Genomic DNA, 57,671 nt, shown 5'->3' with positions numbered 1-57,671 from the left:
GCCAGGCCGCTTCTGAGGAGGGCTGGGCGATGCGGCGGCGGTCGGGCTGGATGCGGGGCGGGGCGGGGCGGGGGACTGTCCCAGTCGTAGCCGAGTGCGTCCAGTGCCGACTTGATTGTTCGTTGAGCGTGCCTGCGGCGTGGGCTCGGCGCTGCTGGTGGAGCCAGTTGCCCAGGCGGAGGCCGTCCTGTTCGCCGCTGTGCGGCACGCCGAGGTGGCCATGCAGCCGGTGCCAGGAGCGGGCAGCGTCAGGGTAGCGGGTCTGGGCGAGGGTGAAGGACGGACGCCAGGCGAAGCCTGCGTCCTCAAGCTCGGTGACGCGCTGGGCCGGGAGCTGCCCGGTGGCGTACTTGTGGCGCATCTGGGTGACCCAGGCGCCGAGTTTGATGCCGTCGTCGGTGACGTGCGGCTGCGGGACGAGGGCATGTGGGTGGCGCGCCAGGCTATGAAGGCGTCGAGGTTGCGCTGTCAGGCGCTGTTGCGGTGGTCCCAGATCATGCCGAGGGCGTTGTGGGCGGCAATCCGGTGCTCGGCAAGTGTCCCGTCGCGGAAGTATTTGCGCTGGCGGCCGATCCACTGCGTCGGACGGGAGAGCGGCCTGGCCCTGGGTCAAAGCCGCTTCGCGTTGCGCAGCAGCTGTGCGTAGAAGCCGTTTCCGTCGATGCGGGAGACCCCGCCCTTGTCACCGATCGTCGGACCGTTGACTTCCTTGCGGCTGGAGATGAACGTCTTGTGGCCCTCGGTGTCCGGTCCCAGGTAGAGGGCGACGTGGTCGAGGCGGTCGCCGGTGTGGTGGTCCATCTTGAAGAAGAGAAGGTCGCCGGGCTGGAGCACGTCGATGTTCTTGGGGCGTTCGTACCAGGGCGCCGGGCCCGACAGCGGGATGATGTCCGCGCCCAGACGCGAGCGCGCCATGCCATTGGCCGTGCGGGGCAGGCCGTCGCCCTTGTTGTCGTCGGACGCCAGCGGATAGCGAGCCCGGTAGCCGAACACCATGCGCACGAACCCCGAGCAGTCGATGGCGCCGGCGCGGGCCGTCTCCGGCTGCTTGGTCGTGCCGTCGCGGAAGGTGTAGGGGATGCCCAAGTAGTGGAAGAAGTCGGACTGTTCGAGCAGCGGCGTGCCGCGGTTCTTGGTGAGGTCCGGGTTGACCGGGCCGAACTTGGCGTCGCCTGCGTACGCGAGGCCCTTGGCGTCCTTCTTGACCGGCGCTCCCGTGGCGTACTGGAAGGCGGTCGCGAAGAGGTCGTCCTCCTTGGTGCTCGAGGCCTTGTTGAACCAGGTTTTGAACCACGCCTCCTTCTCGGCTCCTTGGCGCCAGGCCTGGGGCATCAGACGTACCCAGTCCTCCGTGACGACGCGGACGGCTGTGTTCGCGGGTTCGGCGAAGGTGCGCGAGGGGCCCCTGAGGGTCGCGGTGCGCGCCTTGTCGGTGAACGTGGCCAGGATCTGGCCCTGGTCGCCGCGCAGCACGGTGCGCGCGGGGTTGTTCAGGCGCTCCCAGCGCTCCTTGCCGCTGTCCTTGCCGGCGTCGGCCTCCCCGACAGGGCGGTCCTTGACGGTCTGGACGCCGGGCGCCGAGTCCCGCTCCTCCCTGCGCAGTTCCACGGTGAGGTACGCGCTGGACGCCAGCAGGGCCAGCACGGTCAGGGCGTGCACGGTGGTGCGTTTCTTCATGGGGGGCATGGCTGTTTCGGCTCCGATCCTGGGTCAGGCGGACGGCATTACGCCGAGGAGGATTCCGGCGGTGAGGACGACATAGGCCATGAGCGTCACCGATCCCGTGGCGAGGAGGGTGGGTCCCTTGGGCTGGCGGACCAGCTGGTAGGCGATCAGGCCGGGCACGATGAAGCCGAGGGTCTGGTTGGCGTACATGAGCGGGAACTCCAAGGAGAGCACGATCATGACGGTGGCCTGGAGGGTGACGCCGAGCAGGACAACGGCGGCGAAGAGCCGCTTGCCATAGAGGATCACGAACTTCTGCATCAGCAGCGTGCCGGCATAGGTGAGGGCGGTGACGCCAGCGACCATCGCGGCGCGCTGCAGGTCCTCGACGAGGGTCAGCGCGAGCCAGCCCGGGGTGATCATGCCGCCGGGCGAGAGGTTGGTCGTCAGGTAGCAGACCAGGGAGAAGAGCAGCCCGATCGCGATGCCGATGGCGGCGATCTCGGGGGTCAGGACGGAGGGGATCAAGGGTGCTGCTCTCCTGGGTTGTGCCACTGCGGGGAATCGTCGGCGGGAGGTACGCGCGGCTCGAACAGGCTGCGGGTGCGGGCCTGTTCCCGGTGCGCGGGGTGCGCCGGGTTCTGCTCGGGGTGCGGGGCCGGGTGCGGGTACTGCTCCCCCGCGCGCTGCGCGTCGTGTGGCGCGTAGCGGTCCTCGTACGTCTGCGGGTAGGGCTGGTAGGGGTCGAGGTGGGGTGCGTACTGCATGGTCGGCTCGGCGTCCCGGGCCATCCGCTCGGGTGTGGCAGGCGCGGCGGGCTCGGCGGAGTCGTCCGGCGGGAGGTGTGCGAGGTGTTCGAGGAGCAGTTCGCCCTGGCCGTGGATGTTGCCGATGGCGACGAGCGAGGAGTCGGGCCCGAGCCGGCCCAGGAGCTCCCGCATGAACTCCTCGGGGTCGCGCCGGTCGCCGCCGAGGTCGACAGCGCGGTCGCGGTAGGCGGCCGGGATGGCGTCGATGGCGGACTTGGCCGGGTGGCCGATGACGAAGACCTGGTCGGGGTCGAGGTCGGGGATGATCTCGCCCATCTGGCCGTTGCGTTCGACACGGTCGGGGCGACAGTTGATGACCACGTTCAGAGGGCGATGGATGGCGCCGAGGTCGAGCAGCTGGTTGATGTTCATCAGCGTCGACTCGGGGTCGTTGGCCGCGAAGACGTTGGCGAAGCGGAGCTTCTTGTCCTCGTGGGTCACATACCGCTCCACGGAGAGGACTCCGGGGTCCGGCGGGGCGTCGTACATGCCCCGCAGCGCGGTCTCGCGGTCGACGCCGAGGAGTCCGGCGACGACGAGCGCGATGGCCACGTTCTCCTTGAAGGTGAACCAGCTGAAGCCGCGCAGTTCCGCGTCGGTGACCATCTCCGGGTCGGCGTAGACGAGGCGGCAGTTCCGTTTCTCGGCCTCTTCCTGGAGGATGGCGAAGCGGTCCTTCTCGGCGGTGACGCAGATGCCGTTCTCGGGCATCGAGCGGCACAGCGAGCGTGCCACGTCGTCGAGGGTGGGGCCCATCTCGGCGAGGTGGTCCTCGCGGACGTTGCAGAGGACGCCGATCGTCGAGCGGATCAGCTTGGACTGGTTGATCTCCTGGAGCGCGGGCATGACGGCCATGCACTCGATGACGAGGGCATCGGGATGGTAGGCGCTGGCGCGCCGCACGATGCCGATCTGCTCGACGACGTTGGCGATGCCGAACTTGCGGTAGACGGGCTCCTCGGTGGCGTCCGGGTGGATGAACCGGGCAGCGGTTCCGGTGGTCTTGGCGACGGTGACGAGGTCGCCGCCGCGCAGCGCACCCGCGCACAGGCGGGTTATGGAGCTCTTGCCGCGGATGCCGTTGACGAGCACGCGGGTCGGGATGCGGTCGAGGTTGACGTAGTGCCGCCGCTGTTCGATCACTCCGGAGATCAGCAGGAGGGCCCCGCACACCACGAGCACGGTGTAGAGGAAAAGCACGGTGTTACTGGTTCCTTCCGGCCGCGGCGGGCGTGCGGGTGGCGCCGTCGCGTTGGCGTTGCTGGTCCTGGAGGCGTTGTCGGATCAGTTCCAGGCTGCGGGCCACGGCGCCGACCTCGTCGTGGTGGCGCGGGTAGAGCACTGTCTTGCGGTCGCCGTCGGCCAGCTTCTCGGCCTGGTCGGCCAGTTCGCGCAGCGGGCGCGCGACGACGATGTGCAGCCAGCCGAGGCAGGCCGCGGCCGCGGTGAGGCCGAGCATGCCGGCGAGGACCGTGCGGTTCTGCAGGCTGTACTCGGGGATGGCGAGCCAGGAGGCAGGCTGGGAGCTGACCACCGTCCACTGCAGGGAGTCCGCCGCCCCGCCGCCGGAGAACGGCGCTGCGGCGACGACGCGTACGTTCCCGCCGTCGCGCCGCACCTCGCCGTGCTCGGCCTTCCGCTCAAGCAGAGGTCGGAGTGAGGAGGGCAGTTTCTGGAAGGCGCGGTATCCCGAGTCGCCGCCGATGACGCGGCCCTCGGTGTCGACGACGCGGACCTCGCCGAGTCCCTGGCGGCCGAGCAGCGCGTTGATGAACTCGATGCGGAACTCCCCGACGACTGCGGCGCCTTGGCGGTCCGGCGCCGCGACTGTGGCGGCGATGACGGGTTTCTTGCCTCCGTGGCCGCTCACCTCGAAGGCGTTCTCCGAAGGGGCCTCTCCTGTGGCGTGGTGGGGGGTGTGACCGGCCCGGGCGAGGATCGTGCCGTCGGCGCCGAGGACGTACACCGACTCGTAACGCTGGTGATCCTTGACGGTGCGGTCCAGGACGGCAGTCATGTCCTGGGCGGAGGTGCGGTCGTCGATGAGGGACGCGACGGCGGCAAGGTCGGCGTGGCCCTCGTTGAGGGCGCGGCGCACCCGGTCGCTGAGCGTCGCGGTGCGCGCCTTCTGGTCGTGGACACTCTGGGTCGGTACGCGGACGTCGTCCTCGGCCCGGTTGAGCAGGAGCATCAGCGGCGCGGCCCATCCGAGCAGCAGCAGGGCGCACACGACGAGGAGCGCCCGGGTGCCGGGCCTCCTGCGGCGTACGGGACGTGGTGGATCCTGCGCGGCGACGGGTGCTCCGCGCAGCTGGCAGCGCAGCCGCTCCAGGGCGGCGCCGATCCGCGCGGCCTCGCCGGACCTCGGCACGGTCACGGGGCGCTCTAGGTCACCGCGGGTGAGGCGGCGGCTCTCCAGGAAGAGTCTGATCAAGGGGCGTTGCACCGTGGACAGGAGCAGCATGACCGCGAGGGCGCCGATAACGAGAAGGGCGCCCGCCGCCACGAGCCCGACGGCGGGGCGGGCGAGCCGGGACGCGTGCTCGGCGACACCGACCTGGGTGACGACCGTGAGACCGAGAGTGCCGGCCGGGGTGGCTTGGCCGGGATCGCCCGCGGCGAGCGTGGCGTAGCCGCCGATGGTCTGCTTGTCCGCGACGCTGTCCCCGGCCAGGTGGCCGCTGACGCCCGTGTAGCCGCCTGCGCCGGGAGCCTTGGCGGAGATCGCGTTCTGCTTGCCCTTCTTGGCCGCGATGCCCGCGAAGGTGCGCAGTTGCTCCCTGGCTCCCTTGCCGCCGAGCGCGCCGTGGCTGCTCAGGACGTGCCCGTCGCTGTCCACGACGCCGATGGCCCGGCCCTCGCCGAGGTTCACACCGGGGAAGTTGAGGCTGCTGGAGGCGATCAGGAGCTGTTGGGGCCGGCCTTCCCAGGACAGCAGGGCCAGGGTGACCAGACGGGTCTGACCGTTCTCCAGGCGGACCAGGCGCGGAGCCAGACCGCCCTCGTCGGCCAGGCGGCTTCGGTCGATGGCGGTGAGCGGTACGTTCTCGCCGCGCGCACCGAGGAGCTTGCCCGAGGCGATCTCCATGACGGCGGTGCCGCGCCACTTCTGGTACACATCGCCGACCTTGTCCAGGACGTCGTCGGCGGGCGCGGGTTGCTGCTGGTTGAAGAGGGTGGCGGTGCGGGTCAGATCAGTGATCGATTCGTCGAGGGAGGCACGCAGCGCGATGGCCCCGTCCTCGGCGACGTACTGCTGGGACTTGCGGACGGCCTCCGGTACGAGCGCGTTCTCGGGTCTGCCGAGGGCGAGCGCGGTGATGCCCGCGAGGGACAGAAGCAGCGTGGCCAGCACAGCGATGGGTGGACGTATGCCACCTATCAGCGACATGTCCGACCTGCGGCGGACCTTGTGCCGCCGCCTGGATCCCGAAGCCGCCAACGCGACGCTCCTCTTCTGCTTCTTCGGGCGCCAACCCGAGGCGGCCGTCCCACCCCGGGGCGTACGAGCGTGCGACGCGAGACCCCCAACCATGAGATAGGTAAAGAGTTGCCTACCTCCGAACAAAATTCACTGAAAAATATATTGGAAAAGATCTTTGCGCAAATCCTTGGCAAACGACGGGCGGAAGGGGCAGCCCACCTGCAAGCCCCAGGCAAATGACACGACAGAGGACGATTGTCCGGATTAAGCCCATATATGCGACTAAGTAGGTGCTGCATGCTGCATCTCCTCTCGGTCCCCCACCTCCTTTCCCACCTCGCCCCGTATCTTTGGTCCGGCCATGACTGTGCACAGGAAGACAAAAGCGATCGCCATCACCTCGGCGCTCGTCCTGCTCGGCGCTCTGATCGCGTCGGCCCTCGCCCTCACCGAAGGCCGCTGGGGCAGCGGCACGAACCGGGACGACCAGGCGGACAGACAGCACCCGCAGCCCCGCGCGACCCCCTCCCCCAGCGGACCGCCCCGAAGTGAACTGGAGCGCCGCATAGTCGAGTTCGCCGCGCCCTTCCGCGGGGACTCCGGATATCGCGCACCAAGCCCCACCGACCGGCGCACCATGGCCGAGTCCGTGGGACTCGTGCTCGACGGCAAGCGCGAGGAGGCCGGCCGGACCCTCTCCCGCGTCGGCTACCAGCTGCGCACGCTCGTGGATGCCGAGACGGGCCGGACGTACGCGGAACTCTCCGACCGCAGCGAGACCGTTCCCGCGCCCCGCGGCTGGGGCCGGGTCTACATCGACCTGTCCTCACCCGTGCGCTGGTCCGTCCAGGCGCCACACCCCGTAGCCGATGCCCGCACCGAACGGCTCGGCGCGCGCGTCCTGTTGGGCTCCCCCGGCGGTGTCCTCGTCATCGCGGGCGCCCATCGAGACGCGGGGCGGGGCAACTCGGCCGACGTCGCACACCGCCGCGACACGGTCTTCGCGGCGGTCTGCGACGAGCTCGCCGAGCGCGGCCTGCCCGGCGTCCAGGTCCACGGCTTCGCCGACGACTCCGATCCTGGCCGCGACGTCATCGCCTCCACCGGGACCGGTACGGCAGGTCGTGCTGACGGCAAGACCCTGGCGGACGCCCTACAGGGGCAGGGGTTCGAGGTATGCCGGGCCTGGGCGCGCTCCTGCCCGCTGGAAGGCACCGAGAACGTGGAGGGCCGGAAAGCCGCGGCCGAGAATGTCCCGTTCCTGCACGTCGAGTTCAGCAACACGGTGCGCACGGACGACGCCCGCACCGGACGGGCCGTCGCCGCCGTGGACACACTCACCTCTCGCTGGGCGGCGGGCCAGAAAAGCACAGCGCGGGACTGAGGCGAAGCGCCGAGCCCGCAGCATGGTATGCACTTCTTCTGCGGGCACCCCTGACTGAACGCCTGCCCACAGAGGGGCTGTTGGTGATCTCCTTAGGCACGATGCGGTCCCTCCACGAGGAGGGTGATCGCCTGCCCGTGAGGTAATGGTGGCGGTGCCCCTCGATGCAGGGCGAGCGGCACTATTCGGCCGGGCAGGCAGCCATGCAGCGGCAACAGTGCCGGAGCACCCCGAGCCGACCGCCCGTGGGCATCCGGAGAGCCCCAGGCCATAGGATTCCTTGGTGATCATGGACCAGGGAGATCAGCGACGAGGATCAGACGGGGGATTCCGGCCGCCCGTCAAATGGCTGATCTGACGAGCCCACTCCGGGGTGATCTCAAGGATCCGTCAAGATGAGACGGCCCACAGGAGGGTTGCGTCACAAGGCTTCAAAGGGCGCCCGTTTAGCGACGCCGCCGTGCCGCGCGCTCCCGTTCGAGTTCCCCGAGCCGTACGAACCAGCCGACGACGCCCAGGAGTCCGAAGATCCCGACAGTTAGCGCGACCAGGCTCATCCCGATCCGCCACCAGTGCAGCAGTCCGCTGACCCCGGTGACGAGGCCGCCGGCTGTGAGCATGCAGAAGAACAACAGCGTGCGCGAGCCCTCCAACTGCCTGCAGAACCCTGCCCAGTACCGCACCATCAGACGCCGGGCCCCCGCCCGCGCTCTGCCATACATCCCCCTGTCACTGCCGATTCCGCGAGTCTACTCAGCGGCCCCGACACCCGTACGCCACCCCGCAGGCGACCCCCTGCTCACATGACAGTGGCCAGTCCAACGGCCACCCACCTGGGCATCTCGATAGCCGGAGGAGTACGGCCCAATCCGGGAGGACGAGCCGTATCCCTCACACGACCGCGCCCATGCGACCACGGCAGGCATCCCTCAGCAGTAGTAGGTCTGCCGTGCTACATCCGAAGACTTTACGATCTGGCTGCCACTGATCGATGCAATCTTCGCAGATCGGCTAGCGACACTTCCGCCTACCTGCGCCATGTGGGACCAGAGGGAAGCCTCCCTCACGCACAGGGGAGACCGACCAAGATCCGGGCCAGGGGCGGACCAACTCAACTTCGGTTCTCCCCGACGACGCGCGGGTGTTCGGTCGCCTCCCGTGGTGATCAGGAGCGTGACGGCGCTCAGACCGCGCAACGCTCCTGCCTGGGTTTCTGCTGGTCGGGCATGAACTCCAACTGGCGGCGGGAGAGTTCGGGCGTCGGGGAGCAGTCGCGGAGGGTCACCGCGGCATTCGATTGCGAGGGCGACCGCGAAGCCCGGCTGGCTGGCTCGAACGCCCACCACGTAGCCTCCGCGCATGACCGATGATCCGTTCCAGTGCCGCTGCATCCTCTGTCATGACTACGGCGACCGAGACGAAGCGGACCACGCCGATCTGACGATCATCGGGAATGTGCAGCAGCACGGATGGCACGTCGTGATGGTTCCCGAGGACGAGATCGGTCCTGGATTCGCCTACACGATCGGCCTCGCCCACACTCACGGCGCGCCTGAACTCACCGTGTTCGGGCTCGATATCCACGCCATGCACGGCATGCTCAACAGGCTGGGAGCGAAGGCCGCCGCAGGTGCTGTACTGGCGGACGGCCAGAGGCATCCTGATGTTGTCGAAGGTCACCAAGCCGTGCTCAGGAGTGTGGATCTCCGTTGGTGCCGGACCTTCTTCGGACGGGCCATCGGGTTCTACCGGCGGCCTCCTATTCCCATGTTGCAAGTTGCCTGGCCTGACGTGGACGACTGCTTCCATTGGGAAGAACAGGCTCACGAGAGTCATCGCGAGTCACAGCCTCAGTTGTGGCTGCCACCGAGTGAGCATCCCGCCGGGGTCTGGACGGCCGAACTCTGACCACGGGCGGGCGGCGACAGACTCGTACCCGCGTGGATCGCTACTGAAGCAAGATCACCTTTTGGAGCAGCTCGAATCCGGCCCGGCCGTGGAGCTGCCTCTTGATCTTTTCACGCGTGTCACGGCGCCCTCGGTGCCGCCTGGCCCCACCTTGAGCCTTGCGGTGGGACGGTGGTTGTGGTCCGCCGAGGGTGGGTGCTGCGGCCCCGTGAGCGGGTGCCCATGCGGAGGCTGGATGTTGCGGGCCAAGACGTTGATGGCATCGGCGACTTACTGCTGATCAAGCACCACGGTCATCGACCGCGAATCCCTCACATCGGATGATCAACGGTCGCGGACGAACGTCGCGCAGTCCGCACACTCCTCGAGGTACCGATGGCGGCACTCGACGGTGTGCCGGAGGAAGGTGATCGCTTGCTGTCTGCTGCGGACCTCACCTTCGAGCGCAGCGATCTTCGCGCGCACGACCTCCTGTGCTGCGGACTTCTTCGGGGACATCGCGGCGGCGACCTCCGGCAACGAGAGCCCGACTTGTCGCAGTTTCAACACGGTTCGTGCCTGCTCCAAGACGTCTTCGTCGTAGAGGCGGTAGTCGTTCGCGTCCCGGCGCACCGTGAGTGCTCCGACGTGCTCCCAGTGCCGTAGGACATGGGCCTCGACTCCAAGCTGCGCAGCCGCTTCGCCGATGGTTATCGCCATTCCGCCCTTGCCTTGATGTCGACCTGAACCTTTAGCGTCCCCAGCATGCCTGACAGTTCTCCCACCCCGCTTACTCCTGCTCGTTCCCGAACGGTCCTGGTCACCGGCGCGACGGGCAACGTCGGCCGTGAACTCCTCACCAGGCTGCACGAGCGTGCAGCAGTTGTGCGGTGCCTCGACCGTCGTCGTGTTGACCCGCGACCTGGCATCGCGTCGGTGCGCGGTGACCTGACCGACGCCTACACCGTCCGTACGGCGCTTGATGGCATCGACACCGTCTTCCTCATATGGCCACTGCTGGACACCGCACCCGCTGAGCCTCTGATCGCAGAACTGGCCGCAGCAGCGCCGCGCGTCATCTACCTCTCCTCGACCGCGATCGATGACGCCTCTGCTCGCCAAAGCGATCCGATCGTGCAAGTACACGCGGACATGGAACGCCGGCTCCGCGATGCCGGCCTGAATCCCACCGTGCTGCGCAGCGACACGCTGGCGTCCAACACCCGGGGCTGGGCGGCACAGCTGCGCGCAGGCGACGTAGTCGAAGGCCCTGACATAGCGCACACAGCAGTAGTGGACGAGCGCGATGTCGCGGCCTCGGCTGCAGAGGTGCTCCTTCGATGCCAGGACGATTCGGATCGCACCTACCGGCTGACCGGACCTGAGCCACTCAGCAGGGCCGACCAGGTCGCAATCCTCGGCGCCGCACTCGGACGAAACCTGCGATTCGAGCCGGTCCCCGTGGACGTTGCGCACGCACGAATGCTCGCGGACGGACGTCCCGAGCATCTGGTCGAGGCCCTCCTCGCGGCGTCGACGCGGCGACCTGAATCACGCCTTGTCACCGATGACGTCGAGCGCCTGACCGGTATGCCGGCCCGCCCCTTCGCGCAGTGGGCCATCGATCACAGCACCGAGTTCGGTCGGCGGCCGTGACCACACATATCTGCCAGTCTCCAGCCGGTGTGACGGCCGCCGAACATCGCTTCCCCGCCAACTTCGTAGCCGCCACAGGAAACTGCCCATGAGGCACGCCAACGCTCCATTGACCGTCGAAGGTCGACGCCGACTCGTCGAGCGCTGCCGGACTCGTCCGATAGCGCACGCCGCCACCGAAATAGGGATCCCCCCTCGCATGTGCATCGAAGTGGGTCAACCGCTACCGCTGCCATGGGGAGATCGGCCTGCTCGACCGTTCCTCGACACCACACAGCCAACCCACCGCGACAGTCGCCACGGCCGTGGCCCGGATCGCAGATCTGCGGCGCAGCCAGAAGTGGTCAGCGTCGCGGATTGCGTTCGAGCTCCAAGCTCAGGGCGTCACAGTCAGCGCCGCACCGTGACCCGGCACCTGGCGAGGCTCGGTCTCAACCATCGCAAGTTCATCGACCCGAGCGGCGAGCCGAACCGAGAGCCCCGCAGAATCGGCGCCAGGTGGCCAGGCCACATGGTCCACGTCGATGTGAAGAAGGTCGGACGGATCCCCGACGGCGGAGGTTCGCGTGTCCACGGCCGCGGGAGCGGGCGCGCCAAGAACGCCGACCGGCTGAAGAAGAAGAGCAAGCGCGGCGGCTACGTGTATCTCCACTCCGCAGTCGACGGGTTCAGTCGGCTCGCCTCCACCGAAGCGTTGCCCATAAAAGGGCCGTAACCGCGATCGCGTTCATGCACCGCGCTCGCGCATGGTTCGCTGCCCACGGCATCACCACATCGAGCGGATCGTCACGGACAACGGAGCGTGCTACCGCGCCGGCACATTCACCCGAGCACTACTCGGGTCGCGCCACCAGCGCATTACGCCCTACACACCGCGGCACAACGGCAAGGTGGAGCGCTACAACCGGATCCTGGCAGAGGAATTCCTCTATGCCCGCGAATGGAACTCCGAAGACGAACGAGCAGCCGCCCTCGGCGTGTGGAACATCCACTACAACTACCACCGGCCTCACGGCACCGCTGGAGGCCAGCCACCGGCGGTGCGACTCCAAGGCGGTGTCACCAACGTGCTGGCCTCCTACAGCTAGCGCGACAGCTCCGGAGGCAGCCCAGCGTTGATGGAAGCCGTAGACGGTCCGCCAAGGCGGGAAGTCGGCGGGCATCGCCCGCCATTTGATGCCGTTATCGACCAGAAACCGAATGCCGTCGACGGTCCCTCGGCGAGCCGAGCGATGCCCACCACCACCGTCGACCTACGGGTACGTGTTCGCACCGTACGTGGACAACAGTGATGCGTTCCTGCCCCCTCAGCCCACCAGCAGGGTCGGGGCGTCGGGCCGATGAGTTTGCCGGTTGCCTGAAGTCCCGGGGCATCCGAGCCTTGTGCGGACTGGATGCAACAGACTGCGAGGACGATAGTTGCCTCTCGCCGAGGCAGCCCACGAACTCCGCACCCCGCTGGCCACCCTGCGGCTGGCCGTTGAGAACGGCAGCACCTCACCGACCCGGGCACCCGCCGCCGTGGACGAGGCCGTCCGACTGGTCGACCGCCTGGGCCGCCCGGTCACCGGACTGCTGGCCCGTGCCCGGGTCGAGGCCGCCACCCAGGCAATCGAGCTGACCCCGTTGCGGCTCGACTAACTCGTCGAACAGACCGTCGAGGAACTGCCGGACCACACCGGCGTCACACTCACCACCGAGGCCGCCATCGTCAACGGCGACCCCGAACTGCTCGCCCAGGCCATCCGCAACCTCGTGGAGAACGCGCTGCGGCACGGCGGCGGCCAGCGGGATGCCCGTCGACGGCAGATCATCGCCGACTCCCGGTCGCCGACGCCGAGTTCACCGCCCGGCAGCGCGGCAGCGGCTGGGTCGGCGAAGAGCACGAGGGCATCAGCGCGCCTGCTGTCCGGCGCGGCTATCGGGAGCGGCCCAAGGCCAACTGCCGCTCTCCCGGCAGGCCCAGTGGCCGCCTGCTCGTGGCAAGCACCCGCAGACCGGGAGCCGCGGCCAGCAGCTCCCAGACCAGTACGGTGCAGGCATCCAGGAGGTGCTCACAAGTGTCCAGGACCAGCAGCCGTTTGTCGGCGAGCCACCCAGCCACCAGATCGTCGGGGCACCGACCAGCCCGGGGGAACAGGCGCAGCTCGCCGGCCAGCTGGAGCGTGAGCGGTATGGGCTCCGTCAGCGGCGCCAGGGGAACCCACCGCACCCCGTGGGGAAAGCCCCGCCGTACGAGAACAACGCCGACGACGAGTGTCCAGGCAGCCCTGCTCCCTCTCCCGGGTACGGGCTCTACGACGCCCAGGCAGAAGCCCTCACCTGGTGAACCCCAGCCGTCCTTCCACGGAAGACGCCCAACGAAGACGCCCAGGTGAAGCGCAGCGGCACGGAAACGACGAGCAGGGCCGACGTGGGCGCTGTCGTCGGCGAGGAAGCAGCCAGCGAGCCGTGGCCGGTCACCTCCTGGCAGGGCTGGCACCGCTTCGCCACCGCACCGCCCCCGGCCCCACCGGCTGGTAGGCCTGTTCGGGACGACGTGCTCTCACTCACAGCGACCAGGCGCAGCAGCCGCCTCGGGACGTGGCCCTTCCATGAGGGATCTGGGCAGCCAGAGCCGGGAGCCGCCGTCGCGCAGGCGGGTGAGGAAGGCCAGCACACCGCTGAGGCCGGTACTGAAACCCGCCGTCACCGAAATGCCTGTGTCGTCGGGCAGCACCAGGCGGCCGTGGCGCACGGCGTTACGGGGTTGGATGCTCTCCGCGAGTTCCGCCGCCCACTCCCGGTAGCGCTTGTCGCCCAGGAGCTCGGCCAGGTCCAGCAGGAAGTCGCCGTCCCCGGCCAGCCCGTGGCACTGGCAGGTTCCCATGTGCCAGCGGGAGCGGCGGACGGCCATGGCCGCCTGGATGGCGAGGTCGGCGTGCCGGTCCTCGCCGGTGTTCTGCCACATCCGGATCAGGAAGGTGCCGATCCCGGAGGAGCCGCTGCACCAGTTGGTCTTCAGGGGCCCGCCCTTGTCGTCGCTGGGCCAGTACGCGGCGCCCCGGTCGAAGCGTACGAGGGAGCCCAGAGTGTCCGCGGCGGCCGTGGCGAGCTCCGTATAGCGCGGCTGGCCGGCCGCGTTGCCCGCCGCGAGCAGGAACGTGCCCACGCCGGCCACCCCGTGGGCGAAGCCATAGTGGACGACGCCCGCCAGGGCCGAGGCGAAGTCGGCGGCGATCGGCCATCTCACCTGGCCGTCGCGGTGTTCGGCGGCCGTGGCGAGCGATTCGGCTGCGGCCCGCGCCCGGGTCAGGAACTGTTCCTCTCCGGTTGCCTCCCAGAACCGCAGCTGGGCGAGGCCCGCTCCGGCAGTCCCATGGCAGACATCCGGATTCGGCCAGCGGACGGGCACCCGTTGGGCGAGGTCCGCTGCCAGTCGGCGGAGCCGGTCGTCGCCGAGGAGCTGGCCGGCTTCCAGCAGTGCCCAGGCCGTTCCGGAACGCCCGAAATACAGGCCGGGCAGCGCGCGTGGTTCGCGTCCGACGCGGCGCGCTGTCCAGTCGGCCGCAGCCTGGACGGCTTCCACGAGTGCCGGCTCGCCCTTGCAGCCGCGAACCAGCGCGCCGAGTACACCGGCGCTGCCGTGTTGGACGTTCAGCGGATCGCTTCCCGCTTCGTTCCGACCCGATGGCCACAGGCGCTGGTCGTCTTCCAGGTCCATGGTGTCCAGCAGGTGAGCGAATCCGTCGGAGATCAGGCGGTCCAGGTCGTGGTCGCCGATCCGGTCGGCCGTGAGGCGTTCCTCGGGTTCTTCCGCTCGGACGAGGAGGGCGAGCGCGGCGTCGAGACCGGGGCGTCGCTGCGGAACCGCGTCCAGGAGGGCGACGATGGCCGGTGCCATCAGCCGTGCTGCGGCGTTGCGCGGGGCAATCCGCTGGAGCCAGTGCGCAATGCGCTCGGCAGTGGTTCGCTCCTGCGGTTCGTCCGGGGTCAGTGCCGGGTCGGCGCCACTGACCAGGTAGAACAAGGTGGCGCCCAGGCTGTACAGACCGGCGGAAGGTGCGGGTGCGAATCCGAACGGTGGTGCGCCGAGTCGCTCCGGTGCGGCGTAGGCCGGGGTGTGGGACCGCTTGACCTGGGTGCCGGGCTCGGCGAGCTGCTCGAGGTCGATCAGGCGCAGCTCCCTGTTCGCCAGGATCATGATGTTGTCGGGGGTGAAGTCCTGGGTGACGAAACCGCTGTCCTGCACCAGCCGCAGCAGCTCCACGAGTTCGCAGGCGATGTCGCGCAGTTGGGAGACCGGCCCGCCCCACGACCCGCCGTCGTCCGGTTCGAGGTTCTCGCGTACCCACTGGCGCAAGGTGACGCCCGGCAAGGATTCCTGCACGAGGAACAGGTCGCCCTGTTGCTCGAAGACGCCGACGGGGTGCGGGGTCCGGCCCGAGGGGGCGAACCGTGCCAGCAGTTCCGCCTCGTGCCGTCGCCGGTCACGGATGTCCTGCCCCTCCGGTCCCGCCCCGGTGTGCGCCCGGGCCTGCTTGATGACGACCTCGGCTCCGGTTTTCTGATCGGAGCCCAGGAATACGCCTCCGGTGAAGGCATGACGGATGACTTTCCGGACGAGGTAACGGCCGTCGAGCAGCACGGGTTTGGGCGCCGTCGGGGCGGCTTCGGCCATGGGGTGGAAGGGATCGGGCGAAGCCCACGAGGGCGGTGAGAACCACGCCTTGCGCTCGTCGGGCACCAGCCGGCCGTCCGGCGCGATCAGCATCGCCTCGTAACTGCCGTCGTTGCCCAGCATCGGCACTCCGGTGAACACCCCGAACCGGTAGTGCACCAGGCTGCCCGGCCGGTAGGGCCGGTCCGAGAGGATCCCCGGTCCGGGCAAGCCGGCGGTCGCCCGGTGCAGTTCTTCGGCCAGCTCCCCGAGCTCCTCCTGGTCGCACTCGGGGTACGCGGTGAGGAACTTGCCGCCCGTGCCCCGGTTGCACAGCCGGGAGCCGAGCTCTTCGACCTGAGCAAGGGTTTTCGCGAACTTGAACGGGCAGCTCCGGCGCAGCAGCACGTCCGCCGCTCTGGCCAGGACCAGGGGCGCGGACAAAGGGGTCGCGGAGAGGTGCAGTTTCCACCCCTGCCGTACCGAACGCCCGCCCGGGGGCTCGACGTAGCACCAGAACGTGTCCGGCTTGGCCTGCCATCCGAGGCCGTCGTGGCGGGCGAGTGCCGCCTGGGCGCAGTCTATGAGCAGCGGATCGTCGACGGTCATGATCGTCCTCGGAGCGGCAGCACTGCGGAAAGTTCCGGGCGCCCCTCGATGCGGGCCCGGTCGTCGTCGGTGCCGAAGCGGCGGTCGATCCGGCGGGCGGCCTCGGCCCATTCCCGCATGGTGCGGACCGGTTTGAGGGTGTCCACCACGAACGGGTCGTGCCAGCGTGCGACCGAGCGCTTCCAGAGCAGTCGCGGGTCCTCCTCGAGGATGTTGCCCACCACGCCCTCGTAGATGCACATCGCCCGCACGGCTCCGTCCGGTTCCACAGCCATCGCGGCGAAGAAGCTTCCTGCCGCGATCCGGTCGGGGTGCATACTCGTACCCCAGTTGTCGGACATGGACAGTTCCAGCGAGGCAGGTGCCAAGGACTTCAGGCGCTCGGCGAGTTCGGGCGAGGCCAGCCAGGCGGCCTGCTCATCGCTGAGCAGTTCCTGCTCCACGAAGCTTTGACGGTTGGCGAGACCGGAGGGCACCACGGCGCTGAGGTAGAGGAAGCCCATCTGCGGGAAGCGGGGGGCCACTTCGGTGCAGAACAGTTCCAGCTGGCCGAAGCTGCTCCGCAGGACCGTGCTGTCGATGCCGAACACCAGTGGTGGTTCACCGTGTCGCCGTGCCTCGCACGATGCATCGTCGAGCAGCTGCAGCGCCTTCATAGCCCGGTCGAACGAGCCGGCCCGGCCGCGGATCCGGTCGTGAACCTCCGCTGTCGCCCCGTCGACACTCATGTTTACCTGGGGCCGCAACCGCAGGATCTCTTCCATCGCGCGCTCCCGCAGCGGCCATCCTCCGGTGTAGAGGTACACCCCGATCCCAGCACTCGTGATCCGTTCGATGATCTCGAAGATCCCCGGCACCACCAGTGCTTCACCACCGCCCAGCCCGACGTTGTCCGGGGCGAGCGAGATGATCGCGTCCGCGACACGGAGGTTGTCCCGCAGGCTCAGTTGCCGCGACGGCCGCCTGCCCGATTCGGAGTAGCAATGCACGCAGCGCAGCGGGCAATTGTAGGTGATGTCCCACAGAATGTAGCCAGGGCGGTCAGCAACCAGCATCCTTCTCTCCCTTGTTGCCGGAATACGTCAGCGGACGGCCACGCTCGTGGTCCCAGTTGCCGACCAGGTCGGCATAGAGCGCGGACGCGGCGGCCAGCTGGTCATGAGTACCGAAGCGAGCGGTGCACCCGTCCAGCAGGAGCACCTGGTCGGCGCGGCGGGCGGAGCTGATCCGGTGCGCGATGACGATCAGCGTTCCGGGCCGTCGGGCGAATGCGGCCTCGGCCTTCGCCTCGGTCTCCGGATCGAGCCCGGAGGTGGCCTCGTCCAGGATCACCAGCCGGGCGGGCGAGAGGTACACCCGGGCCAGCGCGACGAGTTGCCGCTCGCCCTGCGAGAGGTCGGCGCCGCCCGCGCCGACCCGGGTGTCGATCCCACCCAGCCGGTCGGTCACCGGCCGCAGGCCGACCGCTTCCAGGGCCTCGGTGATCTCGGCCTCGGTGGCCCGTGGCGCCAGGTAGGTCAGGTTCTCCCGGAACGTGCCGGCGAAGACGTATGCCTCTTGCGGTATCAGGGCCACGAACCGGCGCAGTTCGCGCTGGTCGACGCCGCCGATGTCGGCGCCGCCGAGCAGCACCCGTCCACGTTGCGCCGTCAGCAGCCCGGTGAGCAGCCCGGCCAGCGTGGACTTCCCGATTCCGCTGGGGCCGACGACCACCAGGTGGCTCCCCTCCGGCACGGTGCAGTGGAGGTCTTGGACGACCGGAGTGGCGTGCGGCCCGTAGGCGAAAGTAAGGCCGTCGACCTCAAGGTCGTACGCGTCCGGGGCGGGGCTTGTGGCCGGTGTCCCGGCAGGCTCGGCGAACCCCTCCCCGAGCCGGGTGATGCTCACCGCCATCTCCAGTCCCCAGGTGGCCAGCACCTCCAGCATCTTGCGCAGCGCCGGTTCCAGACCGACCGTCAGATAGGTGACCGCGCCGGCCAGCTCGCCGAGACTCAGGTAGCCGCGGTGCAGCAGTGAAGGCGCGGAGGCCAGCAGGACGACCACCGGCAGCTGGCCTCCGACGAAGACCACCAGAGTCCGTGCGGCGGTGGCCCTGGCCAGCGCACGGGCCCGTCGCCGCTGTTCGTCCACGGCCTGGTCGACGCCTGCGATGACCCGGTGCTCGCCCGCGCAGGCGATCGCGTCGCGGACCCCGCTGAAAGCGGTGCCCGCCCGCTGGGCCACTTCCTCCTCGGCGAGCAGCACCGCCTTGTGGCGCGCGGCCAGGCCGGGCAGCAGCCAGGCGAACAGCGCCATCGCCGCCAGCACCAGCCCGCCGCTGATCAAGGCGACCAGCGGGGCGAGCAGGCTCAGTCCCACCAGCGCGGCCACCGAGGCGAAGACGATCTGGCGGATGATGCGGAGCAGGGCGTGCAGGACTTCCCGGACGGTCTGCACCTGTTCGGTGAGCCGGGCGACGGAGGCCAGGTCCGGCGGGCGGGCCGAGTTCACGGCATCGGCCAGCACCCCCTCCACCAGCGCGATGACGAACGCGTCCCGCACCGGTTCGATGACCGCGGCCATCCAGGGGAAGAGCCGGCGGGTGGCCGCCGCCCCGACCAGCGCGGCCACCAGCAGCGCTGTGAGTGCCCCGGCGGCGGGCAGCACGTCGTGCGACAGGAAGTGGTCGATCGCCGTGGAGATCAGCAGTCCCGAAGCCCCGACGGGAGCGGTCTCGACGACGGACCAGACCAAGATCCGCGCCAGGGTCCCCCGCCGTTGGCGGAGCACACTCAGCAGCAGCGTGTGCCCGGCCCGGTTCACCCGGCGTTCCCGAAGACGGCACGGTACCGGGGCTCGGCGGCCCACAGGGTGTGATGGGGCGCAACCGCCTGGATGCGTCCCTGATCGAGCCAGGCCACCAGGTCGGCCCGCGCCGCCGTGATGGCACGGTGCGCGATCACCAGCCGGGTGCGGCCGGCCAGCCCCTCGACGAACGCAGCAGCCAGTTTGGCCTCGGTGACGGTGTCCAGACTGGAAGTGGCGTCGTCCAGAACCAGCACGCGCCCTTGATGCGCGATCGCCCTGGCCAGCCCCAGCCGCTGCAACTCCCCGCCGGATAGCGGAGCTTGGTCGAGCCTGGTGTCGAACCCGTCAGGGAGCCTGCGGATGAAGTCCTCGGCCTGAGCGATCCCGGCCGCACGTTCAACCTTGCCTCCCGCCCGGTTCCCGAAGCCGATGGCGTCACCGATGGTGTCGCCGAGCAGAACCGGGCGGTCGAAGGCGTACCCCACGGCGGCACGGACGGCGCCGGGATCCAGGGCACGCAGCGGGACGCCCTCCAGCAGCACCTCACCCTCATCGGGGTCGATCAGCCTGCCCGCGAGCAGCCCGAGGGCGGTCTTGCCGCTGCCCGACGGGCCCACCACCGCCAGCACGGCGCCGGCCGGTACGTCCAGGCTGACGGCATCCAGTACGGTCCGGTCGCCGTGGCGGACCGAGACGCCGCGGAAGGACACCTCGCCCTGCCCGGCGGGCAGTTGAGCCGTCCCCCCGCCGACCGGTGGCTGCTCTGCCAGCAGCTCCTGGACGCGGGCGGCGCCGGCCCGGGCGTCGGCCAGGAAGAGCAGGGTGTCCACCTGCTGGACGAACCCCAGGGCGATGGTGAGGTAGAGGGTCAGCGCGAAGAAGGCGCCGGGGGAGATCCGGCCGTCGGCCACACCCGTCCCGGCGACCAGCAAGACGAGGACCCGGATGGTGGTCTGACCGAATGCCACCTGCCAGGAGACAGCGCGCCGGACCTGCCAGGTGGCCATTCCCGCTCGCGCCAGCTCCGGCAGCGGAAACAGCACTCGCGCGGCTTCCCGGCGTCCGGTTCCGCAGGCGCGAATGGTCCTGCGCCCGGACACCGCATCGGCCAACCGGGCCGCGATGGCGGAAAGTTGAACGAGATATTCGGCGAACGCGCTGGACGACCGCCGGGCGAGCCGCCGGATCGCGAACGCCAGTGGAGCCGCGGTGATCAGAAAGGTGACACCGGCCTGCCAGTCGATCCAGCACAGGGCCGCCGTCCCGCAGCCCGCAGCCAGGATCTCCACTCCGGCTTCGATCAGATAGGGCACCGCCTTGGCCGCCGACGCGGCGTTTCCGCTCAGGCGAGCGATCAGGTCGCCGAGCGCATGACGCCGGGAACCGGGCACACCCAGCATGAACACCTGCCGCACCAGCCGGTACCGCAGCCGGCCGAGTACCGAGGTCTCTGCCGAGACCCCTGCCATCTCACCGCCCGCCTCGGCCACCATGCGCAGCAGCAACAGCCCGGCGAACACCAGCAGCAAGGCATCGGTGTCACCGCCCGCCAGTGCCCGGTCGACCACCCGGGCCAAGGCCACCGGAAGCAGCAGCCCCGCGCCCACCGCAACCGCTGTCGCGACGGCCTTGGCCGCTGCCGGTGCGGGCGCGAGCCGCACATGGCGGAAATGAAAGTGAGACATCGCTGCTCCGTGGCAGTGGACCGACAGGGGGGATCCGGCCCACCCCCCACGCGCGATCGGTGTGGGAAGCGGGCCGGACCGGTGGCACTCAGCAGGTGCCGCAGCACGGGAACAGGCCGAGCTCGGGCTCGGGCTCCTCCAGGACCTGCAGGGCAGTCACGTCGAATTCCATGCGAATACACCCCCTTTCAGCGTCGCAACGAATGAACTGCTTCCCGCCGGGCACTGCGTGTTCATCCAGCGGGAAGGGCTTGGGAAAGTACAGGTGGACGGGCATCGATACGGGCACGGTCGTCGTCCGTCCCGAAGCGGTAGTCGAGCCGGCGAGTCGCCGCAGCCCAGTCCTTCATTGTGTATACGGACGAAAGGGTTTCGATCACGAATGGGTCGCTCCACCTCGCGACCGAGCGCTTCCACAGTTCCATCGGCGGATCCGTGAGCAGGCTGCCCACGGTGCCCTCGTATATCGCCATCGCCCGTACCCGGCCGTCCGGTTCCACCTGCATCGCGGGGATGCGGCCCTGAGCGAGGAGATCGGGGTGGTAGCGCAGCAGGCGATTGTCGGTGACCGATACGTGGACCGATGGCGGCACGAGGGAGCGAAGCCATTCGATGTGCTGGGGATCGACCAGGAGGTCGGCCTGCTCATCGGTGAGGAGTTCATGCTCGGCAAACCCGGACCGGCTGGCAAGCCCGATCGGCATGGCCGCACCGAAGGACAGCTGATGCAGCTCCGGAAACCGCGGAGCAATATCGGTGCAGAACAACTCCAGTTGATCGAAGCTGCTGCGTACGATGGTGGCATCCAGCGCGAATACGCATGACTCGGCATGACGGGCCCGCTGGCGGGCGGCCCACCGGTCGAGCAGCGCCAGAGTGGCCATGGCGCGGTCGAAGGAGCCCACCCGGCCGCGGACGGCGTCATGAACCTCGGCCGTCGCCCCGTCGACGCTCACGCTCACGTCCGCGCATTTCGCCAGTACGTCCTCAACCGCCGACCGGCGCAGCGACCACCCACCGGTGTAGAGGTGAGGCTCCACTCCGGCGTCCACCATGCGGTCGACGACCTCCTGCAGGCCCTTCACCATCAGGGGCTCGCCGCCCGCGAGCACGATGGCCGCCGGACGCAACGACAGCATTGCCTCCGTGACCCGCAACATGTCCACGAGGGAGAGCTGCCTCGAAGCACGCCGTCCCGATTCGGAATAACAGTGCGTACATCGCAGCGGGCAGGCGTAGGTGATGTCCCAGACGATGACGTTCGGACCGCCGGATATAGTCGCCACTCGACTCGACATGAATCCACTCCTTGTTTTCCGGGCGCAGTCGTGCGGCGCGCATTTATCGCAAGGATCTGTTTCGGTCGAGACGGGGCCGCCATCGCCGAACCGTACTTCAGGTAAGTCTGCCCGTGGACCGGATGCCAATGATCCGCATTCACGTACGGAACTCATCTACAGCGCCATATTCTCTGGCCTGCTCCTGCGGTTTGTCATACCGGGAATCGAAGCGGTGCCCAATCTAGCGAAGCCTCACCGGCGGGGCGAATCTCGGTCCGTTGAGCGGACCGTTCACGCCAGGCACTCGATCCACACGCGGCAGAGCAGTCGATTCAGCCTCTCCTGCCGCAGCGGAACCAGGCCCATCAGAGGCAGAATATCGAACGCATCCGGAATTAATAATTTTCGGTTCCCCCGCCGGACCAGCCATTTATCATGCGTTTAGCCCCGCCCGGTGAAATTGCTCCCCACGCTGAAACAAAGGGGGCATCGGATGGTCGGCTCGACGGCAGAACTCGCAGGTGAACGGCCGTCTCGCGGGCGCGGAGTGCTGGATGGCGCCTTCGCGTTGCTGGAAGCGCTCAGGGAGGCGGAGGAAGCCGGACTGACAGCGCTGTCGGCCAGCAGCGGGCTGCCCAAGGCCACGGCGTACCGGCTCCTGGAGCAGCTGGCCGAACTGGGCGCGGTCGAGCATCGTGGCTGCCGATACCGGATGGGTTCCCGGGTGTTCCGTCTCGGCCTGGGGTGGCAGCCACATCCACGGCTGCGCGCTGCGGCGGACACCCCGATCCGGCAGCTGGCCGCCGCCACGGACGCCTCGGTCGCGATCTGTGTGCTGCGCGAGGGGCGGACGCTGGCCGCCTTCGGCGTTCCAGGCATGGTGGACCACCTGGCGCCGGTTCGCCCGGGGGCAAGCTGGCCGTGGCATACCTCCGCAGGCAAAGTTCTGGTGGCATTCGCCCCGCCCGAGGCGCCCCTGAGCTCCCTGCCCGCGTCCTGGTCGCGCGAGGCTTCCGCCATCCGGGAAACGGGCGTATGCCTGGATCGGGAGGAGCTGATCACGGGGGTGTGCTGCGCAGCCGCGCCAGTGACCACCCAACACGGCGACGTCGTCGGAGCCGTCTGCGCCATGGTCACGCCCTCACAGGACATCACCAAGATGGCGAACGCCGTCCAGCGTGCCGGACGGATTGTCAGTGCAGGGCTGCGGCGCCCGACAATCAGTAGCGTGCCGCTTCGGTGAGGCTCTCCGATTGCCCGCCGCTCCGAGGAGCAGGCGCCGTGCAGACCTACAAGGGCGGCTACGGCTACCACCCGCTGTCGGCCACGGGCCTCCGGCCGGGCGGGCAGCCATGCGAGGTTGAGGCAGGTAAGAGGCGGGTTGTGTCGGGGCATAACGCCTGCTTGCCGGAATGGGCGGTTGCTCGCAGAAGCTCATGTGAACCTTCCCCTTGATCGTGGACACCTGGAGACTGGGATCTTGAGGTTCCAGAGGAAGTAGCACCAGGTGGGAAGCAAGTACACGAAGCGGTACACGGAGGAGTTCAAGCGGGACGCGATCGCGCTCGTCGACTCCTCGGGCAAGACGGTCACCGCGGCGGCCCGGGAGCTGGGCACCAGTTCCGAGTCCCTGCGCGGCTGGTACCGCAAGGCCAAGGCGGACCGGAGCGAAGGCACCTCCAGCGAATTGAGCAGTGCCGAGCGCGAGGAGCTCAAGCGGCTGCGGCGGGAGAACCGTGAACAGCAGCAGACGATCGAGATCCTGAAAAAGCGACCGCCTTCTTCTCGTGAAGGAGAACGACCGGTGAGCGCGTTGTACCGCTTGATCCATGCGGAGAAGGCGAACTACCCGATCGTGCCGCTCTGCCGGGTGCTGCACGTCGCCCGCTCCTCCTAGTACGCGTGGCGCGAGGGCGAGGCCGCCCGCCAGGCCCGGCAGGCCGACGACGCGCTCGCCCACGAGATCACGGTGCTGCACATCGCCTCGCACCGCACCTACGGGGTCCCGCGCATCCACGCCGAACTGCGGCGGCTGGGACGGCGGGTGAACCGCAAGCGCGTCGCCCGCGTGATGCGCGAGCACGACATCCAAGGCGTCACCCGACGCAGGCGCCGCTCGCCGACCCGGCCTGACAAGAAGGCGAAGCCGGCCCCGGACCTGATCGGCCGCGACTTCCGTGCCGAGCGGCCCGGGATCAAGCTGGTCGGCGACATCACCTACCTGCCCACCGCCGAGGGCCGGCTCTGCCTCGCCTGCCGGCTGGACCTGGCCACCCGCGAGGTCGTCGGCCATGCCATGGCCGACCACCACCGCGCCGAACTCGTCGTCGATGCCCTCGACATGGCCCACGGCCGAGGGAACCTGGAGCCCGGCTGCGTGATCCACAGTGACCGCGGCAGCGAATACACCTTGCCCCAATTCCGTTCTTGAATACGGGAGTTGGGGTTGCAGGGCAGCTGCGGACGCACCGGATCATGCTTCGACAACGCCGCCGCGGAGAGTTTCTGGGCGCTGCTCAAAGAAGAGATCGGCACCCGCATCCGGCTCGACCGGGCCACCGCCCGCGCCGAGGTCTTCACCTTCATCGAGACCTTCTACAACCGCCGCCGCCTGCGCAAGCACAAGACCTTCGGCTACCTCACACCCGCCGAGACCAGACAGCGACACCAACACGCCCTCGCGGCATAACCGACGAGTGTCCAAGATCAAGGGGAAACTTCACGTAGGAAGTCTGCGGCTCTTTCAACCCCACTGCCCGAGGGACACAGGGCCCCTCGCTCGCCGGGCCCCTGGATTCCGGAATTCCTCCACGCCAGAACTACCCACGGCGCTCCCGTCGGAAAGAGACTCCGTCAGGAGCGTCCGGCATGGAAATCACGGTCCCTGTTGGCTGAGGTCAGTGATTCGCCTCAACCTGCCTCAGGGATCAGGTGAGACGCAATATTCCGGCGGCCACTTTGCCCTTCCGTACCTGTCCTCTGGGCCGTTCGGGCAGAACGATCGGTCGGCGGCGTGTCAGGGTGACACCCCCGGTCGAACGACCATTGACAGACTCAGAACCACTGATCAATCATCTCAACCACCGCTCGGGGGATCAGATCCAGCCGCCGACGCGGCCGTTCGATCGCTCGTGTACGACACATCGGACCATGCGCCGGAATTCCCTCTGGAATCCCCCGACTCCCGCAGCACTTGCCCTGTTTATTTCAGTCCATGCAGTGCGCTGCGGGGACGCATCGGCACTCTCCAGACCCCGCTGAGACATATATCCGGTCCCGGCTGTGAAAAGGCATCCCGCAGAGGAAGAGCTGGCCTTGCCCGCGAACCAAGAATTGCGTCGTTCCATCCCCGAATCGCCCGTCGCGACATCCCGGCAGCCCGCGCCCGTGCCGCTCGTCGACCGGACCGCTCCCCTGGCGCTGTCCTACGCGCAGCAGCGGCTGTGGGTCCTGTCGCAGATGCAGGGCGCGAGCGAGGCTTACCACATGCCCATGGCGGTGGAATTGCGCGGCGCATTGGACCGACCGGCACTGGGCAGGGCGCTTGACGCGCTTGTTGCCCGCCACGAGGTGCTGCGTACCCGCTTGGTCGCCGTGGCGGGCGTGCCGTTCCAGCGGGTCGGCCCCGCCGACGCGGGCTTTCCCCTCGCGGTCGCGGATCTCACCGGCGCAGCCGATCCACGGGCTCAACTCGCCGTGCTTCAGCGGGAGGAGGTCACGGCGCCGTTCGACCTGGAGCGCGGGCCGCTGGTCCGGGGGCGCCTGGTGGCGCTCGGGGCCGAACGCCACGTCCTTCTGCTGACGTTCCATCACATCGTTTGTGATGGGTGGTCGATGTCCGTGGTGAACAGGGAACTCGGCGCGCTGTACGCCGCGTTCAAGGCGGGCGGCGACGACCCGCTGTCCGTGCTGCCCGTCCAGTACGCCGACTACGCGGCCTGGCAGCGGCAGTGGCTTTCCGAGGGCGACGCGGAGCGGCAGAGAACCCACTGGCAAAAGACCCTCGCGGGCGCCCCCGCACTCCTGGAACTGCCCACGGACCGGCCGCGTCCCGCCGAGCAGGACTACCGGGGCGCGCAGGTGCCCGTCACCATCGACGAGGAACTGACCTCCGCACTGCGGGCGTTGGGCAAGCGGACCGGCAGCACCCTGTTCAAGACCGTGCTGACGGGCTGGGCGCTGACCCTGTCGCGTCTGGCAGGCACGGAGGACGTGGTGATCGGGGCGCCGGCGGCCAACCGGACCCGTCCCGAACTCGAAGGTCTCATCGGCTTCTTCGTGAACACCGTCGCGCTGCGGGTCGACCTGTCGGGCGAACCGACGGTGGCGGACCTGGTACGCAGGACGGATGCGGCCGCGCTGTCGGCGCTCGACCACCAGGACCTGCCCTTCGAGCAGGTCGTCGAGGCGGTGAACCCTCCCAGGAACCTCGGGCACACCCCGCTGTTCCAGGCGATGCTGGCCTGGCAGAAGGTCACCGAGGAAACGTTGGAGCTGCCCGGCGTCGAGAGCGTGCCGCTGGAGTTCCCGCGCTACACCGCCGCGTTCGACCTGACGCTCTGCCTCACGCCGCGGGACGGCCGCGTGACGGGGAAGCTCGACTACGCGTCCGCGCTCTTCGACGCGGCGACCGCGGAGCGCCACGTACGCCAACTGCTGTATGTGCTGCGGCAGATGGCCGACGACCCGCAGCGGCCCGTCGCCGACCTGACACTCCTGGACGAGCGGGAACTCCATCAGGTCCTGGTGGAGTTCAACGACACCGAGCGGGCGCCGACCCCCACCGGTCTCGTGGAGCGGTTCGAGGCCTGTGTGCGTGAGCGGCCCGACCAGGTCGCCGTGGTCCACGAGGGTGAGCGGCTCGACTACGCGACGCTGGACCGACGCGCCAACCGCGTCGCCCAGGCCCTGATCGCCCGGGGCGTGCGCACCGACCGGGTCGTGGGGCTGCACATGGGCCTCTCGGTCGATCTGGTGGTCGGCATACTCGGCGTGCTCAAGGCGAGCGGCGCGTACCTGCCGCTCGACCCCGCGCTCCCCCACGAACGCCTCACGAACATGGTGGCCGACTCGGGCGCCGTGCTGGTCCTGAGCGACACGGACGGCGCCCCCTCGCCGAGCGCGACGCCCCGGGACGACAGCGCCCCGGGGCCCGAAGAGGCGCCGGTGACTCCCTGGCTGCGGCTCACCTCCGTCGAGGCAGGCGCCCCGTGCGACGACGCACCCGGGACGCCCTACCGGCCCGACGACCTCGCGTACGTCATCTACACGTCGGGTTCGACCGGCCGCCCCAAGGGCGTCGCGGCCACCCACCGGGGCATCCTCAACCTGCTGGACTACTGGAGCGACGAGTTCGGCGCGACACCGGGACTGCCGTCCGCGATGTGGCCGAGCTTCGCGTTCGACGCCTCGGTGCAGGAGTTCCTGCTGCCGCTCACCACGGGCGGCGTGCTCCGGCTCGTACCGCAGGGCGTGCGCGAGGACCCCGAGACGCTGATTGCCTGGATGCGCGAACACCGCGTCGTGGACATCCTGCTGCCGCCCTCCTTCGTGCGGTGGATCTGCGAGGCTCCCGAGGAGCGGCTGGCGGGCCTGGCGCTGCGCTGCGTCCGCACGGGTCTGGAGCCGCTGCCCGAGGACGCGCTGCACCGCATGGAGCAGGCCCTGCCGGGGCTGCGCGTGCTCAACGGCTACGGGCCCACCGAGACCGCGCTGTACTGCACCGCCCAGCTCGACCCGCAGCCGCTGGCACGCCAGGCACCGATCGGCCGCCCGGTCGCCAACACCCGGACGTACGTGCTGGACGAGCGGATGCGGCCGGTGCCGATCGGCGTCGCGGGTGAGCTGTACATCGCGGGCTCCGGACTGGCCCGCGGCTATCTGAACCGGCCGGAACTGACCGACGAGCGGTTCGTGCCCGACCCCTTCGTGCCCGGCGCGCGCATGTACCGCAGCGGCGACATCGTCCGCTGGCTGCCCGACGGCCAGTTGCTGTACGTCGGCCGCCGCGACCACCAGGTCAAACTGCGCGGCTTCCGGATCGAACTGGGCGAGATCGAGGCGACGCTCCTCGAACAGCGGGGCGTGAGCGAGGCCGCGGTCCTCGCCGACCGTGACGCCGCCGGTGAACCGCGGCTGGTGGCCGCCGTCGGGGTGGGCGACGCGGAGCCCCGGCCGGTGGCCGAGTGGCGTGCCGCGCTCGCCGTTCGCCTGCCGGGCCACATGATCCCCGCGGTCTTCGTCGAGCTGCCGAGGCTGCCGGTCACCGACAACGGCAAGCTGGACCGCGCGGCACTTCTGACTCTGGCGCACACCGGCCTCCCCGCCCAGGTGAACCAGGCGACTCCTCGCGACCACATCGAGCTGACGCTCTATCAGATATGGCAACGGGTCCTGCTGCGAAGCGAGATCGGCATCCGCGACGACTTCTTCGACATCGGCGGCACCTCCATCTCGGCCATCAAACTGGCCCACGCGATCCGGGAGGCGTTCGGCGAGGCCCTGTCGGTCCGCGACGTCCTGCTGCACCCGACCGTCGAGGACCTCGGCAGACGGCTGCGCCGGGGCGCGTCGGGCCCGCCGCCGGGCAACCTCCTGGACTTCCGCGCCGGCGACGGGAGCGCCAGGGTCGTCTGCGTCCATCCGGCGGGCGGCACCGCCTTCTGCTACCTGTCGCTGGCCAAGGCGCTGCCGGACTCCCTGGGCGTCCACGGCATCCAGTCGCCGGGCGTCAACCCCGGTGAGCCGTTCCTGCCCACGGTCGAGGCCATGGCCGCTTCGTACCTGGAGCTCATCGCCCCGCTGCTCGACGCGCCGCTCGTCCTCACGGGCCTCTCCTACGGCGGTCTGGTCGCACACGAGATGGGGCGCCGCCTCGCCGCGGCAGGACACGACAGAGTGAGCGTGGTGCTGCTCGACACCCAGGGCACCGACGATCCGGAGCGCCGCGCCGCCGTCACACCGGTGGACATGGCGGAGTTCCGCGACAAGCTGGTCAAGTTCAACGGGATGTACCCCGGCATCGACGACCGGCAGATCGAGCAGTACTTCCACATCTACAACCACAACCGGCTCACGGCCGCCTCCCACATACCGGCGCCGACATCCGCCCGCACGGTCCTGATGCAGGCCGTCGAGGGCGCCCCGGAACCCCTGCTCAAGGAGGTACGCGGCTTCTGGCGCAGTCGCGCCGAAGGCGACTACCTGGTGGAGCCGGTGCGGTGCGACCACTGGGAGATGCTGGAGTCCGAAGCGGTGCTACGGGTGGCCGCGACGATCGACGCGGAGCTTACGGACCTTGCCGGAACGCTCCCGCCCGCGACCGCCTCACGGACCACCGGTGCCGGCTCGGCACGGGAGAACTGATGGATGCCGCACCGCACTTCCCCGCCCCCGGCCTCGCCGCCGCCGTACTCGACCGGGCCCATCGCCACCCGTCGGCGCCCGCGCTCATCGACGGCGAACACACCCTGGACTACGCACACCTCGACACCGCCAGCGCGGCCGTCGCCGATGCCCTGCACCGGCACGGTGTGCGGCCGGGACAGGCGGTCGCGGTCTGCCTGCCGCGATCCCGGCAGCTGGTCTGCGCCATGCTCGGCATCCTGCGCCTGGGCGCGGTGGTCGTTCCCCTGGACGCGCAGAGCCCGCCCGAGCGGCAGCGCCACATCCTGACCGACTCGGCGAGCGTGGCGGTGCTCCACGGCGCCGCGCCGCCGAAGGGACTCCCCGGGGGCGTACGGCCCCTGCCGGTCGACGAGCTCCTCCGCTGCGGCGCGGACTCCCCCGCGCCGGATCCGCACACCGAGCCGAAGGGCGCCGCACCGGTCTCCTTCGTCTTCTACACCTCGGGCACCACAGGACTGCCCAAGGGCGTCGAGGTGCGGGACGCGGGAATCATGCGCCTCGCCCGCCCCGGGTACATCGCCCTTCGCGAAGGCGCCCGCTACGCGTGCCTGTCCAACCCCGCCTTCGACGCGCTCAGTTTCGAGGTCTGGGTGCCGCTGCTGACCGGCGGCTGCTGTGTGATCGTCGACGACGAGACGGCGCAGACGCCCGACGTGCTGGCGGCCGAACTGGAACGGCTGCGCATCGACACCCTCTTCGTCACCGTCGCGCTGTTCAACGCGGTGGTCGACCAGGTGCCGCACTGCTTCGCCGGCGTCGGCCAGGTGCTGGTGGGCGGTGAGCAGCTGAACGCCCGGCTGATCCGCCGCTGGTACCGGTCCAACGTCACCAGTACCACCCAGCTCTACAACGTCTACGGCCCCACGGAAGCCACGACGTTCGCGCTGTGCCACCCCATCCCCCGGGACTTCGCGGGCGATGTGGTGCCCATCGGGCGGGCGCTGCCGGGCACCGAGGCCCTCGTGCCGGCCGAGGGCAACCGCCCTGCCGAGCCCGGCCGGACCGCCGAACTGTGCCTGGCGGGCGAGGCGTTGGCCGTCGGCTACCGCAACCTCCCCGAGGAGACCGAGCGCCGCTTCGTCACCCTGGAGCGGTCCGACGGCATCCCGGTGCGCCACTACCGCACCGGCGACCTGGTCCGGCTCGACGCCGCGGGGCGGTTCGAGTACGTCGGGCGCGCCGACCGCCAGGTCAAGGTGCGCGGCTTCCGCATCGAACCGGGCGAGCTGGAGCGTCGGATCGTGACGCACCCCGCGGTCCGCCAGGCGTACGTCTGCACCCGCCGCGAGGCGAACGGCGTCAACGAACTGCTCGCGTATCTGACCCTCGGCTCCGCGTTGTCCTTCGACGACTTCCACCGGCACTTGGACGCCGCCCTGCCCGCGTACATGCGCCCCCACCAGACCTACCTGGTCGACGAGTTGCCGCTCAACGCCAACGGCAAGGTCGACCGGGAGGCCCTGCTGGGGCGCGACGTCGCACCGTGGCGGCGCACCGGAGCCGCCGGGGCCGATGACGTCCGCACCCCCCGGCAGCGGGAGGTCCTCGCCCTCGCGGAACGGATCCTGGGCATCGAGGGCCTGTGCCTCACCGACCGCTGGATCGCCTGCGGCGGCGACTCGCTCCGGGCGCTGCGGCTGCGCTTCGAGGCACGCCGGCTCTGGGGCTGCGAATTGCCCCCGTCCCTGGTGTTGCGGAGCGACTTCGCCGAGCTGGCGGCTGCGACGGAGGCAACCGCCTGCTCCTACCCCGACGTCACCGCACCGGTGCCGACCGACGCGGCGGGTCCGCGCACCGCGCCCGCCACCTCCGAGCAGCAGCGGCTGTGGCTCCTGCAACAGCGCGATCCGGCGTCCCTCGCATACAGCGTGCCGATGGTCTTCCGCGTCGACGGCGCTGCCGACGTCAGCGCGCTGCGCGACGCGCTGCGACGTCTCGTGGCCCGCCACCCCGCGCTGCGCACCTCCTTCACCGCTACACCCGAGGGTCTGGTGCAGACGGTGGACGAGCCGTACGACCCGTGGACCGAACCTCCGGCGGAGGCCCTGCGCGACGCGGCGGGCCGAAGAGCCTTCACCGACCAGCTGTTCGCCACGCCCTTCGACCTGGCACGGCCCCGGTTGTTCCAGGCGTGCTGGCTGCCCCGCTCGGGCGGCGGCGACCTGTACGTGTGTATGCATCACATCGCGGTCGACGGCTGGTCGCTCAATGTGCTGTTCGGCGAGCTGTCGGCCGACTACGCGGCAGCCGTCGGCCACGCGAGCCAGGCAGCCACGCGGCCGGCGCCGACGCCGCTCGACTACGCCCGCTGGCAGTCCGAGTGGTTCAACCAGCCCGCCTACCGCACCCAGCGCTCCGAACTGGCTGCCCTCTACGGCGAGTTGATGCACGAGCGGCCCGGTGCGGCCGACACGGCGCCTCTGGAACCCGTGCACCCGGCGGGCGGCCCCATGGGGCGGCTGCTGCACAGCTCCCTCGACTCGGCCCGTCGCACCGCGCTCGACCGGCTCTGTGCCGACCTCGGTCTCACCCGCTTCCACGTCCTCCTGGGCGTCTACGCCTGGAGCCTGTACGGGGCCACCGCCCGCACCCGGCCACGGATCGCCGCGCCGGTGGCCAACCGACCCGTGCAGGACTTCGAGTCCAGCGTCGGCATGTTCGCGAACACCGTGCTGCTCCCCCTGGATGTGGCCCCGCGCGAGCACCTGCGCCCCCAGCTCCTGCGGTACGGCGCCGCAGCCCAGGCGATCCTGGACCGCCAGGACGTCGTCCTCGCCGACGTCGTCGCCGATCTACCGGGCCCGGCGGGCAGCACACCGTTCGACTTCATGTTCGTCCTGGAGAACACCGACTTCGACACGCTGGCGCTGCCCGGCTGCGACGTCCAACCGCAGTGGCGGGCACCGCTCGACGCGAAGTGTCCCCTGACCCTGTCGGTGGTCGAGCGGGCGACCGGCCTCGACTGCCTGTGGGAGTACGACGCCCGTCACTTCGACGCGGCCGAAATGGCGTCTCTGGCCGAGCTGTTCGAGAGCGGCATCGAGGCGCTCACCGATGGTGTCGACCGTCCACTGTCCGAGCTGGTGGCACCGCTGCGTCGTCGGCTGCCCGAGCCGGGGCGCGCCGATTCGGCTCCCCTCGCCCACGTCACCGTCGCCGAGGGCTTCGCCCTTCAGGTATTGCGCACGCCCGAAGCGCCCGCACTGGTGCACGCGGGCCGCAGCCTCACGTACACCCAACTGGACGCGAGAGCCGGCGCGTTCGCCGCCGAGCTCCAGCGGCTGTACCCACCGGTGCCCGGAGACAGCGGCCCCCGCACTGTCGCGCTGTACCTCCAGCCATCGCCCGAACACGTGGTGGCGCTGCTGGCGCTGGCCCGGCTGAACCTGACCATCGTGCCGCTCGACCCCGCCTATCCGAAGGAGCTGCTGCGGCAGATCCTGGCCCAAGTGGAGCCGCTGTGCGTGCTGGTGGCAGCTGAGGACGCGGACGCCCTCGACGCCATCGCTCCCCGTGGCCTGCCGCGGCACCGGGTCCCCTCGGTGGACCACGTTCCGTCGGCCGTCCCCGCGCTGCCGCCGCACGACGGCCGGCGTCCGCTGTACACCCTGTTCACCTCGGGCTCCACCGGCACTCCCAAGGGAGTGCAGGTGTCCGACCGGACGCTGTGCAACCTGCTGCAATGGCAGCGTGACTCGGGGGGCCTGGGATCCCCCGCCGTCACTCAGCAGTTCTCCATGCTGTCCTTCGACGTCTCCTTCCAGGAAATCTTCACCACGCTGTGCGGCGGTGGTGTGCTGCATCTGGTGCAGCCTTCATGGCGCCACGACGCGCCCGCTCTGCTCGACCAGCTCGAAGCGGCGGGTACCGAGCGCCTGTTCCTGCCGTACGTGGCCCTGAACCTGCTCGCCGAGCACGGCGTGCGGCTCGGCCGCTACCCCTCCCGGCTGCGCGAAGTGATCACCGCGGGCGAGCAACTGCTGTGCACCGATGCCATCCGCCGCTGGTTCGCCGGACTGCCCGGCGCCCGTCTGTTCAACCACTACGGGCCGACCGAGACCCATGTGGTCAGCGGCCTCTGTCTGGACGGCGATCCCGCCCACTGGCCGGAGCGCCCGGCCATCGGCAGACCGGTGACGGCTGCCTGGCTGCGTGTGGTCGACGAGGCGGACGAGCCCGTACCGCCGGGCCGCACCGGTCATCTGCTCATCGGCGGCCCGATGGCCGCACCCTGCTATCTGGGCGACGCGCGGCTCAACGCGGAGCGCTTCGTCGAACTGCCCGGCCTGGGAACCTTCTACCGCAGCGGCGACCTGGCCCACTTCGACCGGGACGGCCTGCTGCACTACCAGGGCCGCGACGACCAGCAGATCAAGCTCAGCGGCCACCGCCTGGAGCTCGGCCAGGTCGAGGCGGCACTGCTGCGCCACCCCGACGTCATCAACGCGGTGGTGGCACGGGACGGTGAACGGCTCGTCGCCTGCCTGGAGTTCCGCCCCGGGATCACGGCCCAAAACCCGGCTCCAGGTCCCACGGGCGCGGAGCTGACACGCCATCTGGCGCCGCTGCTGCCGCCGTACGTACGGATCGACCGATTCCGTCGCCTGGCGAGTCTGCCGCTCACACCGAGCGGCAAACTGGACCGCCGCGCGGCCCTGACCGCGCCCGGTGACGAACTGCAATCGCCGAATGCCGTCTCCCAGGACCCGTCGGTCCTGACGCCCCGCGAGGCCCGGTTGACCGAACTGCTCACCGAACTGCTCGGCCGGACCGTCGCCCCCGATGAGCGGTTCTTCGACGCGGGCGCCTCCAGCCTCGATCTGATGCGCTTCCAACTGCGCTGCACCGCCGAGCCCGGTCTGAGCTTCACCGTCCCCGACCTGTTCGAGCACGTCACCATCCGCCGCCTCGCCGCGTTCCTGGACGGTGCGCTGCGCACGACCGACACGGACCGCCCCGCGCACGCCGTGGTGGACGAACCGATCGCCGTCATCGGCATGGCCGTACGGCTGCCGGGCGCCGACGACCTCGCCTCCTTCTGGGAGATGGTGCGGACCGGAGCACGCGGCGTGGAGCACTTCGAAGCGGCCGACGGACTGGTCGGCGCGCGCAGTCAGATGTCGGGACTCCTCTCCTTCGACCCCGAGCACTTCGGCATCAGCCGCCAGGAGGCGCGGCTGATGGATCCGCAGCAGCGCCATCTGCTCATGAGTTCCGTGCAGGCGCTGGCCCATGCGGGGATCGCGGACCCGTCCGGGCAGCGCATCGGGCTCGTCGCCGGCTGCGGTGAGAACACCTACTTCCAGTCCCTGCTGCGCGAGGCCGACCCGGAGCAACTGCCGGACGGCTTCCAGCTGGCGCTCCACCACGACAAGGACTTCCTCACCACCAAGGTCGCCTACCACCTCGATCTGACGGGCCCCGCGTTCACCGTGCAGGCCGCGTGCGCCAGTTCACTGGTCGCCGTGCACGTCGCGGCGGGGCTGCTGCGCCAGGGCGAGGCCGAGGTCATGCTGGCGGGCGGGGTGCTCGTCGACACGCTGCTGACGGATGGCTACGCGTACCGCCCTCAGCACATCTTCTCCAGGGACGGTCACTGCCGGCCGTTCAGTGACGACGCCGACGGCACGATCGGCGCCAGCGGTGTCGGTGTTGTGGTACTCAAGCCGCTCAGCCTCGCGCGACGCGACGGCGACACCGTGTACGCGGTGGTCACGGGGTCGGCACTGAACAACGACGGTGCGGGCAAGCTCAGTTACAGCGCGCCCTCGCTTCTGGGCCAACGCGAGGTGATCCGGGCCGCGCTGCGCCGCAGTGGCCGAGACAGCGCCGACCTGGGATACGTCGAGGCGCACGGCACGGGCACCCGGCTCGGCGATCCGGTCGAGGTCGGCGCGCTGCGCCAGGCGTTCGACCTGGCCGAGGCCGACCGATGCGCGCTGTCCTCGGTGAAGAGCCAGATCGGCCATCTGGGAGCCGCGGCGGGAGTGGTGGGTCTCGTGCGGGCCGCCCTCGCCGTCCACCACGGGCTGATTCCGCCCAACGTCGGCTTCCGCACGCTCAATCCCCGGATGGGCCCCGACACGGCGCCGTTCCACGTCCCGGCCGCAGCGGCGCCCTGGCCCGCGGGACGGCCCCGGGTGGCCGCCGTGAGCAGCTTCGGCATCGGCGGCACCAATGCCCATCTGGTGCTCGAAGCAGACGGAACACCGGAGGGGGTGAACCCCCAACTCCCCTTCATTTCATGCCTGTTGCTCTCCAGTACCAGCACTGCCGGGCTGCGCGCCGACGCCGCCCGCATCGCCGACTACCTTCAGGCAAGGCCCGAGGCGTACGCCCTGGTGCTCCGCCATCTGCAAGCGGGACGGCCCGCGCGCCGCCTGCGGGCCGCGGCGGTCTGCGCCGACGCTTCCGAGGCGGTGGCCTGGCTGCGTACGGTGTCCGGCGTCGAGGTGACGGCACGCGGGGAGGAGTGCCGCGCCGTGGAGCACACGGCCGGTGATGTGGTGACCGCGTGGCTGTCCGGCCGGCCGGTCCACTGGCCCGCCGGACCCGCGGGGGCTCCCTGGGACTTCCCGCCGCCGAGCTTCGCGCTCGCCGAGTACGACTTCGAGCGCGCCACGGCCCCGGCCGGCGACGGAAGCCCTCAGCGCCTGCCCGAGGCCGACTGGCTGCACCAGCCGCACTGGGTCCGGCTGAGCCGTGCCGTCTCCGCGGCCGGGCCGCGGATGGCGGGAGTGCTGGTGGCAATGACCGTCACCCCCCTGCCGTCCGACGCACTGGCCCCCTTCGCCACGGTTTACGACCGGGTGGTACGCGTCAGCGCTGCCGACGCCTTCGCCCAACTCGCGGCCGACGTCTACGAGGTGAACCCGGCCGACCCCGGGTCACTACGGCAGTTGCTTGACGCACTGGCTCCGGCGTCGGCCGACGCGAACGAGGTCGGTGTCGACTGGCTGCACGCGCTGCCGCTGGCGGTCGACGGGCCGATCGGCGAGGAGGCGCTGGCGCACGCCCGCTGGGCCTGCCTGGACACCCCAGCCGCCCTGCTGCGGGCGGCCGGCGAACTGTCGCGGCCACTGCGTCTGCGGACCTGGTGGCTCTCGTACGGGGCACAGCCGACCGAAGGTGACGTGTGGCGGCCGGAGTTGGGGCTGCTCGCGGGCGCGGGAGAAGTGGCACCACAGGAGTGTGCCCTCCAAGGACACTGGGTGGACCTTCCCGGCGCGGACCCGGCCGACTGGAGCGGGGCCCTTGCGGCGCTCCTCGCCGGGACCGACGCCGCCTCGGAACTGCCCCGGCGTCTCGCGCTGCGGCAGGGCTACTGGTGGCGACAGGCGCTGCTGCCGGTGCCCACCCCCGTCACCACGGCGCCCTTCGCGCTGCCCGCTGCCCCGGCCACGTACCTCGTCATCGGCGGCACGGGAGGCATCGGCCGCTCCCTGGCCGCGTGGCTCCTCGCACACTCCGAGTGCCGGGTCGTCCTGCTCTCCCGCGGTGCACGGCTGCCCGCGGATCTCGCCCCGTGGGCGGACCGTGTCGCGCTGGTCGAGGCCGATCTGGCCGAGGACGCGCTCGACGTCATCCTCGCCAGGATCGCCTCGCACACGAGGGGAGCCGGCGGGATCGACGGCTTGGTGCACGCCGCGGGCTCGGCGGGCGGCGGGCTGATCTCCCGGCGCGACAACGTGGCGATGCGGCGGGCCACGGCCGCCAAGCTGCGCGGCACCCTGCTGGTCGAGCGGCTGATCGAGCACTATCGGCCGGGCTTCGCGGCGTACTGCTCGTCGATGTCCGCGCAGTACGGCGGGGTCGGCCAGTTCGACTACGCGGCCGCGAACGGTCTTCTGGACGGCTTCGCCCGATACCGCTCGGACGCCACCGCCACCACGCTGCGGATCGGCATCGGCTGGGACATCTGGAGCGAGGTCGGCATGGCCCGGGACGCCCTGCGCTCGGACGCCCGCCACCAGGAACACCTGGCGGTGGGTCTCGCGGTCAAGGAGGGGCAGCGGCTGTTCGCACGAGCGCTGCAACTCCAGCTTCCGCATCTCCTGGTCTCCACGACCGACATCGAGCGGGCTCACGACTTCTACGCCCCGTCAGCGGCGCCGGAGGCGGTACCGCGCGCAAGGCGCACACCCGTCACGCAGAATGCGGAACCACGGGAAGCGACCGCCGCCCGGCTCAGCGACTGGCTGCGCGGCTGGCTGGGACTCGACGGGATCGACCCGGACGTCTCGCTGTACGACCAGGGCGTCGACTCGCTGACCATGCTCGACCTCATCGCCAAGGTCGAGCAGCACTACGGCGTCGTCCTCGAACTCTCCCAGCTGGGCCATCGCATCAGCCTCAACGGTGTGCTGGCCCTCACGGGGGAAGCCGAGGACGCCGGTTCCGGTGCGGCTCCCGGTGTGGACCAGGTGCCCATCGAGGTGTGGCAGGAGGGCACCGGGAACGATGTGGTGTGCCTAATCCATCCGGTGGGCGGAGACGTCCAGGCATACCGGGCGCTCGTGTCGGTCCTCGACCCGCACCTGACGGTCTGTCTGATCCCCGACCCCGTGCTGCGCAGCCCCGACCTGCCGTCCTGGTCGCTGGCCGAGCGGGCCCGCCACTACCACGCCGCGCTGCGTGCGCGATTCCCGCACGGCCAGTGGCGCTGGCACCTCGCGGGCTGGTCGTTCGGCGGCTGGGTGGCACACGCCGTGGCGGCCGAGGCGGAGGCGGCCGGCCACCCGGCTACCGGGCTCCATCTGCTCGACCCGCCGCCGCCGGACGCGGGGCCGCACTTCCTGGCGTACGACGAAGCGCGGTACGAGGCGGTCTTCGCGCACGAGCTGAGCCAGGGCGGAACGGGACAGGGCGGCACGGACGGAAGCCGTACCGCAACCGGACCGAGCCCGCAGGCGCTGGCGTACGCCGAGCGTCTCGCGCGCTGCTGCCGGGCCAACGTCGCCGCCATGGCACACCATCGACCGCCCCGGCTCACCGGCACGCCCAGCCGTCTGTGGATCGCGACCCGCCCGGTGGACGGCCTGCCGGTGCTGGGCTCCCCCGAGGAGCAACGGCGGCTGTGGGAGGAGCGGTTGCCGCTGCTCGACGGCTTTCACGAGCTCGACACCACGCACTACGGGATCGTCAGGGCCCCTTGGGTACGGGCGGTGGCCGACGCCGTCAACAACGCGACCGGGACGGCTGCCGAGCCCCGCTGAGAGGACGTCATGACCCCCTATCGATCGCTGCCACCGCGCTCGTTCTGGCGCACCGCCGTGGCCGAGCCCGAACTGCGGGAAATCGGTGGCCTGTGGACCCCGAAGTTCGCCCTCGGCCAGGACGACGTGATCCTCACCGCGGGATCCTGCTTCGCCCGCCACATCGGCCGCGCGCTGCTGGAGCGCGGCATGAACTGGCGCGACGCCGAACCCGCCCCGCCGGGCCTCACCCGCGCCGAGCGCGAGGCACGTCACTTCGGTGTGTTCTCGTTCCGCACCGGAAACATCTACACCGCCGCGATGTTGCGGCAGTGGCTGTCCTGGGCGTTCCACGAGGCCGCGCCTCCCGGGGAGGCGTGGATCGAGGACGGCCGTTTCTACGATCCCTGGCGCCCCTCGGTCGAGCCCGGGGGCCATGCTTCGGCCGACGCGGTGGCACAGGCACGGCTGGCGACCCTGGCGGCGATCCGTGGCGCCGTGACCGGGGCGAGCTGCCTCGTCTTCACACTCGGACTGACCGAGGCATGGCGCGACCGCGCCGATGGCACGGTCCACCCGGTCTGTCCGGGCACCGTGCGCGGGACGTACGACTCCGGCCGGCACGTGTTCCACAACTTCACCTTCGCCGAGGTGTACGACAATCTGTCAGCCGCCATCGCGCTCGCCCGCACGGCCAACCCCGGACTGCGCGTCCTGCTGACCGTGTCTCCGGTACCGCTCACGGCGACGGCGACCGGCGACCACGCGCTCACCGCGACCACCTACTCCAAGTCCGTACTGCGCGCGGTGGCAGGGCAGTTGACCCAGGAGCTCGACCACGTCGACTACTTCCCCGCCTACGAGATCGTCACCGGCTTCCCCTTCAAGGCCGTGTTCTTCGAGCCGAACCTGCGCACGGTCACGCCGGCGGGTGTCGACTTCGTGATGGGCCAGTTCTTCGACGCGCTCACCCGCGGCCCGGCCACCACGACGGCCCCCGCCACGCCCGCCCCCCGGACCGCTCCCGCCACCGTAGAGGACATCCAGTGCGATGACGCCCTACTCGACTACTACAACCCCCACTGACACCGCCGGCGCGACCGCCGCCAGGTTCCTGCTGCTCGGCGACTCGCACGCGGGCCCGATCGGCCGGGCGGCGAAGGCTGCCGGCATCTCCTTCTCGGGCGGTCCTGTCGGTGCCGGACGGGAGTTCAACGCCGGCTTCTTCGACCTGCGCGGAAAGGACGTCGTCTTCCGGGGCTCCGAGACGGACGGCCTCTACCGCACCTTCCTGGACGAGTTGGGTGTCACGGGGCTCGACGCGCTCGACGTCCCCCTGGTGTGCACCTTCGGCTTCAGCGCCCATTTCATCGCCACCACCGCGAACTGGGACATCTACCGCGTCCACGGGGGCGGCTTCGCGCCGGGCTTCCTCCGGAGCCGCCTCTTCGACGACCTGGTACGCGCCACGGTCCGCGACGCCCTCGCCTTCTACGCCCATGCCCGCGCCCTGGGCCTGCGGGTGGTGTCGGTGATGCCGCCGCAGCGGGTGCCGAGCATGTCGGACCCGTCGGTCTTCCGGGCGGCGCAGGAAACGATGCGCCGCGCACTCGTGGAGCTCGGCGTCGAAGTCGTGGACCTGCGGGACCGCGTGACCGACGAAGCGGGCCGCCAGCGGCCGGAGTTCAGCGAGGCGACCGACGAGATCCACGGCAGCCTCGCCTTCGGCCGGCTGATCCTGGCCGATCTGCTGGACCGGGGGCTGTGAAAGACCGGCGCCCCGCATTCCTCCCACCCGTGACCGACGTCCAGGAGGACGCAACCAATGGAACAGTTCGCGCTGGATGCCATCGCACGCATCACCACCGAGCCACCGAAGCCCTACGCCACCATCGCCGTCGAACCGCTGACACCCGTCATAGGTGCCGAGGTGTCCGGCCTCGATCTGTCCAAGGACCTCACCGACGACCAGTGGGCCGAGGTCAAGCACGCTTTCCTGCGCCACCATGTCCTGGTGTTCCGGGGCCAGGAGCTGACGGACGAGGACCACAAACGCTTCGCCGGGCGCTTCGGCGAACTGCATCCCGTGACGCTGCCCGTCGAGGGCTCCGATCCGCACGTCCTGGAGATCAGCGCCGACAAGGAGTCGCGCGCCGTGGCGGGTCACGGCTGGCACGCCGACGGCACGGCCGACCTCAGGCCGTCGCTCGGTTCGATGCTGTACATCACCCGCACCCCCGAGGTCGGCAGCGGCGGCGACACCATGTTCGCCGACATGCATCTCGCTTACGAGATGCTGTCGCCCGCCATGAAGGGGCTGATCGACGGAATGACCGCGGTCCACGACGGGCTGCTCGCGTGGCAGGGACAGACCCCGCCGCCCGAGTACGACGTCCCCAAGAACGTGCACCCGGTGGTGGCGCGGCACCCCGAAACCGGCCGGAGACTGCTGTTCGTCAACAACGTCTACGTCTCACACATCGAGCAGCTCTCGCGCCGCGAGAGCAGATCGGTCATCGACATGCTGTGCGACCACATCGCCAGTACCGCGCTCCTGCACTGCCGCGTCCGCTGGACGCCGGGCACGCTGGTGTTCTGGGACAACCGCTGCGTGCAACACCACGCGATCTGGGACTACTTCCCGTACACCCGTTACGGCAGGCGCGTCGCCATTCGGGGCCACCGCCCCACTGCCTGACGCACCGCACCGGTCGGACCTGCGGCGGGACTCTGTTCCGGCCGCAGGTCCGCCCTCGTCCTCAGCTCGCGCCCCGGCCCACACTGTCGGCGAGCCCGTCGGCCAACCGCTCGCACGCCGCCCGGTAGCGACCCGGCCACCCCTCCCCCGCGCCGTCCGCACGGGCGAAGGCGAGGGCGCAGGCATGCACGTATGCGAACGGATACGCATCGGCCAGAGCGTGCTCATCGGCGTCAGCGAAGGCGGCCGCCAGGGCCCGGGCGTTCGCCAGGGCGTTGGCGTCGGCGAAGGAACGGGCGTTGGCATCGGTGTTGAGCTCCGCGTAAAACGAGGCGAACTCGGCGGCCCTCTCCTCGCCGTAGTCGTTGTCCATGGCGTAGGCGTGCGCGCCGGCGGAGGCGGCGGCATGAGCGTCGGCGTACGGATAGGCACGGCGGTACACCTCGGTCAGCGCGGGCACCAGGGCCCCGGCCCACTCCGTCTCCGTGACCCGTTCCCCTGCCAGGGCTCTGCTGTGCAACCGCCGTACGCCTTCCTGGTCCTCGCCATCGGCACCGCACCGCACACTCGCCTGCGTCAGCAGGGGCACTACGGTGCGCACGTGCCAGTCGTGCACGACCCGGAACGGCACCTGTCCACCCAGCCCGCCCATCCCGGCGTGCAACCGTCGCGCCCACGCATCGGCTCGGCCGGAGTCCTGACCTCCGAACAGCGAGGCTGCCATCTGTACGAGCCACGCGGCCGGTTGGGGCCCCAGCGCCGGGCTGCCGCCCACCGACCCGTACGGACCCTCCGCGAGCCGAGCAACAAACTCCTCAACTGCCCCTGTGGCAGCGGGTATTCGCGTCATGCGCCTGTCTCCTGTCCGGATGCCGTCCCCGCTGATCAGTCTGCGGCCGATTGATCAACAGGTCCATACCTGCAGATCGGCGAATCCCTGGGGCGTTCCCGCGGCGGATGCACCACCAAGGTCCGCCTCGTCACCGAGGACGGTGCCGGCCCTCAGCCTTCGACCTGACGCCCGGACACTACGGTGACGGGCCCAAGCTCCAGCGGGTCCTGGAACAGGCCTCAATGCATTCGAACCGAAGTCGACCGACCTCACAGCCCCCCCCGAACCGTCGCCACCCGCTGAGAGAAGCGTGCCTACATCCGCCTCGCACCATCACACTCGCAGCACTCACCATCCGGCCCAGAACGTGATCCAGGGGACCGTGTCACCTCACTGGCAGCTCGGCATACGGCTCATCTTCCGGATCAACGGGAGTGTCCAATCAACGGCCCTGGCTCACATGCGGTGGTGACGGAGGGCAGGGGCGCTCCAACCGCCCGGCGGCCGGGTCAGAGCTTCGGCGAACCGCTGCCCGCGAGCACCTCGGGCCGTAGCAGCGCCTGCAGCCGCTCGGCTGGCAACAGGCCTTTCTCCAGTACGAGTTCGGCGACGCCACGCCCGCTGGCGAGGGCCTCCTTGGCGATGCCAGTGGCCGCCTCATAGCCGATGTGCGGGTTGAGGGCGGTGACCAGGCCGATGGAGTTCTCCACGGCGGCCCGCAGTTCCGCCTCGTTCGCCGTGATCCCGGCGACGCACCGCTCGGCGAGGGTCAGGCAGGCGCGCTCCAGGTGCATGATGCTCTTGGAGAGGGAGTGCAGGATGACCGGCTCGAAGGCGTTCAGCTGGAGCTGCCCGGCCTCCGCGGCCATGGTGATGGTGACGTCGTTGCCGATCACCTCGAAGGCGACCTGGTTCACGACTTCTGGGATCACCGGGTTGACCTTGCCGGGCATGATGCTCGAACCGGCTTGCACCGGCGGCAGGTTGATCTCGTTCAGGCCCGCGCGCGGCCCGGACGACAGCAGCCTGAGGTCGTTGCAGCTCTTGGAGAGCTTGACGGCGATCCGCTTGAGCACGCCGGACATCTGCACGAAGGCACCGCAGTCCTGGGTGGCCTCGACCAGGTTGGCGGCCGTCACCAGCGGAAGGCCGGTGATCCCGGCCAGGTGGCGGCGCGCCGACTCGGCGTATCCGGCCGGGGCGTTGAGGCCCGTACCGATCGCCGTGGCGCCGAGGTTGATCTCCTGGATCAGCTCGACGGCCTCCGCCAGCCGGCTGCGGTCCTCCTCAATCATGACCGCGTACGCCGAGAACTCCTGCCCCAGCGTCATCGGCACGGCGTCCTGGAGCTGGGTGCGGCCCATCTTCAGGACGTCGCGGAACTCGACGGCCTTGCGGGCGAAGGCGTCCTGGAGCACGGCCATCGCCTTGACCAGACCGCACACCGCGAAGACGGTGGCGATCTTGACGGCGGTCGGGTAGACGTCGTTGGTGGACTGGCCGAGGTTGACGTCCTCGTTCGGGTGCAGGTGCTGGTACTCGCCCCTGGTGTGGCCGAGCAGCTCCAGCGCTCGGTTGGCGACGACCTCGTTGGCGTTCATGTTCGTCGAGGTGCCGGCGCCGCCCTGGATGACGTCGACGACGAACTGGTCGTGCAGCTTGCCGTCACGGATCTCGCGGCATGCCTCGACGATGGCGGCGGCCTTCTCCGGCTCCAGCAGGCCGAGTTCCTCGTTGGCGAGGGCGGCGGCCTCCTTGACGGCGGCGAGGGCATCGATCAGGTGCGGGTACGCGGAGATCTGCGTCCCCGAGATGGGGAAGTTCTCCTCGGCGCGCAGGGTGTGTATGCCCCAGTACGCCTCGGCGGGTACGTCGCGGTAGCCGAGCAGGTCGTGTTCGCTGCGGTGGGCTGCGGAGGTCATGGCTGTGCGGGCCTCTTTCGGAGGTGGACGATTCGCTCGGTCAGGTTTGCGTTGGGGAGAGCGGAGAGAGAGCGGACCGGCCGGATGCTGCCGACCGGCTTGCCGCCTCCGAGCAGCGGTTCACCCGCGAACTCGGCGAGAGCCGCCGGGTCGATGCCGGCGCGGGCGAGGGCCGCGGCAACGACCGGTATGCGCGCCCGGCTCGCCCCGTCGGAGATCTTCACGGCGATGACCCGGCCGTCCGGCAGGGCGACGACCTGGACACCCTCGAAGCCGTCCTTGGTGAGGAGCCCGGGCACGGCGCGCATCAGCGCGGCGGCGTCGCGCCCCGAGCCCGAGGCCATCTCGGCGTGCTCGCGCATCGCGTCGGCCACTCGGGCCTCCGGGGTGCCGGCCGGCGAGGTGATGATCCGGGCCGCGGCGCGCGCGAGCCCGTGCAGCGAGACGGAGAACAGGGGCGCGCCGCAGCCGTCGACGGTCACCCGGGCGATCGCCTGGCCGGTGAGGTCCTCGACGGTCTCGGCGATGGCCCGCTGGAGGGGGTGGGTGGGGTCGAGGTAGTCCCGCAGCGACCAGCCGTTGCGCTCGCAGGTGTACAGCATGGCCGCGTGCTTGCCGGAGCAGTTCTGCGCGAGCCGGGACGGCAGGCGCCCCTCGCGCACCCAGGTGTCGCGCACAACCGGGTCGTACGGGAGGTCCGGGACGTTGCGCAGGTCGTCCTCACGGACCCCGGCCAGCTCCAGGATGCGACGGGTGCCGGCGAGGTGCCGTGTCTCGCCGGAGTGGCTGGCCGCGGTCAGCGACAGTAGCTCCCCGTCGAGCGGCAGCCCCGCCCTCACCATCGCCACCGCCTGCAGCGGTTTGAGCGCCGAGCGCGGGTAGAAGGCGGCTTCGATGTCACCGAGTTGGAGCTCCACGGCCGAGTCGGCGCCGAGGAAGACGACCGAGCCGTAGTGGATGCCTTCGACGACTCCTCCGCGGATGAGGTGGGCGACCGGGGCGTGGAGGGGCTCCCGAATCACAGGAGCCTGAGCCACCGGACTTCCGTACAACACTGCGTGGTTCACACATTCACCTTGGAGGACTCTGCACGGGCGACCCGCCCGCGTACGCCGTACCAGCCGGCCACCAGGGCAGCCACGATCAGCGGCAGGCACAGCACGGTGGTGCGGCTGGCGCCGCCGTCGGCGTACATCAGGACGAACACGGAGAGGAGGAAGCCGAGCGTGACGATCTCGGTCCACGGGGAGCCGGGCAGACGGTAGCTCGGCCGGGACAGCTCGCCTGACCGCGTCTTCCGCCAGAACAGCAGGTGGCAGATCATGATCATGCCCCAGGTGGACAGGATGCCGATCGCCGCGAAGTTGAGCACGATCTCGAACGCGTCCGCCGGGACGACGAAGTTGAGGCCCACTCCGAGGACACAGATGCCGCTGGTGAGCAGGATGCCGCCGTAGGGGACCTGGGTGCGGCTCATCACGCCCGTGAACTTCGGTGCCGAGCCGGACATCGCCATGGAGCGCAGGATGCGCCCGGTGGAGTACAGGCCGGAGTTGAGCGAGGACATGGCCGCGGTGAGCACGACGAGGTTCATCACGCCGCCGGCCGCCGGGACACCGATGTGGGAGAGGACCGTCACGAACGGGCTCTGGCCTGCGGAGTACGTGTTCCAGGGCAGCAGCATCGACAGCAGGACGACCGAGCCGACGTAGAACAGGCCGACGCGCCACATGATCGAGTTGATCGCCTTCGGCATGATCTTCTCGGGGTTCTCGGTCTCGCCCGCCGCGACGCCGACCAGCTCGACGGAGGCGTAGGCGAAGACGACACCCTGGATGATCAGCAGCATCGGCAGCACGCCGTTGGGGAAGACACCGCCGTGGTCGGTGATCAGCGACGGGCCGGGGGTGGTGCCGTCGACCGGGTGCCGGGTGACCAGCAGGAAGATGGCGATCGCCATGAAGATCACGAGGGCGCTGACCTTGACGATGGCGAACCAGAACTCCAGTTCGCCGAAGAACTTCACCGAGATGAGGTTCACGGTGAGGACCACGGCCAGGGCGACGAGCGCGATCACCCACTGGGGGATGTCGGAGAACAGGCCCCAGTAGTGGGTGTAGGTGGCCACGGCGGTGATGTCGGCGATGCCGGTGGTCACCCAGTTGAGGAAGTACATCCAGCCCGCGGTGAACGCGCCCTTCTCACCGAGGAACTCCCGGGCGTACGAGACGAACGCGCCGGATGAAGGCCGGTACAGGACGAGTTCGCCGAGGGCACGGACGACAAGAAAGGCGAAGACGCCGCATACCGCGTACGCGATGAAGAGGGAGGGGCCCGCGTCGGCGAGGCGGCCGCCCGCGCCGAGGAACAGGCCGGTGCCGATGGCGCCGCCGATGGCGATCATGTTGACGTGCCGCGACTTGAGGGATTTGCGGTAGCCCGCGTCACCGGCGTCGACGTGACCGGAGGGCGTCCGTATGTCCGCCTGAGAGGACTCTTCCTGCAGGGACTGCTCGCTCACGTCTCAGGTCTGCCTTCCGTGGGGATGTCCGTGCCCCGGGGGCGCACGATGTCGGTGAGGGTCGTCTCGACGCGGTCGAGGTGGTGGGTCATAGCCTCCACCGCGTCGTGTTCGGAACCGTCCATCAGCGCCTCAACGATCGCCCGGTGCTCGCGGTTGGACTGCTCGCGCCGGCCGCCCAGCTCGTTGAGGAAGGCCGACTGGCGGGCCAGCGCGTCCCGGATCTCCTCGATGATCCGGCGGAACACCGGGTTCTGGGCCGCCTCGGCGATGGCCAGGTGGAAGAGCGTGTCCATCGCGACCCATGCGGTGGTGTCGGTCTCCCGCTCCATCCGGTCCAGAAGGTGGGCCAGGTGGTCGAGGTTCTCCGGGGTGCGGCGCAGCGCCGCATAGCTGGCGACCGGGATCTCGACGTGTCGGCGCACCTCCAGCAGGTCGCTGGCCGAGTAGTCACCGAAGGTGGGGTCCTCGACGGTGCTGGCGACGACGAAAGTGCCCTTGCCGGTCCTGGAGACGGTCAGCCCCATGGTCTGCAGAGCTCGCAGAGCCTCGCGCAGCACGGGGCGGCTGACCTCCAGGGTGCGGCACAGCTCCGCCTCGGAGGGGAGCTTGTCGCCGATCGCGTATTCGCGGCGCTCGATGGCGCCACGGAGGTGGGTGAGGACCGCTTCCATGGCGCTGACGCGCCGCAGCCTCGTACCACCTGTCTGGCTGTCTGACAGGTTCACGAGGGTGATCCTCCGGTGACGGGACGGGACTGTCAAGGGGTCAGGAAGAAGCCAGATTCCTCTACGGCGGCGCCTTCCGTGTCGTAGGGGCCGGCGATAATAATCGGCCTACAGCAGGCAGGGCAGATCCCGCGCCGTCAGCCGTGCACCCTCATCGACAAGCCAAGCCCTCACCACGTGGGTTCCCCCTCCCCTGCCCCCCGCTCCGGCCGGTGCCGCGCGCACCGCGTCCCAGGGCCGGTCGGCGATGACGGGGGGGGACACCGCCGGTCGCGGCGCTCTGGAAGAGCCGGTGATCGGCGCAGGGGACGCCGAGGATCTCGCAGATGGTCATCGACGGCACCGGCAGCGAGAAGTGCGCTCACCCCGCATTCCGCGAGTTAGCTTAGGCATACCTTAGGGGCGATCCAGCCATTCGTCTACGCGCTTGTAGTCGAAATACGGTTCGACGGCGGGAGCTGTGGCAGGTGTGCTTGTCCCGGGCGAAGTGGTTCAGCATGCCGCGGTCGGCCAGTCGGCCGCTCACCGGCCCGTCGGCGCACGCCGGGACTCCTCGACGAGGGCCCCCGCGCGAGGCGGTAGGGCCGGCCCTGTCGGGGTGCCGTTGAACGTACCGGCGCCGGTCTCCCGTCGCGGTGGCCGAGGTGGGGACCTGTGCGGAAGCGCCCTGGGCCCACGGACGAGGGCTACTTGGCCCGACTGGGGAGCCGCAGGACGAAGCGGGCACCACCGCGCGGGCTCGGCTCGACGGTGAGGGTGCCGCCGTGGGCATGGGCGACCCAAGACGCGATGGACAGTCCCAGGCCGGTGGATCCCGACCTGCTGTGGAACCGTTCGAACAGGGAGTCGGCGAGGGCCGTGGGTATGCCGGGCCCGGCGTCGTCGACGGTGACCGTGCCCTCCGGCGTCACGGAGACGTCGATTTGGGAGTGTCGTCCTGGAGCGTGGCCGTAGGCGAGCGCGTTGTCGAGCAGGTTGGCCAGGGCCCGGCGCAGCAGGTCGGAGTCGCCCTCGACAATGACTGGTTCGGCCAGAACGGTGACCTGGTGCGCACCAGTTGGAGTGTCGTCAACAAGGGCCTCGACGAGCTGGTCGAGGCGCAAGGGCTCGCGGGTGATGGCGGCAACACCGGCCACCAGCCTGGCTCGGGTGAGCAGTCCGTCGATGAGGTCGCCCATCCGACTTGCCAAGTGCACCGTGCGGTCGAGTGCCTCGGTGCGCAGGGCATCGTCATGGCGGGCCGTCTCGGCGAGGGCGCGCAGCGACGCGGCGGGGGTGCGCAGGTCGTGGGCGGCGTCTGCAAGGAATGCTTCCTGCTGGTGGAGCGCGATCAGTGCCGGACGTACCGCCCTGCCGGACAGCAGGTGGCCGGCGAGGGACGACAGCGTCACCAGGGCGGCACAGCCCGCCGCCAAGAGGGCTACCAGATGGCGGTGTTCGGCCTCGCTGTCGGCGGTGTCGATGGCGGCCACGACCACTCCACCCAGGGTCTTGTCATCGGGACCCGGGAACGGGGTGGCGAGCAGCCGTGCGTGGTCGCCGTCCGGCGTCTGCGTGTCGGCCCAGGCATCCGATCCATGGCGCACCGCGGTGGCGGCGACCGTCTGGATGGCGGAAAGCGCGACAACGGTGCACGGCTGATGCGGTGGACGGGCCACGGTCAAGTGGCCGGCGGCCCCGGACAGTACGGTCAGTGCCGGGCAGTCGGTCTCCATCGCATCGAGCAGCGGCTGGAGGTTGAGACGGCCGGCGTCGTCGTAGTCGATCAGGCTGACCGCGTGGTCGGTCTGCAAGCCCATCGTGGTGTCGAGCTGGCGGTGTGCGGCGACGCTGTCGCTGTGGATGGCGAATGCCGCCAGAGCGACCAGCCCGACGACGCTGGCCAGAGCGAACAGCGCGGTGAGCCGCCAGCGCAGGCTGCGGATCCGGGCCGCGGCCGTCATCCGCCACTACCGGCCGACGCCAGCCGGTATCCCACACCGCGGACCGTGTGGATCACCATCGGCTCACCGAGTTTGCGGCGTAGTTGAGAGACCAGGACCTCGACGACATTCGAGTTCGGCTCGGCCATCTCGTCCCAGCACCGCTCGATCAGTTCACCCCGTGGCACTGCCTGGTCCGGGTGGGCCGCCAGGATCTCCAGGACGGCGAACTCCTTGCGGGTCAGTACCAGAAGCACGCCATCGCGGCGGACCTGGCGCCGCGCCGTGTCGATCTCGAGGCCCGCGACCCGGTGAACGGGCGCGCGGACGATACCCGCGCGTCGGCACAGACTGCGCACCCGGGCCACCAACTCGGGCACCGCGAACGGCTTCACCAAGTAGTCGTCGCCACCACTGCTGAACCCCTCGACCCGGTCGGCGACCGTGTCACGGGCCGTGAGGAACAGCACCGGTACCGTCCGCCCGACCCGGCGCAGCTCGTGTACGTAGCCGACGGCATCGCCGCACGGCAGCATCCGGTCGAACACGACGCAGTCGTACCGGGTGACGAACAGGGCCTCATCCGCAGCCGGCAGGTCCGCAACCTCGTCGACTGCCAGTCCGTCCCCGCGCAGTGCCGCGGCCACCGCGAACCGCAGATCAGCGTCGTCCTCGACAACCAGTATGCGCACGGCCGACACAATAGCCGCCCCCCACCTCATCAAAACTTCAGGCTCTTCCCGGGATCCTTCAAGAGCACCAACACCGCTGAAACGGGAGGGAATTGAAAGTGCTTCCTCATGTCCGGAACATATGTGGCTTACGCCGGGGTGCGCCGCGGTGAACAGGAGTGCCACAGCCCGCTCCGGCCGCACGCGCAGGCTCGCCTCATCGGTATGGGTCCCGTGGACATGCGGCGTGCTGATGCTGCTCACCGTGGCGGGGACCGTGCTGGCCCTGGGCGGCCGGGTCGACCGGGGCGTGACCGTCCCCGCGGCCATACTGGACAACCAGCAAAACGTCACGGCCGCCGCGGCGCAGCACGTCAGGCGTGCGCTGCACGCCGGCGAACTGGACCTCGCCCAGCTCGCGGACGGGCTCACCCTGGGGTCCGACACGACCGAGTTCGACAGCCAGGTCAAGGACTTCAAGCAGCGGTACGGGCGCTACCGCAGTGTCTACGTGCTGGACGCGGCGCGGCGCGTGCTCGCCCGCGCCGGGACCACGGCGCATCCAGACCAGGTGCCCGTCGCTCCGACCCGCGCCGGCAGCAGCGACGCGACCTCCATCGACAAGGTGCCGGTCGTGGTCCAGTACGCGCCGTTCAAGTACGGCAGCAACAGCAGGGCGGTCGCCGTCGCCGAATACGACCTCGCCAAAATGCAGCACGCATTCGATGCCGTCCGACCCGCCACCGCATGAGTGGTCGATGCCCAGGGAGAGGTACTCGCATCGACGGCGGGCTTCACCGCGTTCCAGCTCCTCGCGCGTGATGAACTGCGCCGTGCGGCGCGCACCGACAAGCCGGTCGTGTCGATGGGCGACGGCAGTTCGGACGCCCGGGACATCGTCGCAGCCGCACCGGTGCACGGCGACGCGAAACACCCCGGACCACCGTGGCGCGTGGTGACCGCGCGCAGCGTCGACACCGTTCTTTTGCCCCAGACCCAGGCGCGCGACCAAGCCATCCTGCTGGCGCAGACGTTGACCGTGGTCACCCTCTGCGTGTTCGGCTGGCTGTACGTGGTGTGGCTACGGCCTCTGCGCCGCCTCGTGCGCGATGCGGAGCGCGTGGCCGACGGCGGACTTCACGACGCCATCGAGGTGCGCCGATACGACGAACTGGGCCTGGTCGCCCGCGCACTTGAGCAGATCCGCGCCGCGATAGCCGCTGATGCCTCGACGAAGGGCGGCCCCGACCGGACGCGGGTGGCTGCCGGAGCGTCCCGGAGGGTGCCGTGATGGCCCACTATCTGTACGGCGTTTTCGCGCTCGCCCTGCTGGGTCTCTTCGTGGCCGGTGTGGTGGAGCGGCGCCGTCACGAACGCCATCTGGAGCGCATTCCGGTGCGGATCCTGGTCAACGGCATTCGCGGCAAGAGCTCCATCACCCGCCTCACCGCAGGTGCTCTGCGCGGCGGGAACCTGAGGGTGGTGGCGAAGACGACAGGCACGGCGGCCCGGTTCATCCACCCGGACGCCACCGAGGAACCGGTCTACCGCAAACACGGCATCGCCAACGTCGTCGAGCAGATCGGCATCGTCCGCAGGGCAGCAGCGGCGCGCCCGGACGTCCTCGTCATGGAGTGCATGGCCGTCCAGCCGGCGCTGCAGGAGATCAACCAGAAGGTGCTGGTCCGTTCGACGATCGGGGTGCTCTGCAATGTCCGCGAGGACCACCTAGAGGAGATGGGGCCGACCCTGGACGACGTCGCGCGGTCGCTGGCACGCTCCATGCCTGACGGCGGGGTGTGTGTGACCGCCGAGCACGACCGGCGTGCCCTGCTGCAAAGGGAAGCGTCCCGTCGCAGCTGCCAACTCCTCGTTGTCGAGCCTGAGTCCGTGTCCGACGAGGAGATGGCCGGATTCGGCTACACCACCTTCAAGGAGAACGTGGCCATAGCACTGTCGGTCGCGGCCGAACTCGGTGTGGACCGGGCATCGGCACTGCGCGGTATGTACGAGGCCCCGCCCGATCCCGGAGTGCTCACCGTCCAGGACTACCGGACGCAGGACGGCACCGTGAGACTGGCGAACGTCTTCGCCGCCAACGACCCCGAGTCCACGGTCATGAACGTCCGTCAACTGGTCGAGTCCGGCCAGATCGAGCCGCCCTTCATCACCCTCATCAACTGCCGCCCCGACCGGATCGAGCGCAACGGCCAGATGGGACGCATCGTGTCCGCACTCGACACCGACACCCTGGTGCTCATCGGGCACCCGACCAGATCCGCGCGGGATGCCGTGCCGGCCGACTGGCCGGGACGGATTCTGGACCTCGGCGGACCCCAGCGGGATCCTGCCCAGATCTGGCGAGCAATCACCGACCAGGTCAACGGCACGGCCTCGCTCGTGACGGTGGGCAATATCCACGGCCAAGGAGAACGCTTGCTGGAGCACGTCGGATCCCTCGCAATCGGGCAGCGGAGCGACCGGTGAACGCTCCGCTGTCGGCCGAGGTCGCGACCCTCGGCCTAGCCATCGGGCTGCTGTTCGGCCTCGGCTGCTACCTGGTGACCAACCTGTCCCCGGGCGGCATGATCACGCCGGCCTGGCTGGCGGTCACCCTGGTCCAGGACTGGCGCCGGATCCTGGTGATCGCCGCGGTGACCTGCCTCACCTGGGCCGCTGCCGCCGCCGCCCGGAAGGTCGTCATCCTGTACGGCAAGCGCCTGTTCGCCGCCGTCGTCCTGCTGGGGGTGTTCCTTCAGATGACGTTCTCGCTCTTCCTGCTGAAGGAGTATCCGTTGCTGTTCACTCATCAGACCCTCGGCTTCATCGTCCCCGGACTGATCGCGTACCAGCTTCTTCGGCAGCCGGTCCTGGCCACCGCCGCGGCCACCGCCGCTGTGACCACGCTCACCTACACCGTCCTCGCCAGCGGACTCCTACTCCACCTGGCGGACTCGCCATGACAGGAGACCGACGGACGACCCCCGCGACCGCCCAAACCCTCTGGTGCAGACCGGAGTTGCTGGTCGGCATTCTGGTCCTCGCCCTCGTGACGCTGGCCTCGGTGGTGTTCGTGGTCGGCAGCGGTGGCGACACCCCGCGGTTCGAACGGCTGGCCGGAACCCTGCGCAGCGTCGTTCGCGACGACCGCGGCCGAACCTTGGCTGTGCTGACCGAGGGCGCCCGCACGGTGGTGTTCACCGGCCCACAGCGCACGTTCGCGGAACCGGACACGACCGCGGCCACCGTCACCACGAGCGCCGTCGTCCGCCTCGCGCCGCAGCCGTGGCACTGGGATGCACGGCACGAGGAGTGGTTCCAGAGCTGGCTCGCCACCGCCCTGACCACCAGGGAGCCCGACGTCCTGGACATCGCGACACAGTACGTCCGTGGCGCAGCCGACCAGCGCGACGGGAAGGGCATCCGGTTCGCGGGCCAGGCTGCCTACGGCCCGATGGGAGACGACGACGAGCGGCAGGCAACCGCCGACTTCACCGACTACCTCGGCATCGGCTGGACGTATGCGAACGGGCGCCATCGCGAACCCAGGAGCGACTTCTACGGTTCGCTGGACTGCTCCGGCTTCGTCCGCACCGTCTACGGGTACCGCTCCGGCTACCCGCTGGAGTTCGGACGGCCCACCGGGCGGGCACTGCCACGCCGGGCCGTCATGATGGCCGAGGACGGTCCCGGGGTCACCGTCGTCCCCAACACCCACCGGCAAGCCACCGACCTCGCCCGGCTTCAGTCCGGGGACCTGGCGTTCTTCAACGCCAGCCCCGAAGCCGGACGCCAGGTCGACCACGTCGGCATTTACCTCGGCCTCGACTCCACGGGACACCACCGCTTCATCTCCAGCCGAAAGACCGCCAACGGCCCCACCATGGGCGACAAGGGCGGCGCGTCCCTACTCGACGGCGCCGGCCTTTACGCCCGTGCCTTCCGCTCCGCAAAGCGACTGTGAACCAGTGCCGGAGGCGGTGACAGTGATCCGAGTAGGCACTGCGATGCGGTAGGGACCCGCCCGCGGACGGGAGACGATGCTCAGCTGTCCCGGTGCTGCGGGCGTGCCCTGGCTAGTGGTTGGTGCGGGCGCGTTGTGTTCGCAGGAGGCTGTTTGGTTGGTAGGCGATGATCCGGCTGCCTGCGGCAACGTACACGGTGTGGTTGGCGATGGAGACTCCGTTGCTGGCCAGCGCGGCCACGGCGTCGATCGCGCCGTCGATCGCCAGGGGCCGTCGGAGGATCTGAAGGCCGGTCCGCGCGTCGTAGGCGTCGAGGAAGCCGGTGGAGTCGGCCGTGTACACGACTCCGTGGGGGGACGCCGCCGGCGACGTGGCTGCCTTTGCGCCGAGCAGCCAGATCTGGCCATCCACACCTGTACGCGGTGGACGCGGCGAGCGGAGCCCAGCGGTGGTCCTCCCCCACCGGTGGAAGCGTGCGCTCATCGCCGACGGCGGCGATGGAGCGGTCAACTTCGGCAGCGACGCCGGCAAGCTGTACGCGGTGGACGAGGTACGGGGTCGGCGAAGTGCCGTGGGAGGGCTGTGTACTTGCGGAGGAAGGCATTTCGCTGAAGGGTGCCGTCCAGGCTTCAGTGAACGGCCGGACTGACCGTTTGAGGGCTTAGAGGTCACGCAGACAGGCCCCTTGGCGAGGGCTGGAACCATCAGTAGTGGCAGCGATGACGCGGCGGGTGATGTGGCGGTCGGAGAGCCGGAGTTCCTACAGGCCGGGAACATGCCTGTCAGAGGTCACAGGGGTGACGGGGAGGTCTACGAGGTCACTCGCTGCCGCTCGGGAAGCCCGCCGTTTCCTATAGTTCGATCACATTCCGTTGGAGGACGGACCCGGATCTACGCGTTAGGGAACTCGCATGGCATCCATTCACCGCACCACCATGACCCCCACCAAGCTGGAGCTGCTCACCGGCTGGCTGCCGAAGCAGAGCTGGTACGTGGGCGACGCGGAAACGTCGGAGCTGGTGAAGGCCGGTGGGTTCCGTCTGGACGATCCGGAGGGCGCGGTCGGGATCGAGTTCATGGTCGTCGTGGACGCCACCGCGCAGGAGCCGGTGGCGTATCTGGTGCCGTTGAGCTACCGCGGTGCTGCACTGGAAGGGGTCCCCGGCGAGGCGTTGATCGGCACCTCCGAGCACGGGGTGCTCGGCACGCGGTGGATCTACGATGGTGTCCACGACCCGGTGGTGATAGCGCAGTTGCGCGCACTACTGCGCGGTGAGGCGGTGCCGCAGCACCAGAGCAAGAGCGACACCCCTGACCCGACCGTCACCGTGCACGGAACTGGCCCCGACGACGGGCTTGACGTTCAGGTCAATCGTGTCCTGCGGCCGACCGAGGCTGCGCAGAGGCTGTCCGGAAGCCTCGTCGCCGGGTGGACCTGGCCAAATGGAACGGCGGCACGAGGAGTACTCGCGGCTGTCGCGCCGCGGTAAGCGGTCACGCGGATACAGCAGTCGTGTGATCACGGTCGGCGGTTCAGGCGTTCGTCCCAACAATAAGCTGCCCAGGACCGCCGGATCCGGTTGCGCACGGTGATGATTGCGTCGGCGAGGTCGAAGAAGGCGCCGATCACCGTGACGCGACGCTCGCAGCACCGGGCGAGACGGTGAAAGGCGTTCCGTCAGGCGTGGGCGTGTTCGGCGTGTCAACGCCGACTGGCCTGATTGGGCGCCTGCTCCCGCTCCTGCGCGATGCGTCCTTGCAGGACGCGCTCGTTGAGCAGCGCGCGGGTGGTGTCCGCCTAGCATCAACTCGTCGCGGCGGCTGCGGCTTGCACCGATGGCGCGGTCGGGTCGGCGGGCCAAAGGTGTCTTGCGCCTGCGGGGCCGGGCCTGCTCGGGGGCGTCATGCCTTCAGGGTGCTTCCACAACAGCGTCGCGGCACCTGGCTCGCCATCGGGCGGCTTGTAGGCAGTTCACATTGGCTTCCGTGGCTGTGGGGAAGCGATCGATCACGGATTGCATCCGCTCACCCCAATGGCGACCACATGTACAAGCTTCGCAAGCCCGCCGTCCTGGTCACGGCCCTGGGCAGCCTCGGAATGCCGGCCGCCGGTACGGCCCAGGCGCACGACGGCGGGAAGGGTGGCGACCAGTTCGGCATCGGGCAGAGCAGCAACTGCCGGTCGCACGACCTGAACGTCGACCCTTGACCCCACCGACCAACTCGCGTTCATCGCCTGCGACGCAAACGCCCGCCTGCTCACCCTCGACCTCACCACCGGGAAGGTGACCGACAATGAGGAGACCGGGCCAGGCCCCGACGTCCTCGCCTACGACACCACGGGCCACCGCCTGTACATCGCCGCCGAATCCGGCTGGCTCACCACCCTCGACCTTCACGACCGGCACCTGACTGCCACCGGCCGGGCCCGCCTCGCCGACGGCGCCCACATCATCGCCGTCGACCCCACCAGTCACCGCAGCTACTACCCCGTCCCCCACGGCACAAGCAGCCACCCAGCCCTCCTCACCTACCGGCCCACCAGCTGAGCCACGGCAGGCGGAGCGGCCACGGTCGACAGGCTCATCCGGCGGCGGTGATCGTGTACTTCCTGCCGTTCTCGACTTGTTGCGCCCGATGCGAGAGCTACCGCCCCCCGAACACGAGGAGCCCGCCGCCGGCACTTGCGCTGCTGGCAGCGGACCGGCACCCGTGCCTGCGACAGTTGCGTATGTGTTCCATGTGGGCCCGACGCGATCACGGACGCTCGTGTCGTACAAGGTGGGGCGGTGGTGGGCTGTGGAAGGGTGACCGCCACATGGCCGGGCCCGGAGCTCGGCCAGGCCCTGCCTCGAAGGGAGTCATGCGATGGCCCGGGTTCGTGCCGGCGATGTGGTGCTGCACTACGAAGAAGTCGGCGACGGCGAGCCGCTTGTTCTGGTGCACGGCTCGTGGAACGACCACCACGCCTGGCAAGCGGCCATCGAGGCCGACCTCAAGGCGAGTTTCCGCGTCGTGGCCTACGACCGGCGCGGCCACGGCCGCAGCGAGGCTGTGCCGGGCCAGGGCACCCGGCGGCAGGACGAGGACGATCTCGCGGCGCTGATCGAGGCGCTGGGGATGACGCCCGCGCATGTCGCCGGGAACTCCTTCGGCGCGGCGGCCGCCGTTGGCCTGGCCGCCCGCCGCCCCGAGCTGTTCAAGACCCTCACCCTCCACGAACCCCCACTGATGGCACTGGTTGTCGACGACCCCGCCGCGATGAGCGAACTCCGGCCGGTGATGGGCCGCATCGACGCGGTGAAGGACCTGCTGCGCAACGATGAGGACGCGGCGGGCGCGAAACTGTTCGTGGAGGGGGTGGCGCTCGGCCCGGGCGCATGGGAGACGATGCCCCAGCCCCTGCGGGACGTGTTCATCACCCATGCCCAGACCTGGCTCGACGAGCAGCAGGATCCGGCGTGGTCCGCCCTGGACCTCGACGCGCTCAGCGCCTGCACCGCACCTGTGCTGCTCAGCCACGGCACCGAGAGCCCGGCCTGGTTCAACACCGTCCTCGACCGCCTGGCCACCGCCCTGCCCCACACTCGGCGCCACACTTTCCACGGCGCGGGGCACATCCCGCACATGACCCATCCGCGGGAGTACGCGCAGGTGCTCACGCGGTTCGCCCGTGGGGCCTGACATCGGTCCGGCCGACGGTCAACCGAAGGGGACTGCCAGTGCCGTGTCAGGCACCGTTGGCCCTGCTGTGAGGCGCGCCTGCCAACGGGTTCGATCGCTGGCGATAATTGACCGATGAGTACCGTCGAACGCCCTATGCCGCCCCTGAATGCCGACGAGCGCACCACGCTCGAAAGCTGGCTTGACTTTCACCGCACCACACTCGCCATGAAGTGCGAGGGCCTGGACGATGAGCAGGCCGCTGTCGCGTCCGTGCCGCCGTCCGGCTTCACTCTGACCGGCCTTGTCCAGCACATGGCCGA

Annotated in this window: 45 protein-coding genes and 4 pseudogenes (1 of these 49 running past the window's edge); 24 read left to right on the top strand and 25 right to left on the bottom strand. The window is 69.8% G+C overall.

Annotated features, from left to right (window positions below; genetic code table 11):
- The 5 genes in view from IE206_RS36990 to IE206_RS36970 are tightly spaced (at most 32 nt apart) and all read right to left on the bottom strand, a layout consistent with a single transcriptional unit that may run on beyond the window.
- On the bottom strand, window positions 1–577 hold the 5' portion of the coding sequence (locus tag IE206_RS36990; RefSeq protein WP_189970188.1) for a helicase associated domain-containing protein. It extends 50 nt beyond the left edge of the window; only the first 577 of its 627 coding nucleotides appear in the window; the start codon lies at window positions 575–577; the stop codon falls past the left edge of the window.
- A 32-nt stretch (window positions 578–609) separates the two neighbouring features.
- Entirely contained in the window at window positions 610–1,686 is a 1,077-nt protein-coding gene (locus tag IE206_RS36985; RefSeq protein WP_189970186.1) for a C40 family peptidase, read from the bottom strand.
- 24 nt (window positions 1,687–1,710) lie between these two features.
- Window positions 1,711–2,193, bottom strand: coding sequence for a poly-gamma-glutamate biosynthesis protein PgsC/CapC (locus tag IE206_RS36980; protein ID WP_189970185.1), 483 nt, complete (start codon window positions 2,191–2,193; stop codon window positions 1,711–1,713).
- Window positions 2,190–3,674, bottom strand: a complete 1,485-nt coding sequence (pgsB, locus tag IE206_RS36975) for a poly-gamma-glutamate synthase PgsB (protein WP_189970183.1) — start codon at window positions 3,672–3,674, stop codon at window positions 2,190–2,192. The genes IE206_RS36980 and pgsB (IE206_RS36975) overlap by 4 nt, the downstream gene beginning before the upstream one ends.
- Before the next feature lie 4 nt (window positions 3,675–3,678).
- Window positions 3,679–5,865, bottom strand: coding sequence for a HAMP domain-containing protein (locus IE206_RS36970; protein WP_189970180.1), 2,187 nt, complete (start codon window positions 5,863–5,865; stop codon window positions 3,679–3,681).
- A 394-nt stretch (window positions 5,866–6,259) separates the two neighbouring features.
- On the opposite strand from IE206_RS36970, the gene IE206_RS36965 reads away from it, so the two are divergent.
- Window positions 6,260–7,282 (top strand): hypothetical protein, encoded by a 1,023-nt coding sequence (locus tag IE206_RS36965; protein WP_189970178.1) that lies wholly within the window; start codon window positions 6,260–6,262, stop codon window positions 7,280–7,282.
- Between the two features lie 446 nt (window positions 7,283–7,728).
- Here IE206_RS36965 and IE206_RS36960 read toward each other — a convergent pair whose 3' ends face one another.
- Entirely contained in the window at window positions 7,729–7,902 is a 174-nt protein-coding gene (locus tag IE206_RS36960) for a hypothetical protein (RefSeq protein ID WP_189970175.1), read from the bottom strand.
- 739 nt (window positions 7,903–8,641) lie between these two features.
- Here IE206_RS36960 and IE206_RS36955 point away from each other — a divergent pair.
- The gene (locus tag IE206_RS36955; protein WP_189970173.1) at window positions 8,642–9,190 is read left to right on the top strand and encodes a DUF4262 domain-containing protein; all 549 of its coding nucleotides are present in this window, start codon (window positions 8,642–8,644) and stop codon (window positions 9,188–9,190) included.
- A gap of 324 nt (window positions 9,191–9,514) precedes the next feature.
- On the opposite strand, the gene IE206_RS36950 is transcribed toward IE206_RS36955, so the two are convergent.
- The gene (locus IE206_RS36950) at window positions 9,515–9,889 is read right to left on the bottom strand and encodes a MerR family transcriptional regulator (protein WP_189970171.1); all 375 of its coding nucleotides are present in this window, start codon (window positions 9,887–9,889) and stop codon (window positions 9,515–9,517) included.
- Between the two features lie 45 nt (window positions 9,890–9,934).
- On the opposite strand from IE206_RS36950, the gene IE206_RS36945 reads away from it, so the two are divergent.
- Both IE206_RS36945 and IE206_RS36940 read left to right on the top strand, forming a co-directional pair.
- Entirely contained in the window at window positions 9,935–10,825 is an 891-nt protein-coding gene (locus tag IE206_RS36945; RefSeq protein WP_189970169.1) for an NAD(P)H-binding protein, read from the top strand.
- A gap of 88 nt (window positions 10,826–10,913) precedes the next feature.
- Window positions 10,914–11,913, top strand: a pseudogene (locus tag IE206_RS36940) (IS481 family transposase).
- Window positions 11,914–11,916: 3 nt separating this feature from the next.
- Here IE206_RS36940 and IE206_RS36935 read toward each other — a convergent pair.
- Window positions 11,917–12,054, bottom strand: a pseudogene (locus IE206_RS36935) (transposase); the annotation flags it as partial.
- Window positions 12,055–12,244: 190 nt separating this feature from the next.
- Here IE206_RS36935 and IE206_RS42870 point away from each other — a divergent pair.
- Window positions 12,245–12,466: a histidine kinase dimerization/phospho-acceptor domain-containing protein gene (locus tag IE206_RS42870; protein ID WP_229853342.1), complete on the top strand. Its 222-nt coding sequence runs from the start codon at window positions 12,245–12,247 to the stop codon at window positions 12,464–12,466.
- On the opposite strand, the gene IE206_RS42865 is transcribed toward IE206_RS42870, so the two are convergent.
- The 8 genes from IE206_RS42865 to IE206_RS36895 form a co-directional block, all read right to left on the bottom strand.
- Window positions 12,463–12,711, bottom strand: coding sequence for a hypothetical protein (locus IE206_RS42865; RefSeq protein ID WP_229853341.1), 249 nt, complete (start codon window positions 12,709–12,711; stop codon window positions 12,463–12,465). The two genes, IE206_RS42870 and IE206_RS42865, sit on opposite strands and share 4 nt — an antisense overlap.
- A 32-nt stretch (window positions 12,712–12,743) precedes the next feature.
- The gene (locus IE206_RS36925; RefSeq protein WP_189970223.1) at window positions 12,744–13,037 is read right to left on the bottom strand and encodes a hypothetical protein; all 294 of its coding nucleotides are present in this window, start codon (window positions 13,035–13,037) and stop codon (window positions 12,744–12,746) included.
- A gap of 333 nt (window positions 13,038–13,370) precedes the next feature.
- Window positions 13,371–16,073, bottom strand: a complete 2,703-nt coding sequence (lanL, locus tag IE206_RS36920; protein ID WP_189970167.1) for a class IV lanthionine synthetase LanL — start codon at window positions 16,071–16,073, stop codon at window positions 13,371–13,373.
- Complete coding sequence (locus IE206_RS36915; protein ID WP_189970165.1) at window positions 16,070–17,128, bottom strand: radical SAM protein; 1,059 nt, start codon at window positions 17,126–17,128, stop codon at window positions 16,070–16,072. Before IE206_RS36915 ends, lanL begins: the two co-directional genes overlap by 4 nt.
- Window positions 17,115–18,806, bottom strand: a complete 1,692-nt coding sequence (locus IE206_RS36910) for an ABC transporter ATP-binding protein (protein WP_189970163.1) — start codon at window positions 18,804–18,806, stop codon at window positions 17,115–17,117. Before IE206_RS36910 ends, IE206_RS36915 begins: the two co-directional genes overlap by 14 nt.
- 65 nt (window positions 18,807–18,871) lie before the next feature.
- Window positions 18,872–20,545 (bottom strand): ABC transporter ATP-binding protein, encoded by a 1,674-nt coding sequence (locus IE206_RS36905; protein ID WP_189970160.1) that lies wholly within the window; start codon window positions 20,543–20,545, stop codon window positions 18,872–18,874.
- Window positions 20,546–20,633: 88 nt separating this feature from the next.
- Entirely contained in the window at window positions 20,634–20,717 is an 84-nt protein-coding gene (locus IE206_RS43725; RefSeq protein WP_223279873.1) for an ALQxL family class IV lanthipeptide, read from the bottom strand.
- Between the two features lie 61 nt (window positions 20,718–20,778).
- Window positions 20,779–21,843, bottom strand: coding sequence for a radical SAM protein (locus IE206_RS36895; RefSeq protein WP_189970155.1), 1,065 nt, complete (start codon window positions 21,841–21,843; stop codon window positions 20,779–20,781).
- 475 nt (window positions 21,844–22,318) lie between these two features.
- Between IE206_RS36895 and IE206_RS36890 the strand changes: the two genes are divergently transcribed.
- From IE206_RS36890 to IE206_RS36850, 9 genes and pseudogenes are all read left to right on the top strand, one after another.
- Window positions 22,319–23,068, top strand: coding sequence for an IclR family transcriptional regulator (locus tag IE206_RS36890; protein WP_189970153.1), 750 nt, complete (start codon window positions 22,319–22,321; stop codon window positions 23,066–23,068).
- Window positions 23,069–23,332: 264 nt separating this feature from the next.
- Window positions 23,333–23,722 (top strand): transposase, encoded by a 390-nt coding sequence (locus IE206_RS36885; RefSeq protein ID WP_189970151.1) that lies wholly within the window; start codon window positions 23,333–23,335, stop codon window positions 23,720–23,722.
- A 12-nt stretch (window positions 23,723–23,734) separates the two neighbouring features.
- A pseudogene (locus tag IE206_RS36880) lies at window positions 23,735–24,256 on the top strand (IS3 family transposase); the annotation flags it as partial.
- 9 nt (window positions 24,257–24,265) lie between these two features.
- Complete coding sequence (locus IE206_RS36875) at window positions 24,266–24,514, top strand: integrase core domain-containing protein (RefSeq protein WP_189970149.1); 249 nt, start codon at window positions 24,266–24,268, stop codon at window positions 24,512–24,514.
- A 626-nt stretch (window positions 24,515–25,140) separates the two neighbouring features.
- The gene (locus IE206_RS36870; protein ID WP_189970147.1) at window positions 25,141–29,190 is read left to right on the top strand and encodes a non-ribosomal peptide synthetase; all 4,050 of its coding nucleotides are present in this window, start codon (window positions 25,141–25,143) and stop codon (window positions 29,188–29,190) included.
- Entirely contained in the window at window positions 29,190–38,447 is a 9,258-nt protein-coding gene (locus IE206_RS36865) for a non-ribosomal peptide synthetase (protein WP_189970144.1), read from the top strand. The genes IE206_RS36870 and IE206_RS36865 overlap by 1 nt, the downstream gene beginning before the upstream one ends.
- 9 nt (window positions 38,448–38,456) lie before the next feature.
- Window positions 38,457–39,512 (top strand): GSCFA domain-containing protein, encoded by a 1,056-nt coding sequence (locus IE206_RS36860; RefSeq protein ID WP_189970142.1) that lies wholly within the window; start codon window positions 38,457–38,459, stop codon window positions 39,510–39,512.
- Window positions 39,478–40,194 carry a hypothetical protein gene (locus IE206_RS36855; protein WP_189970140.1) on the top strand — a complete coding sequence of 239 codons (717 nt, stop codon included), beginning with the start codon at window positions 39,478–39,480 and terminating at the stop codon, window positions 40,192–40,194. Before IE206_RS36860 ends, IE206_RS36855 begins: the two co-directional genes overlap by 35 nt.
- A gap of 57 nt (window positions 40,195–40,251) precedes the next feature.
- Window positions 40,252–41,124, top strand: a complete 873-nt coding sequence (locus IE206_RS36850; protein WP_189970138.1) for a TauD/TfdA dioxygenase family protein — start codon at window positions 40,252–40,254, stop codon at window positions 41,122–41,124.
- A 61-nt stretch (window positions 41,125–41,185) separates the two neighbouring features.
- Here IE206_RS36850 and IE206_RS36845 read toward each other — a convergent pair whose 3' ends face one another.
- The 7 genes from IE206_RS36845 to IE206_RS36815 all read right to left on the bottom strand — a co-directional run bounded on the left by IE206_RS36845 (window position 41,186) and on the right by IE206_RS36815 (window position 49,735).
- Window positions 41,186–41,974, bottom strand: a complete 789-nt coding sequence (locus IE206_RS36845; RefSeq protein WP_189970136.1) for a SpcZ — start codon at window positions 41,972–41,974, stop codon at window positions 41,186–41,188.
- 491 nt (window positions 41,975–42,465) lie between these two features.
- Entirely contained in the window at window positions 42,466–43,878 is a 1,413-nt protein-coding gene (aspA, locus tag IE206_RS36840; protein WP_189970134.1) for an aspartate ammonia-lyase, read from the bottom strand.
- The gene (locus IE206_RS36835) at window positions 43,875–44,930 is read right to left on the bottom strand and encodes an asparaginase (protein WP_189970220.1); all 1,056 of its coding nucleotides are present in this window, start codon (window positions 44,928–44,930) and stop codon (window positions 43,875–43,877) included. The genes aspA and IE206_RS36835 overlap by 4 nt, the downstream gene beginning before the upstream one ends.
- Window positions 44,931–44,941: 11 nt before the next feature.
- On the bottom strand, window positions 44,942–46,399 hold the full coding sequence (locus tag IE206_RS36830) for an amino acid permease (protein WP_189970132.1): 1,458 nt from the start codon (window positions 46,397–46,399) through the stop codon (window positions 44,942–44,944).
- Window positions 46,396–47,073 carry a FadR/GntR family transcriptional regulator gene (locus IE206_RS36825; protein ID WP_189970218.1) on the bottom strand — a complete coding sequence of 226 codons (678 nt, stop codon included), beginning with the start codon at window positions 47,071–47,073 and terminating at the stop codon, window positions 46,396–46,398. The genes IE206_RS36830 and IE206_RS36825 overlap by 4 nt, the downstream gene beginning before the upstream one ends.
- A gap of 740 nt (window positions 47,074–47,813) precedes the next feature.
- Entirely contained in the window at window positions 47,814–49,070 is a 1,257-nt protein-coding gene (locus IE206_RS36820) for a sensor histidine kinase (protein ID WP_189970130.1), read from the bottom strand.
- Window positions 49,067–49,735: a response regulator transcription factor gene (locus tag IE206_RS36815; RefSeq protein WP_189970216.1), complete on the bottom strand. Its 669-nt coding sequence runs from the start codon at window positions 49,733–49,735 to the stop codon at window positions 49,067–49,069. The genes IE206_RS36820 and IE206_RS36815 overlap by 4 nt, the downstream gene beginning before the upstream one ends.
- Before the next feature lie 154 nt (window positions 49,736–49,889).
- Between IE206_RS36815 and IE206_RS36810 the strand changes: the two genes are divergently transcribed.
- From IE206_RS36810 to IE206_RS36790, 5 genes are read left to right on the top strand one after another with little or no spacing between them, the layout of a single operon-like run.
- Window positions 49,890–50,471, top strand: coding sequence for a hypothetical protein (locus tag IE206_RS36810; RefSeq protein ID WP_189970128.1), 582 nt, complete (start codon window positions 49,890–49,892; stop codon window positions 50,469–50,471).
- Window positions 50,472–51,011, top strand: coding sequence for a HAMP domain-containing protein (locus tag IE206_RS36805; protein WP_189970127.1), 540 nt, complete (start codon window positions 50,472–50,474; stop codon window positions 51,009–51,011). It begins immediately after the preceding gene.
- A complete protein-coding gene (pgsB, locus tag IE206_RS36800) occupies window positions 51,011–52,207 on the top strand; it encodes a poly-gamma-glutamate synthase PgsB (RefSeq protein WP_189970125.1) in 1,197 nt (398 codons plus the stop codon). The genes IE206_RS36805 and pgsB (IE206_RS36800) overlap by 1 nt, the downstream gene beginning before the upstream one ends.
- A complete protein-coding gene (locus IE206_RS36795) occupies window positions 52,204–52,683 on the top strand; it encodes a poly-gamma-glutamate biosynthesis protein PgsC/CapC (protein WP_189970123.1) in 480 nt (159 codons plus the stop codon). The genes pgsB (IE206_RS36800) and IE206_RS36795 overlap by 4 nt, the downstream gene beginning before the upstream one ends.
- On the top strand, window positions 52,680–53,684 hold the full coding sequence (locus IE206_RS36790; RefSeq protein WP_189970121.1) for an NlpC/P60 family protein: 1,005 nt from the start codon (window positions 52,680–52,682) through the stop codon (window positions 53,682–53,684). Before IE206_RS36795 ends, IE206_RS36790 begins: the two co-directional genes overlap by 4 nt.
- A gap of 112 nt (window positions 53,685–53,796) precedes the next feature.
- Here IE206_RS36790 and IE206_RS36785 read toward each other — a convergent pair whose 3' ends face one another.
- A complete protein-coding gene (locus IE206_RS36785) occupies window positions 53,797–54,096 on the bottom strand; it encodes a hypothetical protein (RefSeq protein WP_189970118.1) in 300 nt (99 codons plus the stop codon).
- A 500-nt stretch (window positions 54,097–54,596) separates the two neighbouring features.
- On the opposite strand from IE206_RS36785, the gene IE206_RS36775 reads away from it, so the two are divergent.
- Complete coding sequence (locus IE206_RS36775) at window positions 54,597–55,175, top strand: maltokinase N-terminal cap-like domain-containing protein (protein WP_189970114.1); 579 nt, start codon at window positions 54,597–54,599, stop codon at window positions 55,173–55,175.
- A 29-nt stretch (window positions 55,176–55,204) separates the two neighbouring features.
- On the opposite strand, the pseudogene IE206_RS42860 reads toward IE206_RS36775, so the two are convergent.
- Window positions 55,205–55,474: pseudogene (locus tag IE206_RS42860) on the bottom strand (IS5/IS1182 family transposase); the annotation flags it as partial.
- Window positions 55,475–55,729: 255 nt separating this feature from the next.
- On the opposite strand from IE206_RS42860, the gene IE206_RS36770 reads away from it, so the two are divergent.
- The 4 genes from IE206_RS36770 to IE206_RS36755 form a co-directional block, all read left to right on the top strand.
- Window positions 55,730–55,894, top strand: a complete 165-nt coding sequence (locus IE206_RS36770; RefSeq protein ID WP_189970112.1) for a hypothetical protein — start codon at window positions 55,730–55,732, stop codon at window positions 55,892–55,894.
- 76 nt (window positions 55,895–55,970) lie between these two features.
- The gene (locus IE206_RS36765) at window positions 55,971–56,234 is read left to right on the top strand and encodes a hypothetical protein (RefSeq protein WP_189970110.1); all 264 of its coding nucleotides are present in this window, start codon (window positions 55,971–55,973) and stop codon (window positions 56,232–56,234) included.
- A 319-nt stretch (window positions 56,235–56,553) separates the two neighbouring features.
- The gene (locus IE206_RS36760) at window positions 56,554–57,369 is read left to right on the top strand and encodes an alpha/beta fold hydrolase (protein WP_189970108.1); all 816 of its coding nucleotides are present in this window, start codon (window positions 56,554–56,556) and stop codon (window positions 57,367–57,369) included.
- A gap of 114 nt (window positions 57,370–57,483) precedes the next feature.
- The coding region (locus IE206_RS36755) for a mycothiol transferase (RefSeq protein ID WP_189970106.1) at window positions 57,484–57,671 on the top strand (188 nt) is incomplete at its 3' end.

Origin of the sequence: Streptomyces violascens, from assembly GCF_014649955.1 — a bacterium.
In the GTDB taxonomy this organism is placed as follows: domain Bacteria; phylum Actinomycetota; class Actinomycetes; order Streptomycetales; family Streptomycetaceae; genus Streptomyces; species Streptomyces violascens.
The sequence above is the reverse complement of the archived record's forward strand: the minus strand, read 5'-3'. Positions and strand labels throughout refer to the sequence as shown.

What these genes read in the sequence shown, in the direction of transcription:
- IE206_RS36985 (WP_189970186.1), bottom strand. Translation starts at nt 1,686, where the DNA reads ATGCCCCCCATGAAGAAACGCACCACCGTGCACGCCCTGACCGTGCTG.
- IE206_RS36970 (WP_189970180.1), bottom strand. Translation starts at nt 5,865, where the DNA reads ATGTCGCTGATAGGTGGCATACGTCCACCCATCGCTGTGCTGGCCACG.
- IE206_RS36965 (WP_189970178.1), top strand. Translation starts at nt 6,260, where the DNA reads ATGACTGTGCACAGGAAGACAAAAGCGATCGCCATCACCTCGGCGCTC.
- IE206_RS36960 (WP_189970175.1), bottom strand. Translation starts at nt 7,902, where the DNA reads ATGCTCACAGCCGGCGGCCTCGTCACCGGGGTCAGCGGACTGCTGCAC.
- IE206_RS36955 (WP_189970173.1), top strand. Translation starts at nt 8,642, where the DNA reads ATGACCGATGATCCGTTCCAGTGCCGCTGCATCCTCTGTCATGACTAC.
- IE206_RS36950 (WP_189970171.1), bottom strand. Translation starts at nt 9,889, where the DNA reads ATGGCGATAACCATCGGCGAAGCGGCTGCGCAGCTTGGAGTCGAGGCC.
- IE206_RS36945 (WP_189970169.1), top strand. Translation starts at nt 9,935, where the DNA reads ATGCCTGACAGTTCTCCCACCCCGCTTACTCCTGCTCGTTCCCGAACG.
- lanL (WP_189970167.1), bottom strand. Translation starts at nt 16,073, where the DNA reads ATGACCGTCGACGATCCGCTGCTCATAGACTGCGCCCAGGCGGCACTC.
- IE206_RS36915 (WP_189970165.1), bottom strand. Translation starts at nt 17,128, where the DNA reads ATGCTGGTTGCTGACCGCCCTGGCTACATTCTGTGGGACATCACCTAC.
- IE206_RS36905 (WP_189970160.1), bottom strand. Translation starts at nt 20,545, where the DNA reads ATGTCTCACTTTCATTTCCGCCATGTGCGGCTCGCGCCCGCACCGGCA.
- IE206_RS43725 (WP_223279873.1), bottom strand. Translation starts at nt 20,717, where the DNA reads ATGGAATTCGACGTGACTGCCCTGCAGGTCCTGGAGGAGCCCGAGCCC.
- IE206_RS36895 (WP_189970155.1), bottom strand. Translation starts at nt 21,843, where the DNA reads ATGTCGAGTCGAGTGGCGACTATATCCGGCGGTCCGAACGTCATCGTC.
- IE206_RS36890 (WP_189970153.1), top strand. Translation starts at nt 22,319, where the DNA reads ATGGTCGGCTCGACGGCAGAACTCGCAGGTGAACGGCCGTCTCGCGGG.
- IE206_RS36865 (WP_189970144.1), top strand. Translation starts at nt 29,190, where the DNA reads ATGGATGCCGCACCGCACTTCCCCGCCCCCGGCCTCGCCGCCGCCGTA.
- IE206_RS36860 (WP_189970142.1), top strand. Translation starts at nt 38,457, where the DNA reads ATGACCCCCTATCGATCGCTGCCACCGCGCTCGTTCTGGCGCACCGCC.
- IE206_RS36855 (WP_189970140.1), top strand. Translation starts at nt 39,478, where the DNA reads ATGACGCCCTACTCGACTACTACAACCCCCACTGACACCGCCGGCGCG.
- IE206_RS36850 (WP_189970138.1), top strand. Translation starts at nt 40,252, where the DNA reads ATGGAACAGTTCGCGCTGGATGCCATCGCACGCATCACCACCGAGCCA.
- IE206_RS36845 (WP_189970136.1), bottom strand. Translation starts at nt 41,974, where the DNA reads ATGACGCGAATACCCGCTGCCACAGGGGCAGTTGAGGAGTTTGTTGCT.
- aspA (WP_189970134.1), bottom strand. Translation starts at nt 43,878, where the DNA reads ATGACCTCCGCAGCCCACCGCAGCGAACACGACCTGCTCGGCTACCGC.
- IE206_RS36825 (WP_189970218.1), bottom strand. Translation starts at nt 47,073, where the DNA reads ATGGAAGCGGTCCTCACCCACCTCCGTGGCGCCATCGAGCGCCGCGAA.
- IE206_RS36820 (WP_189970130.1), bottom strand. Translation starts at nt 49,070, where the DNA reads ATGACGGCCGCGGCCCGGATCCGCAGCCTGCGCTGGCGGCTCACCGCG.
- pgsB (WP_189970125.1), top strand. Translation starts at nt 51,011, where the DNA reads ATGGCCCACTATCTGTACGGCGTTTTCGCGCTCGCCCTGCTGGGTCTC.
- IE206_RS36790 (WP_189970121.1), top strand. Translation starts at nt 52,680, where the DNA reads ATGACAGGAGACCGACGGACGACCCCCGCGACCGCCCAAACCCTCTGG.
- IE206_RS36775 (WP_189970114.1), top strand. Translation starts at nt 54,597, where the DNA reads ATGGCATCCATTCACCGCACCACCATGACCCCCACCAAGCTGGAGCTG.
- IE206_RS36770 (WP_189970112.1), top strand. Translation starts at nt 55,730, where the DNA reads ATGTACAAGCTTCGCAAGCCCGCCGTCCTGGTCACGGCCCTGGGCAGC.
- IE206_RS36760 (WP_189970108.1), top strand. Translation starts at nt 56,554, where the DNA reads ATGGCCCGGGTTCGTGCCGGCGATGTGGTGCTGCACTACGAAGAAGTC.